We start from the raw sequence: 57671 nt of genomic DNA, 5'->3' as shown, positions 1-57671 counted from the left end.
CCTACGCCGACATGGCCGACCTGGTCCGCCGTACCGCACTGACCACGCCGCAGGTCGAGGCGCTGGCGACGGCGGGAGCGTTCGGCTCGTTCGGGTTGGACCGCCGGCGGGCGTTGTGGGCCGCGGGGATGGTGGCCACCGAGCGACCCGATCGGCTGGCCGGGCTGGGGATCGGCGCCGATCCGCCGACGCTGCCCACGATGACACCGCCGGAGACCACGCTGGCCGACCTGTGGGCGACCAGCATCTCCCCGGACAGCTACCCCACCCAGTACGTCCGGGATCGGCTCGAGGAGATGGGCGTCGTACCCGCCGGCCGGCTGCGCGACGTCCCGCACGGGGATCGGGTGCTGGTCGGCGGGGTGGTGACCCATCGCCAGCGACCGTCGACCGCCGGCGGGACGACGTTCCTCAACCTCGAGGACGAAACCGGGCTGGTCAACGTCATCTGTGGCCAGGGCGTGTGGCGTCGGCACCGACGGGTGGCTCGCGAATCCAGCGCGCTGCTGATCCGTGGTCGACTCGAAAAGGTCGAGGGGGTGATCAACGTCGTCGCGGAGCGGATCACGCGACTCCCGCTCACTGCAGCGACCCGCTCCCGCGACTTCCGCTGACACCGCCGACAGGTCGTCTCCTGCAGTCGCCCACGCCGCGGTCTCATATCGCTTACGCTGCACGGCACCGGTTCTTCCGCCCGGCATGCCGTCGCCGCAAGGAGGATCACGTGAGCGATCCTGCCGTTGTCGTACCCGCGCTGACCGACGCCGACTTCCAGCGGCTGCTGAAGTTTCGCATGACCCTGCGCCGCTTCGAGCGCTGGAGCGACGAGCAGGTCGCCGCGCAGGGACTCACCCCGGCCTGGCATCAGCTGATGCTCGCCGTACGCGGGCATCAGGACCCGGACGGTCCTACGATCGGCGACATTGCCGACGCCCTGCTCGTCCGGCCCCACAGTGCCGTTGAGCTGTGCAACCGGGTGCAGCGCGCCGGGTTCATCACCCGCAACGCCGATCCCCGCGACGGCCGCATCGTCCGAATCCAGCTGACCGACGAGGGCACCCGCGCCGTGGAGTCACTGTCGCGGTTGCACCTCGAACAACTCCGCCTCTTCGCCCGGACGCTCGACCAGGTGATGGCCGGTTCGGCGTCCTCCCCACCCGAGTGACCGACCGTTAGGGTCGGCCCATGACACTGGCGCGGTTCAAAGATCTGTGCGTGGACGCGACCGATCCCGCGGTGCTCGGCGGCTTCTGGGCGGCGGCGCTCGGACTCGCCGCCGAGCAGCTCGTCGGAGGCACCATCCGGCTGACCGGACCGACACCGCAGCACACCATCTGGATCAACCGGGTGCCCGAGCCGCGGACGGTCAAGCAGCGGATGCACCTCGACGTGCACACCGGATCCGTGGCCGACCTCGAGGCGCTCGGGGCCCGGATCATCGCACCGCTCGACGGCTGGACGGTCATGGCCGACCCCGAGGGCGGCGAGTTCTGCGCATTCACCCGCGCCGCGGTGCCGGACTACCGGCTGTACGAAGTGAACATCGACGCCCACGACGCCCGCGCGCAGGCGCAGTGGTGGGCCGGCCTGCTCGGCGCGAAGGTCGGGCACGATGACGGCGAGCCGTGGTGGTCGGTCGAGGGCATCGACCAGGCGCCGTTCGAGAGCATCGTCTTCGATGCGGTCCCCGAGCCGAAGACGGTCAAGAACCGCATCCACCCCGACGTCCTGGCCGACGCTCTGCCGCCGCTGCTCGACTACGGCGCCACCGTGATCCGCCCGCGCGACGACGAGATCGAATGGCACGTCGCGGCCGATCCCGAGGGCAACGAGTTCTGCGTCTTCCTCGACTGACCGGGCGCCACCCGCCGCACCGAGTCGCTCAGCCCGCCGATAGGGCGAGGAACCGGCGTACCGCCGCGCCGATGCCGGCGGCGTCGATCCCGTGGGCGGCGGCGTGGTCGCCCGGCGTGCCGTAGCGGCGGAGTTCGGCGTCCCGCGACACACCCAGGCCGAGCAACCGGTGCGGTACGTCGGGCAGCGCCCGCGCGATCACGTGCGCCGACGTTCCGGCCAGATAGGGCTCGACGAGCACGATCGCCGGTTCGGCGCCGGTCGCGGCCGCGCGTAACCCGGCCGCATCGAACGGCCGGATCGTGGCGGCGTAGAGCACCGTGACGTCGAGACCGGCAGTGGCGGCGAGCGTCGCCGAGAGCATGGGTCCGACGGCGAGGACGACGCCGTGCCCGCCACGCCGCACGACCCGGAGGCGCCCGTCGGCAGTGGCGAACGGTTCGTCGTTGGTCTCGGTCGAGAGCCGCACGTAGACCCGGCCGCGGGCACGGACCGCATCGGTGAGCAGCGCGGCGGCCTCAACAGGGTGGCCGGGCACGTGCACGGTCCACCCGGGAAGCGTGTCGAGCAGCGCGACGTCACCGGGAGACTGGTGGGTGCGGCCGGCGGCCGAGACGTCGTAGGAGCCGCCGATGCTGACGAGGACCGCCTCGACGTCCTGGTGGCCGAGATCGAGCTTGACCTGCTCGAAGGCCCGTTCGATGAGAAACGGCGCGTAGCTGTGCGCGATCGGACGCAGGCCGGTCAGCCCCAGACCGCCGGCCACCGAGATCATCAGTGCCTCACGGATCCCGACGTTGATCACGCGCTCGGGGTGCCGCGCGGCGACGCCGGTGAATGCGTCGGCGGAGATCTCGGCGAGCACGAGCGCCAATCTCGGGTCGGCATCGACCTCCTGCGACACGACATCGGCGAACGCATCGCGCATCGTGGCCGGGGTCGTCGCTGCGGTCGTGGTGGTCGCGGTCATCACGCGGTCTCCTTCTTCTCGACGACGGCGACCACGGCGAGCGGGTGGCCGTCGTGGGGGGTGGCGAACGCCCTTTCCAGTTTGTCGTGGTCGCGGCCGTCCACTGTGGACGTCTCCCAGCCTTCGACGGCGAACCGTCGGGCGATCCCGTCCGGCCAGCCATATGTCGCCGACGAGTTGTCGACCGCGACGACCGTGAGACGGTCCAGCCCGAGGCGTGCCGCCATGACGATCGCCTCCTGATTGGTCCCTTCGTCGAGCTCGGCGTCACCGACGAGGACGACGACCCGCGGTCGGGTGCGGCCTTGCGCGCGGAGCCCCAGTGCGACGCCGATGGCGAGCGGTAGGCCGTGCCCGAGCGATCCGGAGGAGATCTCGACACCGTTCAGGAGGTTCCGGTCCGGATGCCTGCCCAGCCGCGAGTCGACGCCGCCCCAGCCCTCGAGCTGGTCCGGGTCGATGAAACCGCGCGCGGCCAGCACGGCGTAGTAGCTCATCGGCCCGTGACCCTTCGACAGCAGGAACCTGTCGCGGTCCGGGTCGTCGGGCGCGTCGACGGGGATGCGTAACACCCGGTCGTAGAGCACCCACAAGACGTCGAGGGTCGAGTTGGAGGCCGGGTCGTGCTTCTCGTCCCCGGTCATCCGGGCGACCAGATCCGGCAGGTCGGCGTACGTCGCTGTGGTCATGACCACCATGCTGTAACTTCAACCAATGTTGAAGTCAACAGCTGAGGTGGGACGATGCCCGCATTGCCGCATCACCTGACGATCGGGGAGCTTGCCGCGCGCAGCGGTGTCCGGCCGAGTGCGCTGCGGTTCTACGAGCAGGCCGGGTTGGTCTCCGCCGAGCGCACCGCCGGCAATCAGCGTCGCTACGCCCGGTCCACCCTGCGGCGGGTGGCGTTCATCCGGGCGGCGCAGCGGGTCGGGTTGACCCTGGAGGAGATCCGTACGGCGCTGGCGACTCTCCCGGCCGACCGGACCCCGACCCGGGCCGACTGGCGGCGGCTGTCCCGCTCCTGGCAGTCGGAGTTGGAGGCCCGGATCACGACGCTGCAGCGCCTGCGCGACCAGTTGACGAGTTGCATCGGCTGCGGCTGCCTGTCGCTGCGGACCTGCTCGCTCAGCAACACCGACGACGTCCTCGCCGCCCGCGGCGCCGGAGTCACCGCGCTGCTGCCCGATCGGGCATGACCCGTGGATTCGCACCGGGACCGCTGTTCCCGGTGCGTGCGGATGGCTAGTCTGAGCCGACCATGCGACCCGTTCATGTCGTCGCCGGCCTGTGGTTGATCCAGACGGTCACGATCCTCGTCGCGCCGCCCGCCGCCCTGGCGGGAATCGGCCTGGGCTGGGTCCTGATTACCGCCGTCCTGTCGGTGCTCGCGCTGCGTCGGCCGTTGTCCTGGTGGATCGCGACGTGCATGGCGTGGCAGGCGATCGCCACCGTCACCCTCGTCGCCGGGCTCGCCACTGCGCCCGACCTGACCGCCGGGTTCGTGATCGTCGCCGTCTGCCAGGTCGGACTGCTGGTCGGCTCCTGGGTGGCGCTGTCGCCCCACCACGCGATCCGCCGGTAGTGCGGGCGAGGCTCAGCCTGCCGCCGGTACCTGCTCCGCGTCGTCGCCCATGAACGACTGCCATAGCCGGGCGTAGATCCCGTCCTGCGCCAACAGTTCGTCCTGTGACCCGACCTCGACGATCCGCCCGTGGTCGAGTACCACGATCCGGTCGGCCCGGGCGGCGGTGGTGAGCCGGTGCGCGACGACGATCGTCGTACGCCGATGGGCCAGTACGTCGGCCGCGCGGGTGACGGCCGCCTCGGTGGCCAGGTCGAGCGACGCGGTCGCCTCGTCGAGGATGAGGATGTCGGGGTCGACGAGTTGTGCCCGGGCCAGGGCCAGCAGCTGTCGCTGGCCGGCCGAGAGGTGCCGACCACGCTCGCCCACCGAGTGCAGGTAACCGCCGGCGAGCCGGGCGATCATGTCGTGCGCGCCGACCTGACGGGCCGCCGCCTCGACCTCCGCGTCGGTGGCCGCGGGCCGGCCGTAGGCGATCGCGTCGCGCACCGTGCCGGAGAAGAGGTAGGCCTCCTGCGGGACCATCCCCAGCCGGTGCCGGTAACCGGGGAGATCGAGGTCACGTAGATCGTGGCTGTCGACCCGCACGGCGCCCTCGGTCGGGTCGTAGAAGCGGGCCAGCAGCTTGACCACGCTCGACTTGCCTGCGCCCGTCTCTCCCACCAGCGCCACGGTCTCCCCCGGCGCGATCCGCAGCTGGATGTCGGACAGCGCCTCGGTCTCCGCACCGGAGTAGGCGAAGTGCACCCCGTCGAAGAGGATCTCACCGGACAGCTGCTCGACCGGTTGCGGCTCCGCGGGCTGCGGTGTCGACGTCGGGATGCGCAGCAGATCACGGACCCGGCGCAGTCCCACGGCCGCCTGCTGGTAGCCGTCGAAGACCTGGGACAGCTGCTGCACCGGCGAGAAGAACATGTTGACGTAGAGCAGGAACGCGATCAGTGCACCGGCGGACAAGGTGCCGTGGGAAACCCGGGACGCGCCGGCGGCCAGCACCAGCGCGGTCGCCACCTCGCTGAGGAACTCCACGAACGGGAAATAGATGGCGATGTAGCGCTGTGCGCGCAGCCGGGAGACCCGGTAGTCGTCGCTGACCCGTTCGAACTTCGCGTTGTTGTGCCCCTCCCGCCGGAAGGCCTGGGTGACGCGTACGCCGGCGACGTTTTCCTGCAGGTCGGCGTTGACGATTCCGACCTTCTCGCGGGCGTCGGCGTAGGCGACCGAGGACTTGGACCGGAAGATCAGCGTCGCGATGATGAGCACCGGCAGGATCGTCATCACGACCAGCGCCAGGCCGACGTCGAGAATGAACAACGCGATGAGTACGCCGACGAACAACGACAGGCTGACCACCGCAGTCGCCAACCCGGTCTGGATGAACGTCGAGAGCGCGTCGACGTCGGTCGTCATCCGGGTCATGATCCGGCCGCCGAGCTCGCGCTCGTAGAAGTCCAGACCCAGCCGTTGCAGGTGCGCGAAGAGCTTGACCCGCAAGGTGTAGAGCATGCGTTCGCCGGTGCGGCCGGTGACCTGGGTCTGCCACACGCTCACGACCCAGTCGGCCAGCACGACCATCAGCGCGATCACCGACGTCGTGACCAGAGCGCTGCCCACGTGATCGGTGACACCGTTGTCGACGCCGCCACGGATCAGCGCCGGCAGGACGAGCTGCGCGACCGCGTCGAGCGCCACCAGCAGCAGACCGAGCAGCAGACCCCTGCGGAACGGGCGCAGCAGGTGGCCCAGGTTGAAGTCCGGGTCGGGCCGGCGGGCGTCCTCCGCGTCGACTTCGGGACGGTCGGTGGCCGGCCGCAGCGCGGCGACCTGCTCGAGCAGCTCCGGTGTGGCCGGCAGCGAGGCGAACATCCCGCCCGGCCCGCCGCCACCACCACCGCCGCCCCCGCCTCGGCCACGGAGCCCGGGCACCGTCGCGGCCACGGCGAGCGGTACGTCCGCCCGGACCGGGCCTTCGGTGTCGCGCCACAGCGCGGGTGTGACCCCGGCCGGGGCGTCGTCGACGATATCGACGGTCTCCGTCGTTCCGGGCAGCTCACCGGCGTCGATGCCCTCGACGTCGTCCCCGGGTCCGGCGAGCAGGAGGCGGTAGAGCGGGCACCGGACGAGCAGCTCGCTGTGCGTGCCGACGTCGATGATGCGCCCCTCCTCCAGGACGGCGATCCGGTCGGCGAGAGACAGCGTGCTGCGTCGGTGGGCGATCAGCAGCGTGGTGCGGCCCCGCATCACCCGGCGCAAGGTGGCGTGGATCTCGGCCTCGATGCGGGCGTCGACGGCGGAGGTCGCGTCGTCCAGCAGCAGCACCTGCGGGTCAGTCAGCAGCGCGCGGGCCAACGCCACCCGCTGCCGCTGGCCGCCGGAGAGGGTCAGGCCCTGCTCGCCGACGACGGTGTCGTAGCCGGCCGGTAGGTCGCGGATGAAACCGTCCGCCTCGGCGGCCTCCGCGGCCGCGACGACCTGCGCCTCGGTCGCCTCGGGGTGGCCGTAGGCGATGTTGGCGCGCACGCTGTCGGAGAAGAGGAAGCTGTCCTCGAAGACCACGCCGATCCGCGACCGCAGCGACGACATCGTCACGTCGCGGATGTCGTGACCGCCGACCCGCACCGCGCCACGCTGGACGTCGTAGAAGCGCGGCAGGAGCAGCGACACCGTCGACTTGCCCGAGCCGGTGCCGCCGACCAGGGCCAACGTCTCGCCGGGCTCCACCTGCAGGTTGACGCCTTCGAGGACCGGCCGGGACCGCACGTAGCCGAAGGTCACGTCCTCGAGCTGCACCCCCGCCGGGCCCGCGGCCATCTCGATCGCATCCGGTGCGTCGGTCACGGTCGGCTGGGAGTCGATGATCTCGAACACCCGGACCACGCCGGCCCGGGCCTGCTGGCCGACGGTGAGCAGGCCGGCGAGCATCCGCACCGGCGAGACCAGCGAGCTTAGATAGGTCGAGAAGGCGAGGAACGTGCCCAGGGTGATGTTGCCGTGGTAGGCCAACCAGCCGCCCAGCGCCAGTACGCCGACCTGGCCGAGCGCGGGCACCGCCTGCAGTGCCGGATTGAATTTGCTGGTCAGCCGGACCGCACGCATGCGGCCGGCGAACAGACTGCGTGCACTGTCCTCGAGTGTCTCGAGCTCGCGCTGCTCCTGGCCGAAGCCCTTGACGACCCGTACGCCGGTGACCGCCGACTCGACGACACCAGCGACCTCAGCGACCCGCTGCTGGGCGTCCCAGTTGGCCGGGAACAGTTGCTTGCGGCTGCGGTAGGCGACGAACCACAACGCCGGGCCGATGAGCAGCGCCACGACCGTCAGCAGCGGCGACAGCCAGAGCATGATGACGAGAGACAGCAGGAAGAGCAGGATGTTGCCGGACATGATCGGCAACATGCCGAGCAGACCCTGCACGAGGGTGATGTCGGAGATCGCGCGGCTGACGACCTGACCGGTCTGCAGGTCGTCCTGCTTGGCCCCGTCCAGCCGCTGCAACGCCGCGAACACCTCGGTGCGCATGTCGTACTGCACGTCGAGGCTCAACCGGCCACCGAGGTAACGACGGACGTAGCCCGAGCCGAACCGGAGCACACCTGCGGCGAACAAAGCGATCACCCACGGCAGCAGCGGCTCGGTGTGGGTGAGGATCACGTCGTCGACGACCTGCCGGACGATGAGCGGGGTGACGGCGGTCAGCGCCGTACCGAGCAGCGCCCCACCGAAGGCGAGAATGACCAGCCTCCGGTAGCGCATGCAATAGCCGACCAGCCGGCGTAGCCATCCGGCCGCCGGCACTTCGTCCACCGCCCGATCGTCGCCACGGGCCTGCGTCGCCGCCATCATCGTTAGCGATTCTAACCGCACATCGTTAGCAGGTCTAACCTCTTCACCCGTCCGGCCCCGTCGCGGCGGCTCGACACCGGTCCTCCCCACCCCGCAGACTTGCCCGGTGGGGTCCGGGGGGCAGCGGCGTGCACTCGCCGTAATCGACATCGACGGGGTCGTCGCCGACGTCCGCCACCGCCTGCACCACCTCGAGCGCCGGCCGCGCCGGTGGCCGGAGTTCTTCGCCGCGGCCGATGACGATCCGGCGCTTGCCGTCGGGGTGACCCTGGTCCACGAACTCGCCGCGACGTACGACGTTGCGTGGTTCACCGGCCGGCACGAACGGCTGCGCCGGCTCACCGAAGTCTGGCTGGCCCGGCACGGCCTGCCCGAGGGACCCATGGCCATGCGGGCCGACGAGGACTTCCGGCCGGCCCCGGTGGTCAAGTCCGAACTGTTGGCGACGCTGCGGGACATCGCACCGGTCGCATTGGTGGTCGATGACGACCCGGAAGTGCTCGCCGTGATCGCCCGCGACGGGACTCCGGTGCGACTCGCCGACTGGGTCCCCCGGTCCGCCACGCTGGCTCGGGCGCAGGACGTTGACGGACAGACATGACACCGTTGTGAAACGCTGGGCGGCGTGGCGATCACTCGACCGGCACGACCCCGCAACGACCCGGGACAGTACGACGACCTGGTCGACCAGTGGTGGCAGCCGCACGGGCAGCTCGCGATGCTGAATTGGATCGCCGCCGCACGGGCCGCGCTGATCCCGCCCGCCCGGCGACCGGGGGCCGTCCTGGTCGACCTCGCGTGCGGCGGCGGCCTGCTCGCCCGCCACGTCACCGGCCGCGGATACCGGCACGTCGGCATCGACCTGACCCCGAGCGCATTGAAGGTGGCCCGCTCGCACGACGTGCTCCCGGTGTGTGCCGACGTCCGCTCGCTGCCGTTGCCCGACGAGGCGGCGGACGTGGTGTCGGCCGGCGAGATCCTCGAGCACGTCCGTGACGTCGCGGGCGTCGTCGGCGAGGCGTGCCGGGTGCTGCGGCCGGGCGGCACGCTGGTCATCGACACCGTCGCCCGCACCGCGCTGGCCCGGTTCCTCGTGGTCACGGTGGCCGAACGGATTCCCGGCGCCGCCCCACCAGGCATCCACGATCCTGCGTTGTTCGTCGACCGCCGGGCCCTGCAGGCCGAATGTGCGCGGCACGGCGTACCGCTGCAGCTGCGTGGGCTGCGACCGTCGGTTCCGGACGCGGTCCGCTGGTTACGCCGCCGGAGCGACGACGTCGCGATGGTGCCGACCAGGACGACGTCCGTGCTGTTCCAGGCTTCCGGCGTGAAGGCCTCTGGCGTGAAGGAGAGTCGATGACCGACACGGTGACGCTCCCGGACACCCCGGCCGCGCTCGCGGCCGCTCGGGAGGTTGCGCCGGCGCTCGCCGCGCGGGCCGCCGAGCACGACGGGCCGGGGGCGTTCCCGGCTGCCGACTTCGACGACCTGCGCGCGCGGGGACTGCTGGGCCTGATGGTGCCGACCCGGCTCGGTGGTCCGGGCGCGGGTTTCGCCGACTACGCCGAGGTGGCGATGGCGCTCGCCCACGGTGCCGGCGCCACCGCATTGATCTACAACATGCACGCGTCGGTGACCGGTGCGCTGGCGCTGACCCCCGACGAGGTGCTGCACGCCCTCGGTGTCCCGGACAGCTACCTCGACGTCCGCGACCGCGCGCTGGCGCGGGCCCGCGACGGCGCCCTGTACGCCGTCGCGATGAGCGAGCGCGGCGCCGGCAGCCGGCTGTCGAAGATCACCACGACCTACGAGGCGGTCGACGGCGGCTACCGCATCGTCGGGGCGAAGGCGTTCGTCTCCGGCGCCGGACACGCCGACGGCTACCTCGTCGCGGCGCGCGAGCGGGACGTCGACCCGCCGCGGGTCTCCTACTTCCTGGTGCCGGCCGGACCGGGCCTGACCGTCGAGGAGACCTGGAATTCGCTCGGCATGCGGGCGACGGCGAGCCAGGACCTGCACCTCGACGTCGTCGTCCCCGCCGACACCCTGCTGGGCGGGGTCGAGGGACTGACGCTGCTGATCGCGCAGGTCATGCCGCAGTGGCTGGTCGCTTCCTACGCCGCCGTCTATGTCGGGGTGGCCCAGTCCTGCGTCGACGAGGCCGTGCGGCACCTGACCGAGCGCGGGCTCGCGCGGCTGCCCGCGGTGCGGGCCCGGGTCGGCCGGGCCGAGGCGCGGGTGGCCGCGACCAGGCTCGCCGTCCGCGAGACGGCCCGCCGGGTCGATGCCGAGCCGGGACAGCCGGAGACCAACCACTGGGTGTGGCGGGCGAAGCTCCTGGCCGGCGAGACCGCGATGGAGGTCGCCGCGTCGATGCTGGAGGCGGCCGGCACCTCGGCCACCCGCCGCGGGCATCCGCTCGAACGGCTCTACCGCGACGCCCGCTGCGGATCACTGCAACCGGCCACCAGCGACGTGTGCGCCGACTGGCTGGGTGCCGCCACGCTCGGCCTCGATCCCCACGCCGACGCGGACGTCGCCCGGTGGTGAGCCCGAGCACGAGCGGATGGACCACCCCGGTGCGCGTAACCGGCCTCGGGCACGCCGTCCCCGCGCCGGTCGGGCAACCCGACCTGTGGAAGGGGTTCTTCGCCGACCGCTACGCCGGGGTCCGGTCCGCCGAGCGGGTGTTCGCCTCGTCAGGCGTGGATACCCGGCACACCGTCGTCAACCCGTCGGTGGAGGACATCTCCGACTGGGGCACCGAAGCTCGCATGCGCCGCTACCTGGCCGAGGCGATGCCGCTGGGCAAGTCGGCCGTGGGGGCAGCGCTGGCCGATGCCGGTGTCGCCGCGGACGACGTCGGCCTGTTCGCGGTCGCGACCTGCACCGGCTACGCCACGCCGGGCCTGGACATCCTGCTGGCCCGCGACCTCGGAATGCGGGCGGATCTGCAACGGCTCCTGGTGGGGCACATGGGCTGCTACGCCGCGCTGCCGGGGCTCGCCGCGGTGGCCGATTACGTCGCCTCGCGGCGCCGGCCGGCCGTGCTGCTGTGCCTGGAGCTGACCAGCCTGCATCTGCAGCCGCCGACCACGGGCATGGACCAGGTGGTCACCCATGCGCTGTTCGGTGATGCCGCGGCCGCGGTCGTCGTCCAACCGGGTGACGGGCCAGGTCTGCGGATGCTCGACATGGCCGCCCGCACCGACGTCGCCACCGCCGACCACATGACCTGGGACGTCACCGATCAGGGGTTCCGGATGGGCCTGTCCCCCCGCGTTCCGAGTGTGCTGGCCCGCCACGTCGGCTCGGTGGTCGAGGAGTTGCTGGCCGCGCACGGACTGGGGTACGGCGACGTCGACGGGTGGGCGGTGCATCCCGGCGGCCGGCGGATTCTCGAGGCCGTCGGCACCAGCCTCGGGCTGACGGAGGCCGCGCTGGAGCCGTCCTACGACGTGCTGCGCGGCTACGGCAACTGCTCGTCGCCGACCGTCCTGCTGGTGCTCGAGGCGCTGCGGCAGCGACGGGCCCGGACCGTCGTCGCCATGGCATTCGGACCGGGGTTGACCCTCTACGCCGGGCTGCTCCAGGCGCCATGACCCGCGGTCCTGCGAGTTGGCATGCGACACGCCAAATGTTGCGGACGCATCACATGATGAATATTTCGCGGCCAGCGGGGCACACTGTGACTGTTGCCACACGCCATACCCCGCTTGCACAGGAATTTGAGAGCCATGTGTCCGCACGAAACTCCGTGCCCGTCGGCTGACGACGCCGATCGAGACGCCGCCCAAGTCGTATCCAGCCATCCCGAGCAGGGATGGAGTCTGCTTTGCAACGGTGTCGTCTTCTTCGACGACACCGGCGAGCTCCTCCCCGACGGTCGGGTCATCGCCCCGCGCCGCCGGCAACCCTTGGTAACCGCGCCTGCCGCCTGAGTTACCGCGGCCGGTCAGGCCTCCGGCAGAGGCGGGCAGCTGCACATGAGGTTGCGGTCCCCGTACCCGCCGTCGATTCTCCCGACCGGCGACCAGTACTTGTCCTGACGTAGCCCCGGCAGCGGGTAGGCCGCCACGTCGCGCCCATAGGGGTGACCCCAGTCCCCGGCCAGCGCCGCAGCCGTGTGCGGGGCGCCGGTCAGCGGGTTGTCAGCCCGGTCGTACTCCCCCGCCGCCACCTTCTCGATCTCCTGCCGGATCCCGACCATTGCGTCGACGAACCGGTCCAGCTCGGCGAGATCCTCCGACTCGGTCGGCTCGACCATCAGCGTCCCGGCGACCGGGAACGACATGGTCGGGGCGTGGAAGCCGTAGTCGATCAACCGTTTGGCGACGTCCTCGACGGTGATCCCGGTCTGGGCGGTGAGCGGCCGCAGATCGATGATGCACTCGTGGGCGACGAGCCCGCCGCGCCCGGTGTAGAGGACCGGGTAGTGCGGCGCGAGCCGCCGGGCGAGGTAGTTGGCGGCGAGTACGGCGACCTGCGAGGCCTGCCGGAGCCCGTCCGGGCCCATCAGCCGGAGATAGGCCCAGGAGATCGGGAGCACCCCAGCTGACCCGTACGGCGCCGCGGACACCGGCCCGGGACCGGTCGGCGGCCCGGCTGAGGGGTCCAGCGGGTGGTTGGGCAGGTGGTCGGCGAGATGCGCCCGGACGCCGATCGGGCCGACGCCGGGTCCGCCGCCCCCGTGCGGGATGCAGAAGGTCTTGTGCAGGTTGAGGTGCGAGACGTCGGCGCCGAAGTCACCCGGCCGGGCCAGGCCGACCAGGGCGTTGAGGTTGGCGCCGTCGACGTAGACCTGCCCGCCGGCATCGTGCACGAGCGCGCACACCTGCGCGACCGAGGTCTCGAAGACCCCGTGCGTCGACGGATAGGTGAGCATGATCGCGGCGAGCCGCTCGCCGTGGGTGGCGAGCTTCGCGCGCAGGTCGTCGAGGTCGATGTTGCCCGCGCCGTCGCAGGCGACCACGACGACCGAGAGGCCGGCCATGACCGCGCTGGCCGCGTTGGTGCCGTGCGCGGAGGAGGGGATCAGGCATACGTCGCGCGCGGTCTGTCCCTGCGCTTCGTGGTAGCCGCGGATCGCGAGCAGTCCGGCCAGCTCGCCCTGGCTGCCGGCGTTGGGCTGCAGGGACACCGCGGCGTATCCGGTGATCTCGACCAGCCACTGCTGCAGATCGGCCAGCAGCCGGGCATAGCCGCGCGACTGGTCGGCCGGCGCGAACGGGTGGATCCGGGCGAACTCCGGCCAGGTGACCGGCTCCATCTCGGTGGTGGCGTTGAGCTTCATGGTGCAGGAGCCGAGCGGGATCATCGACCGGTCGAGGGCGATGTCGCGGTCGGACAACCGGCGGAGGTAGCGCAGCATCGCTGTCTCGGAACGGTGCTGGTGGAAGACCGGGTGGGCCAGGTAGGGGCTCGACCGGCGCAGCGGCTCGGGCAGCGCGTCGGGGGTCGTCTCGTCGAGCGCGTCGAGCTCCGGCTCGGGGACGCCGAACGCCGACCAGACGGCCGCCAGCGCCGCCCGGTTGGTGACCTCGTCGCAGGTGATCCCGACCCGGTCGTCATCGACGAGGCGCAGATTGACGCCGCGCTCGACCGCCGCGGCGACGACCTCGCCCGCGCGCCCCGGGACGAGCGCGGTCAGGGTGTCGAAGTAGGTCTCGTGCGTCAGGTCGACCCCGCCGGCGCGGAGCCCCGCACCGAGCAGCGCGGCGTAGCGGTGCACCCGGCGGGCGATCGCGGCGAGACCCTCGGGGCCGTGGTAGACGGCGTACATGCCGGCCATCACGGCGAGCAGCACCTGGGCGGTGCAGATGTTGCTGGTGGCCTTCTCACGGCGAATGTGCTGTTCCCGCGTCTGCAGCGCCAGCCGGTAGGCCGGGGCACCCGCGGAGTCCTTCGACACGCCTACCAGCCGGCCGGGCAACGACCGGGTGAGGCCCTGCCGGACGGCGATGTATCCGGCATGCGGGCCGCCGAATCCGAGCGGAACACCGAACCGCTGGGCCGAGCCGACGGCGACGTCGGCGCCGATCTCCCCCGGCGGCCGGAGCAGGGTCAGCGCGAGCAGGTCGGCGGCCACCGCGACGACCGCGCCGCGTTCCTGTGCGGCCGCGACGACAGCGGCGTGGTCGCGGACGGCCCCGGTCGCCGCCGGGTACTGCAGCAGCGCGCCGAAGAACTCGCCGTCGGGCAACCCGTCCGACAGGTCGGTCACGACCACCTCGAGACCCAGCGGCCGGGCCCGCGTCGCGAGCACCGCGATCGTCTGCGGCAGCACCTCGGCGTCGACCAGGAACCGATCGGCCGCGACCTTCGACGTACGCCGGGCGAGGGTCATCGCCTCCGCGGCCGCGGTCGCCTCGTCGAGCAGGGACGCGCCGGCGACCGGGAGCCCGGTGAGGTCCTCGATGACGGTCTGGAAGGTCAGCAGCGCCTCGAGCCGGCCCTGGCTGATCTCCGGCTGGTACGGCGTGTAGGCGGTGTACCAGCCGGGGTTCTCCAGCACGTTGCGGCGGATCACGCCGGGCGTGACGGTGTCGTGGTAGCCGAGGCCGATCATCGACGTCTGGACGCTGTTGGCGGCGGCGAGGCCGCGCAACTCCGCGATGATCTCGGGCTCGGTGCCGGCCGCGGGCAGGCTGAGCGGATCGGCGGAGCGGATGGCCTCCGGAAGCGCCGCGTCGGCAAGATCGTCGAGTGAGCCGTAGCCGATGACGGCCAGCATCTTGGCCTGCTCGTCGGCATCCGGGCCGATGTGCCGGCGGGTGAACGGGATACCGCGTTCCAGGTCGACCAGACGATCGGGCATCGGGGCCTCCAACGGGACGGACGGGGGCGACGGGCGGCGGCGGGCCACCCGCGTCCTCCCCCTCTGTCATCGAGGCCTGAGAGCTTCGCCGCACCGGCCGGGACCGGTGGACTTGCACCGTCGGCGGGGACCGGTGGTCCGGTCCCGCTTTCCAGAGTCGCCTCGCCTGCGCGGTCCGTTGGCCTGAGAGGTTCCGGGGAGGGTTGCTCCTTCGGCGTCCCATGCTGGCGGCGTGGGAACTCTCCCGCGTGGGGTCGGTGGCGTCCTCGACGGTACCAGCGTGGCGCCGATTCGGACCGGCGGCGGGGCGAGTGGGTCAGCCGGTGCGGCGCGACCGGCGCCGCTCGGACAGCTCGTCGGGGACCCCGCGCTCGACCACGGCGCCGTCGAGGCGTTCGCCGGGGAGCTCGGCCAGCGATCCGGTCAGCTCACGCAGGGCGCCGCTGACCGCGATCCCGAACACACCCTGGCCGCCCTGGAGCAGGTCGACGACCTCCTCGGGCGAGGTGCACTCGTAGACGGTGGTGCCGTCGGAGAGCAGGGTCAGCTCGGCGAGGTCGTCGGCCCCGCGGCGGCGCAGGTGCTCCACCGCGGTGCGGATGTTGGCCAGGGAGACCCCGGTGTCCAGCAGCCGTTTGACGACCTTGAGCACGACGATGTCGGTGAACGAGTACAGCCGTTGGGTGCCGGAGCCGGACGCCGTCCGGATCGACGGTGCGACCAGCCCGGTGCGGGCCCAGTAGTCGAGTTGGCGGTAGGTGATCCCGGTCGCGGAGCAGGCCGCCGGGCCCCGGTAGCCGATCATCTCGTCGGGCACCGGTTCGGTGCCGTCGTCGAACAGCGACCCCTGGGTGGGGCGGGAGACGGGAAGCTCAACCTCGGACGGCTCGGGGGGCTGCGGGCCGGATCGGCCGTCTCCCGGGTGGTCGCGTCCGCTCACGACAGCCTCCCGGGTGCGCTCGATGAGGACTCTCATCGCCCGGCAGCAGACCGAATCAGCCGGCCCGAGTCACACGGTGAGGATTTGGACGGTAGGCGCCCGCGAGGCCGCGGTCAACGGGCGCCGAGGGCGTGTCGTAACCTTCGACCTCGACTGGAGACTCAGGCTTACGCCTGGCTCGGCCCGGGGCGAGCGTGGCCGGTCTACTGCCCGGCGAAGTCGTCCGGCGAGATGGTGTCGAGGAACTCGCGGAACTTCTCCACCTCGTCCTCCTGCTCGTCCGGGATGAGGATCCCGGCCTCCTCGAGGACGGCGTCCTCGCCGTAGATCGTCGCGCCGGACCGCAGGGCGAGCGCGATGGCGTCCGACGGGCGGGCACTGACCCGGGCGCCACTGGCGAAGACCAGGTCGGCGAAGAAGATCTGGTCCCGCATCTCGGTGATGTGCACCGACTCGAGCTGACCGCCGAGGGCCGCGACCACGTCGCGGAGAAGGTCGTGCGTCATGGGCCGGGCGGGCTTCACACCCTGCTGCTCGAAGGCGATCGCCGAGGCCTCGACGGCGCCGATCCAGATCGGGAGATAGCGCTCTCCGTTGGCCTCTTTGAGGAGCACTATGGGCTGGTTGACCGGGAGCTCAACTCGCACACCCACGACCTGCATCTCGTTCATACTGCACTTGCCTCCCTGACCGTGGACGCCGGGACACTACTTTGAACTTACACGTCCGGCGTCTGCGCCCGCGCGGCCAGCACTGCTCGCGAGGCCAACGTTCGCATACCTGATCCCGCTATACCCCAGGGCCTGCGGGCTAACCGCCGAGCACCGAACGCAACCCCGCTTTCACCAGAGCGGCGTGCAGCCGGACGGACAGCGCGGCGAGCTCCTGGACGGCCTCCTCGGCCCGCCCCCGCGCCTCCGGACTGCGTTGCCGGACCAGGGGGGTGACCACCTGCTGGACGAGTCCGACCTCGCGGTCGGCCGCCGTCCGGAAGGCCCGCAGGTGCCTCGGCTCGATGCCGTACCGGGACAGCTCGCCGACCGCCTGGGCGACCGTGAGCGACGTGTCGTCGTAGTGGCCGCCACGGGAGGTCACCATCCCGAACTGCTCGAGCTGGGTCAGCGCCTCGTCGGTCAGGCCGGTCGCGGCGAGCACCTCGGCCCGGGACAGCCGGATGGGCGAGCGGCTCGGCTCGAAGTCCTCGGCGTCGGGCAGCCCCTCGGCCGCGACCAGTGCCCGCGGCACCCGCGGCGCCCCGCCGGGGGCGTCGGGCGGCTCGAGCCCCCGGTCGAGGGCGTCGAGGTGCTCCTTGATCACCCGTAACGGCAGGTACCGGTCCCGCTGCGCCGCCAGCACGTAGCTGAGCCGGCTCATGTCCTCCCGGGAGAACTTGCGATAGCCGGACGGGGTCCGGTGCGGGCTGACCAGTCCTTCGGACTCCAGGAACCTGATCTTGGAGATGGTGACGTCGGGGAAGTCCGGGCGGAGTTGGGAGAGCACCTCGCCGATGCTCATGAATGCCCGGGCGGACCCGGCCGAGGTCACCCGGCCGCCTGTGACACGTCCTCGCTCCCCGCTTGGGAGCCGGTGAGGAACACCAGCCGGAATTTGCCGATCTGCACCTCGTCGCCGCCGGTGAGTCCGACGCCCTCGATCCGCTCGCGGTTGACGTAGGTGCCGTTGAGGCTGCCGACGTCGAACACCGAGAAGTCGGCACCGCTGCGCCGGAACTCCGCGTGCCGCCGGGAGACCGTCACGTCGTCGAGGAAGATGTCGCTGTCGGGATGGCGTCCGGCCGTGGTCGTGTCCTGGTCGAGCAGGAACCGGCTGCCGGCGTTGGGGCCGCGCTTGACGACGAGCAGCGCGGAACCGGCCGGGAGCGCGTCGACCGATCCCAGTTGGCCGGGCTCGGATGCTTCGGTCGCCTCGGCGACGTCGTCGAACGCGCTGCTCGGGATGATCGACGTCGTCTCCGCCGCCGACGTCTCACCGGAGCGCGGCAGGCGCGCGCCACACTGCGAGCAGAACCGACTTTCGTCGGCATTCTGCTGGCCGCATCGGGTACAAAACACGATCAGACTCGCCTCCCCCTGTCGGCCACCGGGCGTGCGAAGCGTAGCCAGGCGGTCGTTACAAGGTCAACTGAAGGTCGACGGTTGGCGTCGTGTCGTTTCCGACTGTCGACCCTCACCCGTCACTGCGGGTCGAGGGTCTTCTGGTACGCCTCGGCATCGAGCATGTCCTCCAACGCCGATGTGTCGGTGACGGTGATCTCCACCAGCCAGCCGTCGCCGTACGGATCGGAGTTGATCAGTTCGGGGTGCTCGTCGAGGGCGTCGTTGCGCGCGGCGACGGTGCCGGAGGCCGGTGCGTAGACGTCGGAGACGCTCTTCGTCGACTCGACCTCGCCCATCGGCTGGCCCTTCTCGAGGTCGGTGTCGACCGCGGGCAGCGAGACGAAGACGACGTCCCCGAGCGCGTTCTGCGCGAAGTCGGTGACGCCCACCCGGATCGTCCGGCCGTCCGGACCGACCTTCGCCCACTCGTGCTCGGCGGTGTACTTCAGCTCCGTAGGGGTACTCACGCAGGTCCTCTCGGGGTGTTGGTCAATGCCCGCCGGTCGGTGCAGCGTAATGAAGCCGCGAAATGGGTCGCAAGGCGGAGACGACGACGTGGTCACGCTGGATCGAACTCACCAGTCCGCCCTGCTGGTGCACGGTGTCCGCGACACCTCCGGGGATGTTCATCGCCGCCGCGAGGGTGGACGGGTCGCCGATCGCCACGACGTTGTACGGCGCGGTCAGGCTCTTTCCGTCCAGCGACACTCCCCCGGCCGAACCGGTCCAGGCGCTGGACAACCCGATCCGTACGTCGTTGACCTCGATGGTCTCGGCACCGGCCGCGCGAAGTTCCTGTACGGCGTCGAGCAGGGTGTCGGGGTCGACCCGGGACCGCGGGTCGGTGATGGTCAGGTCGAGTCCGGGACCTTGCGCGGGCAGGGTGCCGGCCAGGATGGCGAGCGACGACGCCCGCGACCTGGCTTCGGTGAGCGCCGCGGCGGCCCGGTCGCCGCCCGACGCCAGCCGGCTCCTCGTTGCCTGCAGCGCCGCGACCTGACCGCGCAGCCGCTGCTCGCGGCTGGAGACGTCGTCGAGGATCCGGACCAGGTCGGACTGCCGCGCGGTCGCCAGCCCGCCGGTCGCGGTCTGGGAGTGCACCTGGACGGCGAGGCCGAACCCGAGCAGGCCGCAGAGCAGCCCGATCAGAAGACCGGCCGGCGAGGTGCCGAAGCGCGCGGCGGTCCGGAGCTTCTCGCGCACCTGTTCGGCGCGCCCGGCGTCGGTCATGCCCGGAACACGTGCCGGCGGATCGCGGCCACGTTGCCGAAGATGCGGATCCCGAAGACGACGACCACTCCGGTGGAAAGCTGCGCCCCGACGCCGAGCTTGTCGCCGAGGAAGACGATCAGGGCGGCGACGAGGGCGTTGGAGACGAAGGACACGACGAAGACCTTCGCGTCGAAGATGCCGTCGAGGTGGGCACGGACGCCGCCGAACACCGCGTCCAGGGCGGCGACCACGGCGATGGGCAGATAGGGCTGCAGCCACAACGGCACGGTGGGTCCGAGGACGATGCCGAGGACGATGCCGACGGCGAGCGCGAGGGCCGGGATCATCAGTGGCCTCCCCGTTTGGTGGGCGCCGGTGTGGTGGGCGTCCGTGTGGCCGGTACCGGTCGGGCGTAGTGCAGGCCGGCGTCGGCGGCCGCAGGGAGCGACAGGTGACCCGCGGTCCGGGTGGCGAACTGCAGGCCGTAAAGGCCGACGTAGCTACGGAACTGACTGGCCGTCGGGGATCCGGCGAACCTCGCGCCGAGCCCGCCCGGCTCGCCGATCGCCTGGATCGTGTAGGGACTCGACACCGGGAAGAGGTCGACGAGGATGGCGCCACCGGCCGCGCGAATGGTGCTGGTGGGGGCGAGCCGCTGCCCGTTGATCGCGACGGCCTCCGCGCCGGACGCCCAGAGCGCATTGACGATGCTCTGCAGATCGCGGTCCTGTACGAGCCCGGTGTCGTTCGGCGGCTCGGTGGTCTGCTGTCCGGTCACCGGGTCGGTGCGCTTGATCGGTGCGGCGTCGGCAAGGGTGACCGCGATGCCCGGGCCGTGGACCGGCACGAGTGCGGCCGCGGCCTCCAGACGGGTCAACGTGCCCGCGGCGGCCCGGCCCGAGCTGGTCTCGGCGAGTCCGGCGCTGCGGTCCCGGCCGACCGCGGCGGTCAAGGCCGCGACCTTGCGCTGCAGCTGGTCCCCGGTGCGGGTGGCCCGGTCGACGTCGCCGATCAGCGCCTGCCGGTCCCGAGCCGACTCCGGTGCCTGGCGGGCGGTCTGCCGGTAGGCCACCGCAAGAAGCAGCCCGGCCAGGACCAACCCGATCACCAGCCAGGTCCGGGCGCGGCCCCGTGCAGGTGCGGGCGCACCGGCGGCGGCACGTCTCTTCGCGGCCTCGGCGTACCCGGGATCGAGGGTGTCGTTCATCAACCCGTCGAGCAGCGAGCGCGTCGGTCCGGTGCCGGATCCGGTGGCCGGCGTCTGCGTCTTCGTCACACGGTCTCCGGCGCGGGTGGTGCCCCCCGGCGGTCGGCCCCTACCAGTGTGATGACCTGCCACACGTAGAGCGCGCCCGCCCACAGGTAGAGCGCCGTACCCCAGATCGTGAACGCCCACGCGATCGGCTGGATCACCTGGGCGGCCGTGCCTCCGACGATCTCGGCGAGCAGCAGGAACGGGAAGGCGTAGAGCAGGTTGAAGGTCGCCGCCTTGCCCAGGTAGTGCACCTGCAGCGGGCCGTAGCCGTGGCGGCGCAGCACCGGCAGGCACAGGCCGAGAATCAGGTCGCGGCCGACCAGGATCGCCACGAGCCACCACGGGATCAGCCCTCGCACCGCGAACGCCACCAGCGTCGCCAGGACGTAGAGCCGGTCGGCGGCCGGATCGAGGAGTACGCCGAGCTGGCTGGTCTGGCCGAGAGCGCGGGCGATCTTGCCGTCGAGGTAGTCGGAGATGCCGGAGAGTGCCAGCACCACCAGAGCGGCGATGTCGGCGTGCGGGCCGAGCAGCAGCCAGAGGAACAGCGGCACCCCGAGCAACCGCGCGATGGACAGCGCGTTGGGAATGGTCCAGACCCGGTCGATGGGCGGGTCGGCGGCCGCCAGCCGCGACTCCGGTGTCACCCGACCTCCTCGCGTCCCCGACCGCACCTGCCGGTCGAGTGCGTCGCCACAGTGCGGTCAGTCTACGACCGGCCGTGTTCGGCCCCGAGCCGCCAAGTCTCGCCCCTGACCAAAACGCACTAGGAGTGCGTTTTGGGCACGCCGTACGGCGTGTCGCGGACCAAAACGCACTAGGAGTGCGTTTTGGGCACGCTGGTCACGTCGGGTCCGCGGGGGTGTCGTAGCGTCTGCTCCCGACGAATCCGGCCAGGAAGGGTGCACTGATGCGGGGTCGGCTCCCAACCGGTCGGGCCGTCACGGTCCAGGTCGCCGACGGGATCGTCACCGGGATCGACGACGCGCCGGACGAGGCCGACCTGCCGTGGCTGTTGCCCGGACTGCTCGACCTGCAGGTCAACGGGTACGGCGGCCTGGACGTCAACGCCGACCCGCCCGGATCCGCGGTCGTGCACGACCTGACCCGGGCGTTGTGGCGGCACGGGATCACCGGCTGGTGCCCGACGATCATCACCGCCGGCCGCGCCGACATGCTCGCCCGGATCAGCGCCGTCGCCGACGCCGTGGCCCGCGACGAGACGACCCGGCACGGCGTCGTCGGGATTCACGTCGAAGGCCCGCACCTGTCGCCGCAGGACGGCGCACGCGGCGTGCACGAGGCGCGCCATGTCCGGCCGCCTGACGTCGCCGAACTCGAGACCTGGGTCGATGCCGCAGCCGGCCTGCTCGCCATCGTCACTCTCTCCCCCGAGTGGGACGGCGCGGAGGACTACGTGCGCGCCTGCCGGGCGCGGGGTGTCGTCGCCGCCATCGGCCACACCGCCGCGAGCCCCGAACAGATCCACCGGTGCGTGGACGCCGGGGCGACCTTGTCGACCCACCTCGGCAACGGGGCGCCGGCCACCATCCCGCGCCACCCCAATGCCATCTGGGCCCAGCTCGCCGCCGATCCGCTGTCCGCCAGCTTCATCGCGGACGGCCATCACCTGCCCGCCGACACGATGACCGCGATGATCCGAGCCAAGACCGTGCCGCGCAGTGTGCTGATCAGCGACAGCACGGCCCTGGCCGGGCGACCGCCCGGCGACTACGACACGCCGGTCGGCGGGCGCGTCACTCTCTCCGCCGACGGCCGGCTCGCCCCGGTCGGCAGCCCCTACCTGGCCGGATCGGCGATCACGCTCGCCGACGCGGTGGGCCGGGTGGTCGACCTCGCCCGGGTGTCGCTGGCCGACGCCGTACGGATGGCGACGGCAAACCCGGCCGGCGTCCTCGGCGGGCGGGGCCGTGGCCGTGGCCGGGTGGAGCCCGGGGCTCCCGCCGATCTGTTCACCTGCGACTGGTCACCGGGCGATCGAGGGCTGCGGGTGCGGGAGGTCGTCGTGGCGGGTCGGACCGTGTGAGCAGGCCGCCTACCGATCGCGCGCGATGCCTCAGACGGCCGCGGTCGCGGCGATCCGGCTGAGCCGGGCGAGCGTTTCGGTCATGCCGTTGTGCAGATCACGACGGCGGTCCTTGCGCCCGTACAGACCGCCGATGATGAACCAGCCGACGATGGTCAGCGGCTTGGTGACGGTGTAGGACTCGGTGACGCGGGTGCCGGTGCCCTCGGGGATGAAGCGGTAGCGCCATTCGACGGTGCCGGCGAACGGCTCCGTGCGGGCCCAGGCGATCTCGCGGTCGGGCACGACGGTGACGATGACCGGCTTGTTGCCCCAGGCGGGTCCGTGGCCGGCCTTGTTCTTGGCGTGGAAGCGGGCTCCGACGACGGGCTCGGTGGCGCCGCCGAGCCATGTGCAGCTGAGAATCTCGTCCGACAGCTCGGGCGTGCGGGTGATGTCGGCGATGATGGCGTAGAGCGCCTCGGGCGTGGCGTCGACGTAGCGGTCGACCGTGTCGGTGGTGAGTTCCTGTCTCATGACTTCGCCTTTCGGGACCGGGGTGCGTAGTGCTGCACGAACATCTGGAAGGTGGTCTCGCTTAGTGAGGTGAACGCGCCCTTGTCGAAGGGTGCGTCGGGTTCGTTCGCCGCCTGCTGCGAATAGATGCCGGCGATCAGGATGCTCAACAGACGGAGCGCCTCGTCGGAATCGGCGGCCTTCGCCAGCTCGCGGCGGCGGACCGCCGCCGCGAGCTCGGCGCGTACGAGCCGCCGGATCGCGACGCTGGGCTCGTAGGACGACGGGCTGGGTTCGAAACCGGTCAGCGGGCGCCAGTACATGAGCGACGCCAGGCCGCGTTCCTCGAAACTCGCTCGCATCATTGCGCGACAGGCCGTCAGGAGCCGCTCGAGCCCCGGCTCCAGCCCCTCGACAGCCTCTTCTATCGCCATCAGGGACAGGCGGTATCCCTGGGCGAACAACGCATCGTAGATCGCGTTCAGCGACGGAAAGTACTTGTACAAAGACGGAGCACGCATGCCGAGCCGGCGGGCGATCTCCGACATGCTGACCGCCCCGGCACCTTGCTCGTCAAGCAGCTCCTTCGCGTGCATGAGCGCCTCGTCGATGACCACCTGTCGCCGGACGCTGGTCCGCGACTCCACTTGGCTATAGGCCGTAGGCATAGCTATATGGTGTAGCCGACCAGGTGTCGTGTCAAGTGCGGCGAGCACCGTCCTCCGAACGGTGGCCGGCTCAGCGGGGAATCTGCACCGATACGAGCAGAGCCCGGTGGTCCGATCCGGCGATCGACAACGTCTCCGCGCTCGTCGCGACGGCGTGCCTGGTCAGCACGTGGTCGATCGCGATCAGCGGCGGGTACCAGGTGTGCGCCGGGTAGGTCCGCGTGACGCCCGCACCCGCCTGCTCGGCGCCGTCGGCGTAACCGTGGACGAGCAGCGCCCGGAACTGCGCGATATCCGGCGTGGCGTTGAAGTCCCCGCCGACGACGACGGGTCCGTCCGGTGACAGGTCGCGTAATACTCCGGGCAGGCGCCGTATGTCGCGCTGCCAGAGCGTGCTGCTCGGCACGGGGCCGGCCATGTGGAGCGTGACCACAGCCACCGGCACCGCCACCCGCGGAACGGCGAGCTTCGCGGTGATAAAGGCAAATGTGAAGTCCGTCCGCCGGCCGATCGAGGTGAGCGGATAACGACTCCACATCCCCGTACCGATGGCGCTCGGATCGGCGTGGGCAGCGTGGTAGGGCAGCACGTCGTCCAGCCCGGCCTGTTCAAGACGGGTCTGCTCCGGCCCGGTCAGTTCCTGCAGCGTCAGCAGGTCGACCCGATGGTCGCGCACGGCGCGGACGACGGCCGCGGGGCTCGCCTGCCCGAGTCGCAGGTTGCAGGTCATCGTGACCAGCCGGGTCGAGTCGGCCGGGGGGCGCGCGGAGACGAACAATCGGCTCTGCGTGCTCGCACAAGCGACCACGACGACGAGGGCGAGCACCAACACGAGCCACTGCCGTGCCACCACGAACAGCACGGCGGCCGCCGGCGCGGCGAGCATGAGATATGGCGAGAACGCCGATACCCCCAGCGCCCAGGAACGTCCCGGCGGGCGAAAATGCGCGATCAGAGCGACGACGGCGACAAGAAGCAGGACACCGCCGGCGATGCTCAGCACGAGATGCGGTCCGCGCCGCGGGCGGGTAAGCGACGAGGCATCGTCTCTCCGTGCGCACGTAGGTGTCATGTCGGCGAGCCGGTGCCCGGAGGAAAGTGGGTTCTGTGATCGTAGACCGCGGTCACCCAGGTGCCGAAGAAGGTACGGTGGAAGCGGTCGGTGATCAAAGGAAGTTCGTGAAGTTTCGCAGCCGTTGGACGCTCATCGTCGTCGCAGCCGCTGCGGTGGTAGCCACGGGCATCGGCCTGGTAAACGCGGCGAATGCGTCGTACCCCCTCGCGCGAAACTATGCGTTCACCGGACTGAGTTCGGACTGGGCCGTCTACGACACGACCCACTCGAAGGCCCCGTCCGCCCGGGTGCCGTCTCTCGTGACCGTGTCGGGCGGTGCCTTGCACGTCGCCACGGTCGGCGCCAAAGGTAGTGGGCTGTGCCTTTGCCGCAACACGGGCAAGCCGACGAAGCCGTACGGGCGCTGGGACATCCGGGCGCGGGCTTCGAAGAACGCCGACCACGGCTTCGCGATGCTGCTCTGGCCGAACGCCGAGAACTGGCCGGTCGGAGGGGAGATCGACCTGGCCGAGTACCCCGACGCCGCGCGATCGAGGGTGCAGGCCACCGTCCACTATGGCGCGAAAAACCGTGAGTACGTCGGATTCCTGTCGGGGTCGTTCACGACATGGCACACATACTCCGTGGTCTGGACGTCGACGTCGATCACCTATTCGGTCGACGGCCGACGCTTCCTGACGGTGCACGATCGCGCGGCGATTCCCAAGGGAGCCATGCACCTCGTGCTGCAGGCGGGCGCCAACAGCGGCATCCGGGCGGCTGCCGACACCAGGGCGACTCTCGACGTCGACTGGGTGAAGGTCTACCGATAGCCCGACCGGGGTCAGATCTGGGCACGTGCGGCTCCGGCCAATTGGACGACCGCGAGTGCCACCAGACCACCGGTGAGCACCACTCGGGCGACCAGCCACGGGCCGGCGGACGCTGTGGCCACGACGCCCGCACCGGCGACGAGCGTCGCGCACAACCCGACGAACGACGACCGTCGGCTCGGCAGCGGTAGTGCGCGGTCCCGTGCGACGTACCGGCGAGCCACCATCGCCTGCACGGTGAATGCGGCCAATGTAGCCAGGGCAGCCCCGTCGACGTGGACGAGCGGGATGAGGACGATGTTGAGTACGACGTTGATGACGGCGGCGATACCGGTACACAGGGCCACCGGGACCGTGCGGCGCAGAGCGAGCAGTGCGCGCGTGGACGCCGCGCAGTCGGCGACCGGGAACGCCGCGATCGCCACCAGGAACACCACCGTCACCAGTGACGAGGGTCGATATGACGCCGGTGCGAGGATGTCGAGCACGACCGGCGAAGCCATGACGAGCGCGGCGACGGCCGGCGCGAGGATGCCCAGCAGGCGGTCGCGGGACACCGCGAGGATGCGCCACTGTTCGCGGCGATCGCGGATCTCGAGGATCCGCGGCAACCAGGCCTGGTTGAGGAACGTGAGTAGCAGGATCGGGACCGAGCCCACGACGTAGGCGATCTGATAGCGCCCCACCGACGCGGCGCCGTCAAGGCGTTGCAGCAGCACCCGGTCGCCGCTGTTGAGCAGGAAGAGGGCGAGCGCACTGGCGGTCATCGAGGAACCGACCCGCAACACCCGGGAACTCCACGCCCGATCGAAAGTCCCCCGCAGGCGCGGACGGATCAGGATGAGCCCGATCGCGAGCGCGGCATACTGGGCCACCACTCCGGCCCAGCCGTAGGCCGTCGACGTGCGCGCTCCCGCTCCGATCACGACGACGCCGCCGAGCTGTCCGCCGATCGACGTCAGCAGGTTCATCGCCACGAAGGCGCCGAGCCGATCCTCGGCCCGGAGCAGCGCCATCATGATCAGGTTGACCGCGCCCGGACCGGACCAGAGGACGGCGAGGACGACGATGCCGCGGAAGTGCGGGAACCCGGCGGCGCCGCTCCACGCCCTCCCCGTGAGCAGGAGCACCGCGGTCAGTGCGACCGCGATCGCGGCGCCGAGCCACACGATTCGCGCCGCCCCTGCACGGTGGCTGGAACCGTCGCTGTGCTCGATGATCAGGGCCTGGTCGAGGCCGAACACCATGAGCACCGAGAACACCTGGTACAGCGCGATCGAGGTCGCGAGATGACCGAAGTCGGACGACCCGAGCAGGTGTGCCAGCACGGGTGAGACGGCCGATGAAACGACGAGTTGCAGCGACCACACCAGGACGTAGATCATGCCGCGCCCGAACAGGCCGTTGGCGGTGGGCGTCGATCGGCGGTGCCTCGGGCCGCGCGGAGTCACCGCATGCCGCGGCGATGCGGTCCGGCGTGGTGGGGTGAGAACGTCAGACGGCACGGAGTTCACCGTCGATGAAGTCCAGCAGCGGACTGCTGGGCGAACTGGCGAACTTGCGGGCGAACAGCGCCGGTGGCCGCATTCCACGCGCGGCGCGCGTCACGTCGTCGCGGTGCTGATCGGTGAGCCATTCCGGGCTCCGCTGACGTAGCTTGCCCCAGTCCGTGAACCAGAGGTTTTCGGCGACGACGTCGTCCGCGCCGGGAACCGATCGCAGCGCCGTGGCCAGCAGGCTGTGGACATAGGTCTCATCGGGATTCCAGGTCCGCCGCCAGAAGCGGGCGAGGTCTGGTCGACGCGCGTCGAGGTCGAGAATCAGCTCGGCGTGCGCACGGCTCAGGATCTTGTTGACGCTGCCACCGGCCGGGACGACGCCGGGCGGGATCCGGCGGCGCACGGGCAGCCGGACCATGTGCCTGCGCACGACCCAATGCGGATAGCGCAGCCGGTCCAGCCCGCCGTGGCCACTCCATGCGGCCCGGGGCAGGCGTTGCATCGGTGTGACCGAGCGGCCGGCGAGGTCACCGAGCGCACGTTCGATGACGCCGTTGCTCTGCAGCGGATAGTCGCTGCCCTGCAGGATCACGACGTGGTCGCAGTCGGTCTTCTGCAGGGCCACCCGGAGTCCGTCGAGCTCGGCCGTCACGGCGCCCCAACTCCCCCACGGGGTCGGTCGCCGACGGACCGGGATGACCGTGTCCTGACCCGCCACCATCCCCTCGTACACCGCGTCGTCGGTACGGCCGTCACAGTGGAGCACGACCGGCGCCGGATGTACGGCGGCGACCAGCCGCCGCACGTGCCCGGCGTCGGCGTGGGCCAGGATCAGGTACGTCACGATCCCGCTCATCGGCCGCCCGCTCGATGTTTGGCGGCCCGGAAGGCCGGCACGTCGAGTCGGTACAGCGTCGCCGACGCGCTGCGGTACTCCGGCTTCCAATAGGTGCTGGTCTGCATTGCCCGGCGCATCGCGAGGAAATCCTGGTACCGCTGGATTCCGTACAGGTCGTCGTATGCGCCGGTGGACGTCGTCACGAGGGCGTAGTAAGCCGACGGTTTGCCGGCCCTGGTCATCGCCCGCGTCATTGAGTACACATCGTTCGCGCCGTTGTAGTGGACCGACTTCGGCAGCACATGCAGGGTGTCCCGCGCCACGTAGAGGTCGCGCGGTGACCGCGCCGTCAGCCGCCCGGGCACGGCGTTCCCCGAGCCGGTGATCAGCACCACCGACTTCGCCGGCGCGTCCAGCTCGAACTTCTGCACGGCGTCCACGGTGCCGGGCCGGATCACGCGATACCAGTCCATCCCGTACGTGCCCACACAGAACACCGCGACGCCGACGAGAAGTGCGGCGCCGAAGGCCGGCAGGCGGCCGCGTAGCTCCCACCGGCCGCTCACCAGAAGCGTGACGATCCAGGGCAGGCTGAACAAGGCTGCCCGGAACAGCGCCTCGTTGCCGTAGTTGTTGCCGGCGAAGAGCAGGGCGGGGCTGGCGGCGCAGGCCAGCAGCGCCCACCGAAGTCGGCCGCGGTAGCGCAGCGCGATGAATGTGGCGGCCGCGCCGATCACGAGGAACAGCGTCATCGGCGAGTAGATGGCGAAGTCGGTCAGCCCCCGGTATCCGAGCTCGCCGCCGTGACTCGGTGGCGCCGCGTTGGAGGTGGCCTTACCCAACGCTCCGAGGTTGACGAACTGGCGCAGAATGCTGAAGTTCGCCAGTGCCCAGCCGATGGCGGGGACGCCGACGAGCAGCAGCACGTACCACGGCTTGATCAGGCGGAAGACGATCAGCACGAAGAGCGCCGGCAGGATCAGGTACGGCGTGAGCTGATGGGTGACGGTGATCGCGAACGCCACGACCGTCAGGCCGGTCAGCCTGAGCGCCTTCCCGCGGCCGGTGGCCGAGGACATCGTGGGGATGGCGAGAAGCAGGACGACCAGAGCCAGGACGAAGCAGGTCGATTGCGGTGAGAAGTAGGCGTTGCCGAGAACGTTGGCGACCGCGAAGATCGCCGCCCCGACCCAGAGCCGATACCCGGAGACCGGTCCGGTCCGGGTGGCCACCAGGATCCGTTCGGCGAGCGCGCGTACCCCGAGCGCAGCCACGGGATTGACCAGCACCGGCCACCACCGCGACCACGACAGAGGGTTCGTCACGTCGCCGACGTCCCAGATCGTCGCCGAGCCGGCGAAGAGCGCCGGCCAGCGGTGGTAGATACCCTGCGCCGGGTCGACCCCACCGATCTGTCGGATGACCTGGGCGACTCCGACGTGCCGGGCGGCCGACGTGACGGTCGGGTAGTCGTAGAGCAAGGCGGGTGTCAGGGCGAGCACGGTCACCAGTACGACGACGGCGAATCCGGCCATCCAGCGGGCTCCCGCAGCACCGGCGGCGGCGACCCCGACGACCACGAGCGCCAGTCCGGCGTACCACAGCGGCCCGACGCGGGTGAACGGCCCGGCGAAACCGGCGTAGGAGCCGTGGTGCGCCAGGCAGCTGGTCACGACCAGGACGAGTCCGAGCACGCTGGCCACGAGGGCCGGTGCGGCACGGCGAACCCGCTCCGCCGCCTCGGAGAGACTCCGTCGCTCGCCCGTGCCGAGGCCGCGCGTGCGCACCAGTGCCGTCCCGTGCAGAACGGCCGCCGCGGCGGCGAGAACCACGAAGACGCCGGCCGGATGCCAGAAGTGCGCCTCGGCGATCGCAAAGCCGCTCAGCAACGTGATGGTCAGGCTTGTCGTCACCGAGAACAACAGGTAGTTCGGCCCGGACACCTGCCGGACTACCGACGTCGCCGCCGACCCGATCCCGAAGAGGAAGAAGATCGACGCGCCGAGCGCCTGGACGGTGCTGACACCGGACGCGGCGCCGACCGCGACCATCGCCACCGAGATCGCGGTGACGCAAGCGGCCGCCCACCGCAGGGTCGCTCCGGTATCGGGCGGGTCGTCGGCAATCAGGTGGGTCGGCGCCGATGGTTCGGGCGCGGTATGTCGGGTGGGGCTGGAGATGGTGGCGTGCACGCCGGTCCGTCCTTCCGTTGCCCGGTCGTCAGCGAGCGAGGGGTCTCCTTGCTGCGATGTGACCGAACTGGTCAGCGAGTCGTGGGTCGGCTCGTCGTCGCGACCTCACGGATGCGGGTGAGCTCGCCGGTCAGGGCTGCGCGGTAGGACTTCACCGCGAGGGTGATCTGCTCGACCCGCGCGAAGCGGGACGAGTCGAGGCGTTCGATCGCGTCGGTGAGCAGGTCCGCGCTCACCTCGTCACAGCGCAGCGACAGGTCGTCCTGTCCGATCGAGGCCATGAAATCGCGGCACTTCGGCTGGTATTCGAGTGCGATCATCGGTACGCCCGCGGCCGCGGCCAGGACGGCGCCGTGCAGTCGTTGCGCGACAAGTGTGTGACACCCGTCGAGTGCGGCGAAGAACTCGGCACCGGTGCCGACACGGTGTTTCGAGGCCGAACCGGGGTGTCGCTCGTCGACCGCGTCGACGACGTGCTGCGCGGCGGCGTCGTCCTCGTCGTTCATCACCAGCAGGCGTACTTGGCGGCCGGAGTCGGCCTGCCGCACGGCGGTCTCGGTCACCGCGTCGAGGACCCGGCGCGGAGCATGGCCCCAGAGGTCGTCGCCGAAGCCGAGGCAGAGGCCGAGCGCGCCGCCGGTCTCACCGGCCCGGGCCTCGTCCGCGGGCTCGAGCAACAGCGCCGGATCGCCGACGACGCGGGCCTCGACGCCGACGTCGGCGAGCAACTCTGCCGACCGCGGGCCGCGGACGGTCACCCGGTCGAAACGGCCGAGCGCACGGCGCCAGCGATGGAGCTCGTCCCGGCCGGAGAAGCTGTTCCGTCCGGAGAACGCCGGGTCCTCGACCCCGGCACCGATCATGAACCACGGCCGCTGCCGGGCCTGGGCGACGCCGGCGACGTTCAGCACCGTGCGCCAGTTGCGCCGCCCGATCGCGGTCCCTCCGCCGAGCAGCAGGTGCCGGTCACCGGCCCCGCCCCGGCCGACGGCGCGCCGCAGATCCTTCATGGTGTGCGCGGCGTAGACGACCTCGTCCGGGCGCAGCTGGCCGAGCAACGCTTCGGCGATCGCGTCGTCACCGAGGTTGCCGAACCCGACCCAGCCGACATAGGCGAACCTCATGCCGCCGTCTTCCTGCTGCGGTGCAGCGCGAGCGGGCCCCGGACGAATCCGGCGAGCTCGGCGCGGCGCAGTGACTTCGGCGGCGAGGCCGATGTGGCGACCGACTTCTGCCGCGACGCTCCGACGAGCCGGTGGAGTCCGGGACCGATTCGGCGCAGCACCGGGCCGATCTCGCGTGGCTCATCGACCACGAGCCTGGTCAGCATCGCCGACAGCCCGATCCCGTAACCGTGTACCTGGTCGACGAGATCGACCTCATCCCGCCGATGCTCGTGCCAGACCAGCGCGTGCGGCGTGTAGGTGATGGCACCGCCGGCGAGCAGGTACCGGAGGAAGAGATCGAGGTCCTCGCCGGAGCGGGTCGCCGTCCCGGGGCCCAACGCGGTGCTCATACCGCCGAGGTCCGTCCACACGCGGCGGCGGCAGGCCATGTTGTTGCCGGATCCGACCATCCCGGGGGTGTAGGGGAACAGCGGATGGATCTCCGTGTCCTCGCGGCTGAACCGCCGCCGGTCGAAGCCTTTGCCGAAGCCGCCGATGCCCTCGAACCAGACCTGGGCGGGAGTGTCGAGCACGTGCGGTGCGACCAGTCCGGTCACGATCCCCACCCGGGAGTCACCGAACTCGGTCAGCAGGTTGTGCAGCCACCAGCGGTCGACGACGACGTCGTCGTCGGTGAACGCGACGATGTCGGTCGTCGCGGCCGCGGCGCCGAGGTTGCGAGCGGCGCTCGCGCCGGGGCGTGGCTCGCTGGCGTACCGGACGATGTCGTGGGCGTCGGCCAGCTCACGTAGTGCGTCGGCGTTTCGCCCGAGGTGGGGGGCGTTGTCGACGAGGACGATCTCGTCGGGCACGCGTGCGCCGAGCAGGATGCTCGCGATGCAGCGCTCGGCCTGAGCCGCGCGGCCAGCGGTGGCGATGACGACGGAGGCGGTCAGGTCGGTGTCGTCGGCCGCGACCTCGGGACTGCGATCCGTCCCGAGGGCGCTGTCCACCGCGTCCCGAACGGCCTGGGCCCGCACCTTGCCGGCGTCGACGGGCACATCCACCGTCCCGAGCACCCGCCCGGAGTCGCGCACGACCAACCGGGCCTCGCGGTAGCGGCTCTGCGACAGCTCGGGCACATCGATATCGGCGTCGAGCGAGGAGACGTCGACCTCACCGACGTGGATCGGGGAGAACTCCCCCGCCGCTGCCTTCGTCTTACGCAGCCGCCCGACGGCGTAGCCGGCCGCGAACATGCCAAGCGTGAGGGGTATGGCACCGACGGACTGCGCGGCCGACCGGTCGCCGCCGAGCCAGCTCCGGGTGTCGCGGACGACCGCGGCGGGCAGAACCTTGCGCCCGTACGCGACCTCGGTCGTCATGGCGTCGCGTCCGACATCGCCGGAGATCAATGCCTTCGAGATTCCCTCCGCGTAGGCACGCTTACGGAGGTACCGCCAGGTCGTGCGGTCGACGGTCACGCTGTGGTCGACGATGGCGTCCGGCTCGAAGATGATCTCGACGTCGGGACGCTCCTGGCGGAGCCGGATACAGAGCTCGGTCTCCTCGCAGCCGAGCGGCGTGGTGCCCACCCGACCGACGCCTTCGTCGAAGCCGCCCACGAGGTCGAAGACGTGGCTCCGGAAGGACATGTTGCAGCCCATGAGGTTCCGGATCGGCGAGCGGGACCGTGGCATGCCTTCGTAGCTGCACCCGACGACCCAGTCGAGCTCGGGCGGGATGCGGTCGGGGCGGCCACCATCCGGCCACGCCGGGCTGGCCCAGCCGCCCACGGCGAACACGTCGTCGTCGCGGTAAGGAGCCCGCAGTGCGGCGAGCCAGCCGTCCCGCGGGACGGCGTCGTCGTCGAGAAACACCACGATGTCGCCGGTGACCTTCTCCAGCGCCGTGTTTCGCGCACCGGACAGCCCTCGGCTGTGGGTGTTGTCGACGATGTCGACGCCGTGCAGCTCGGCGCGGGCGCGTTCGAGCAGGGTTTCGTTGTGGTCGATCACCAGCATGAGCTGGTCGCCGCCGTCGAGTTGCCGGGCGGCGGCGGCCAAGCTGGCGACAAGCACGTCCCAGCGGCGTTCGGTGTAGGCGCAGACGACGACGCTGGCACCCGTTCGTTCTTCGGTCATCGGGAAGCTCCTCGCGATGGCTGTAGGACCGGGCCACTGGCCGTCATGCGATATCGCGCTGCGTCCGACGGCTCATGTATTCATCGGCCCTCGCCCGTGCAGCCTCGCGACGAACCTCCTTCAGCTTGGAGACTCGACGGCGTTCGGTGCCGATCGTCTTGAGCACGCGCAGCCCGTCGGACACCGCATTGAGATTGCTGTCGCCGAAGACGCGGTAGAGCTCGTAGCTCGGGACCTCCGTGACGGACAGGCCTGCTGCGGCGATGCGGCAGTTGATGACGGTCTCGATCTCGAAGCCGTCCCCCCAGATCATCGAGGAGCCGTCGAGGGTCGAGACGGATGGCGACGGCAGGTCGAGGTGCGGCAGCACGTCCACCCAGAAGGCGTTGTAGCCGTAGCAGAGGTCGGTATACCTGGCTCGCAGCATCCGGTTCGCCACGACATTCAGGCCACGGTTTCCGGCGGCGCGCAGTCTCGTGATGTCGGCGCTGCCGCCGCCCGGCTGGAAGCGCGAGCCCTTGGCGAAGTCGGCGCCACTCTTGAGTACGTCGACGAACCGCGGGATCTCGGCGGGGTCGGCGGAACAGTCGGCATCGAACATGACGACGATGTCGCCGGTCACCGCCTCGAATCCGCAGGCGAGCGCATTGCCCTTGCCGCGCCGGGTCTGGTCGACGACCTTGATGTCGGGCTTGACGGACCGGGCCACGTCGACGGTGCCGTCGACCGACCGGCCGTCGACGAGAATGACTTCGTGGACGGGCGGTAGCTCCGGCAGAAGGACCTCGAGGTTAGCGGCCTCGTTCCTGGCCGGAATGACGATGCTGGTGCGGGGGTCCGCGGGGCGGTGCTCGGACAAGCGGATGCTCCGTTCGCGTGATCGGATCCCGTGCGGACCGCAAGAGGCCAACCCGGGACGCTGATGACAGCGGTCGGTGAAGAGGTGGAAGGAGGACTGCGGGCTCCGCGCCTGCGGGCAGGCCACGGGGTCGGGCGTGTGGTCAGATCATCGACGCGGTTTGCCGGTGGCTACGGCATTGTCGGCCGCCGGCCACCCTGTTCGATCTCACGCCACTAGGAGAACCTATCCATGCGACGCGGGTGTAAACGGCGTGATAAACCCGCGTGGCTGCCGCGATGTTCCCCCGTGATCCATGTCACCGACGCTTGTCGGTGGGCCACACCCCGCGACTCGCCGCCACTATAGGAGCGCGTAGGACGGCGATGTCGGCGGGGGGCCCCAGTCTTTCGGTGTCAGTTGTGGAAGTACCTGACCGACTTCACGTCCATCTCGCTGGTGCCCGAGGTGGGCGTCGATTGGCTGTAGATGCCGCCCTGCAACACCAGATGCATCGGATCGACCGGTGAGTAGCTCGGGTCGGCGTCCCACACCTTCTTGTCGTCCACCCAGAACGACAGCGACGACTTCGTCCAGACCACGGAGTACTTGTGGAATGTCGAGTAGTTCCCATTGGTGAAGTGCGAGTGCTTGTTCTCGCCCGGGCCGTCGTGGACGGTGTTCTGCAACACAGTCTTGTCCGGGCCCGGGAACTCCGCGATGTCGATCTCCTGGCCCGCCTTGGGTAGGCCGTTGTTCGGCCACAGCAGGATGCCGAAGTTGTGGTGGGCATCGACCGGTGCACGGGCGTAGATGTCCCAGCGGCCGTAGGCAGGGGTGCTCAACCCGCCCCCGGCGCACAGGCACAGCCCGCTTCCCTGGTCGCCGCTCGCTTTCACGTGCAGGTATCCGCCCGAGACGCTGACGTAGGAGGGAACCCGCGAGTCGGATGTGCTCGTGCCCGAGCTGCTGTACACGCTCCACTGCGACGGAACGGTGCTGCCGGGGAACGTGTACACCTGTTGCTTGGTGAACCCACCGGCCTGTGTGGCCGCGCTGATCGGAGAGGTGGCGCCGGACGCGCCGCCCACCCCCGCGATGAACAGGCCGGCCGCCACAGTGCCGGCGACTATCGGCAGCGCCAGCAGCCTGATGCGGGTGCTTTTCAGCCGATGGCTTGCAGTGCGGTGAATTGTCATCGACGGTCTATCCTTCGGTCTCGGCTAATCATGGTCGAGGTCGAAGCACGTACCTTACCGCAATAATTTCGCACGCCTCACGCGTGACCGGCGCCACAGCGATCGGTCGGTCTCAGTCCCGCAGCACATGATCCCCACGAGAGCAGAGCCCATGTTCCGAAATGATCCAGCCGGACCGCTGAGCCGGCTCTACCACAACGCGCGGGGAGCGCGCGTCGCGCGAACCGCCCACCTCCCGATCACGTCCCGGCTCAGTCCACGCACGCGTATCGGTGCGAACACCTGGATCAACGGCCCGGCAACCTGCAAGGGCGGCGGCACGATCTCGATCGGTGCACACTGCGCCATCGGTCAGGATCTGTTGATCACCACGACGAACCACGACACCCGGTTCGCGAACATGATGCTGCGCATGCACTGGGAGCAGGGATTTCTCGATCTCGAAGGCTCGGACGACGTCACCGTGGGGCCTGCGTCCTGGATCGGCGACCGCGTCACGGTGCTCCCAGGCGCGCACATCGGAGCCGGGGTGGTGATCGCGGCCGGCTCGGTGGTCACCCGCCGCAGCTATCCCGACTACGCCGTTCTCGCCGGCACGCCCGCGCGCGTGCTGAAGATGCGCGCGGCGCCCGACGTCGTTGCCGTGCTCGTCGAGGCGCAGTGGTGGACGTGGCCCAGCGACCGGGTCGCACGCAATCGCGCGTTCTTCGAGACCGACATCAGCAGTGCTGATGCCGCAACCGTCCGTTCGCTCATCGTCGACTGACGTTGATCTCCAGGACGACCGACCCGGAGGCGGCCCGGTGGACTACCTAAAAATGGCCCTGCACCTGTCCCGGGCGGGAGACAGGTGCAGGACCGGTCCTCTGCCTTCCGGTCCGGAGCGCGGCACGGGGACTGAGGCTCGCTACTAGTACTACCGCTGCGGCGGCGCTTCCAAACATGTCCGGCGGTTGCCCTGGCAGACGGCCCCGCCGCCGGCCGCCGGGCGGGCGTGTCATCTCTGCACCTGCCCGCGTGGCGGCCGAAATCACCGGTTCCGGTTGCTTGGTTTCACCGAACGCCACCGACATCCGACCTACCCTGGCGCAGGCCAGCGGGTAATCGGGGTCCTACAGATCCGCGAGGCCGGGGGGTGCCCGCTGGCTCTTTCGCGTCCCGTGCACAAGATCCGTGCACCAGGGTCCGTATGCAAGATCCCCCGAACAGGGGGGCGCCCCGGTCAGCGTGAGCCGGCCGGGGCCCGACCGATAGGGGGGGTACCGGCTATGTCCAGCATGCCCACGGGAGTCGCGATGAATCCGATGCTGGTCGCCGAGTCGCCGATTCTGCGGTGGATGTGGCCACTGAGGCAGCCGGGACGAGCGGTCCCCTCCGCGGGGTGGAAATAGCCCCAACCCGCCAATGAGTCACCGTTCGGCGAGTAACACTGAATTCAGAGCAATCGCTATCCGGGCGCGTGAAGTCGTCTGACGAATTACCCAAATGGGGGAATCCACCTAGTGACCACGTCGACCGTCACCACTCATCCGCACTGGTGCGACACCGATAACTGTCCAGCCACCCGCGATCCGTACGAGATGCATCGCGGCGTCCCACGCCTTGTCCGCGCCGACGACGACTGGGGCTGGCATGTGACCGTTCGCCCTGCCGCGTACGGCGATCCGCAGGATCCCGGCCGCGGGTACAGCACCTCGTTCATCGAGATCTGCGCCGGCGAGGCCGGTAACTACCACCAGCTCGTCCTCCAACTGTCCCCCGACGGGGCCGAGCAGCTGCTGGCGGAGTTGCCGGAGATGCTGACGGCGATCAAGTCCGACGACGAGGCCCACCCGATCGGCGACTAGCAGTCGGTCGGCGGCGCGACACGGCGGCGCGACACCCGTCAGAACGCGCGGACCCCTCCCCTCCTCGCCATGATGGTCGGCGACGGACGAATCCGTGATGGCGATACCGTGGTGGTCACGGGGCGGCGAGGAGCTGATGATCGGGTGAGGATCGCGCACGTCAGTGACTATTACCTGCCCCGGCTCGGCGGGATCGAACTCCACATCCACGATCTGGCTGTCCGCCAACGCGCGGCCGGACATCAGGTGGAGGTCATCACCACCGCTCCCGACGAAAGTCCGGTAGCAACGGCCCGACAGACCACCGGAGGACTCCTCGTCCACCGGGTGCCTGCGGCCACCCAGGTCCCGCTTCCATTGCGGCTCGGGGCGGTGCCATCCGGCCGCCGGGTGGTTGTCGACGGCGGCTACGACCTGGTGCACGTGCATTCCGCGCTTGTCTCACCGTTCGCGGTCGCGGCGGCGGCGGCTTCCGGGAAAGCCGGTATTCCCACAGTGGTCACCGTCCACTCCCTCTGGGCCTATCTGACCCCCCTCTATCGCGCCTTGAACGCGTCCACCCACTGGAGTCACCTGCCGGTCGTGTGGTCCGCGGTCAGCGAGGCCGCGGCCGAGCCGATCCGTCGTACCGTCGGACCGGAGATCGGCGTCGCGGTGCTGCCCAACGCCGTCGACCCCGCGCGCTGGCAGGTCGCCCCCGCACCTCGTGACCCCGACGAGGTCGTCATCGTCAGCGTGATGCGGCTGGCGCCGAGAAAGCGGCCCCGGCAGCTGGTGCGGATGCTCCGGCGGATCCGCGACGAACTCCCGCCGTCCGTCCGGCTGCGCGCCGTGATCGTCGGCGAAGGCCCGGACCGGCCGCACGTCGAACGGTCTCTGCGGCGCCACGGCATGTCCGACTGGGTCGAGCTCCCCGGCCGGCTGCGCCGCAACCAGATCCGCGACCTCTTCGCCCGCGCCGACGTGTTCCTGGCCGCCGCCAACCTCGAGTCGTTCGGCATCGCCGCGCTCGAGGCCCGGGCCGCCGGCCTCCCGGTCGTCGCCAAGGCCCACACCGGAATCGCCGAGTTCATCGCGCACGGCCGCGAAGGGTTGCTGGGTTCGACCGACGCCGACCTGGCCGACGCCGCCACCCTGCTCGCCCGCGATGATGGCCTGCGGACGAACATCGCCGCGCACAACCGCGCCGTCCGGCCGACCCTCACCTGGGAACACGCCCTCTCGTGCAGCGAGGCCGCCTACTCGACGGCCCGGTCGGGGTCGCAGCCGACCGCCTCCACGTCGCTGGCCACCGGTGTCGCCGGGTGAGCTCGGTTCGGACCGGCGTACGCACGATCGTCTCGTTCCATGCGCATCCCGACGACGAGGCCCTGCTGACCGCAGGGACCCTGGCGCGGCTCGCCGCCGAAGGTCATCGTGTCGTCCTCGTCGTGGCGACCGCCGGCGCGGCCGGTCTCGTGTCGTCTGACCTCACCGGTGACCTCGCCGCCATCCGGACCGAGGAAGTGCGCCGATCCGCGCGACTGCTCGGCTGCGCGCGGGTGGTGATGCTCGGGTATGACGACTCGGGCCTGGACGGGCGGCTCGACGCGACCCGGTCCTTCGCGCATGCCGAGGTCGACGTCGCAGCCGCCCGGTTGGCCGCCGTGCTCGACGAGGAGCGCGCCGACGCCGTGACGATCTACGACGCCGCGGGCGGCTACGGCCATCCCGATCACGTCCAGGTCCATCACGTCGGCGCGAGGGCTGCCCAGCTCGCCGGGACGCCTATGGTGCTGGAGGCCACCGTCGACCGCGACCTACTGCAGCGGGCGCTGCGGCTGACCCGCCGACTGCCCCTGCCGGCCGACTTCGACGCCGACCGGTTCGCGACCGCCTACACACCGCGCAGCGCCCTCACCCACCGGGTCGACGTCCGCCGATACGCCGCGCAGAAGCGGGCCGCGATGGCCGCCCACGCCACCCAGCTCTCCGGCGGCACCGACGCCCGCACCTTGCGGGTCTTCCTGCGTCTCCCCCGCCCCGTGTTCCGGGCCGTCTTCGGCCACGAGTGGTTCGTCGAGCACGGCCGGACCCCGAGCCGCCCGCCGCTCGACGACGTCCTCGCCGGTCTCACCCGCCCGGACGGTCACCGGCCGGGAGCAAACGGACGCAGGTCGTAGCCGAGCGCGACGGCAGGCCGCTCGACCGGCACCGTGCGTGGTCGGACGACGACAACTCCCGACCTCGGGGGGTGGCGCGCCGCAATCGGGGGTATGTGCGGTCTCGACCACACCTATCTCCACCGGGCCGATTTCGCGCCCCTTGATCGAGGAGTCCGATGCCTGACCCCCGACCGGGCGGGCCCGCCACGCACGAGGTCGCCGACCGCGATGAACAGCGTGGCGGCCCCCGCGGTGCCAGCCTGCTGACCCTTCGGCACCTACTCGCCGCCCTCGCGCTGCTGCTCAGCACGGGCTGCGCCGTCGTCGTCACGAACACCATCACGCCGGCCGCGTTGTCGACCATCCTGGTGGTGCTCTCGGTCATCGCGATCGTCGACGTCGGGGTGTTCCGGCGTCGGCGCCGCAGCGAGCCGGACTAGCGGCCGCACCAATCGGCGAACGCGGACATTTCTCCGCGCGCCGTCCCTGTCACCGGTAGACCCGGAAGTAATCGAACCGGGCGATCGCCTTTCCGACGGCCTGGTCGGTCGCGGGGCTCGACCCCTGCGAGACCAGGCCGATCCGGGGCTGGCTCCCGGCCGGCAGCGTCCATACCGCACCCCAGATCCAGTGCCGGCCGTCCCGGCTGGAGCCGGCCCGGTAGAGACCCTCGCCCGTCGCCGGATCGGTGCGGTGCGCGATCCGCAGCCAGACGGTGCCGCTCGGCGGTCCGATCACGGCGCCGCCCCAGGACGACACCCCGGCGAAGGTCTCCCGCTTGCCGAACTCCACGATCCGCGTCCCGTCGACCGCGACGTGGTCGAGTCGCAGGAAATGGTCGTCGGCGAGATACACCACGAGACCGGCCTGCTGGTAGTTGCGGACCGTGTCGACACCGAGGTTCATCGAGAGCTTCGTTTCGACCGTGTAGTCGCCGCCGGGCGGGTCGCGGAGCAGCACGCCGGCCTGGCCGGCACTGGCACCCGAGAGATCGCTGTCCTCGGTGGGCCAGGTCAACTGCCCGCCGCTCACCTGCGCGTCGGGGTCCTGCCGCAGCCAGGACCATCCGGTACCGAGGCCCGCCCGGAATTCGTCGGAGGCGCGCGGGTCGAGCCGGCCGATCCGGGGCAACGGTGCGGTCCGGGTCTGCGGGCGGTACAAGCCGGCGGCGGCGACGTTGTCGACATCGACCGCGCCCACGCCGGTGACACCGGCCCGGGAGCCGCCTGGGATCGCTGGTGCGGTCGCGGTGACCGCGGCGTAGGGGTCACCGAGGCGGGCGTCGCTGATCTGGGCGCTGATCTGCCGACCCCGGACGTCCACCGCGAGGGTGTGCCAGGCGGAGGCGACGAAGTCGGCCGGCAGCCCGATCTCCCGGGCGACGGACCGGCCGTGGACCGTCGAGATGATGCGGAGGGTGTGGCCGGCCGCGTCGAGGACCGCGCGGATGTTGTCCGCCGGGTCGCGGTAGCGCGCCACGACGCCGACCGAATCCGCGTCTCCAGCACTCCGCACGTCCGCCTCGACGTGCACATCCGCCGGCAGGGCTGCGTCCGAGACCGCAAGGGAGGTGGGCCCGCCGAGCCGGCCGTAGCCGCCGGCATCGCTTCCGGGATCGGCGGGACGCACGTCGAGTGAGCCCGTCGCGGCGTGCAGGTCGGTGCCCGCGGTGAAGGTGTCGTCCACGGTCCCCCGGGTGACCGGAGCGACCTGCGGCGTGTCCGACGCCCACGCCCCGCCGCGCACGGTGGGCCAGCCGTCGATCCAGTCCAACCGGTCGAGCAGCATCGGTCGCATGGTGAAGCCGGGCGACCCGTCCAGGTAGGGACGGTTCTTGTCGACGGCGTGGTAGGCCAGAAACGTCTGGCCGGACAGGTCGGTGACGATCGCGTTGTGCCCGGTACCGACCCAACGGTTCCCGTTGGGCGCGACCACGATCGTTCCGCCGGTGTCGGAGCCGAGCAGCGACACGCCCTCCTTGTCGCGGAACGGCCCGAGCGGACTGCGTGCCCGGCCGGCGAAGACGGTGTAGCCGGTGGTCGCGCCCGCACAGCAGTTCGCCGAGGACGCCATCAGGTAGTACCAGCCGTCCCGCTGGATGACGTAGGAGCCCTCGAACCGGGTGCTGGTGACCTGCCGGGCGGCCCCCACGGTGTGCATGCCGTCGGCGGTGAGCCGGATGACCCGGATCCCGGTGCCGTAGCTGCCGTAGTAGAGGTAGCGCGAGCCGTCCGTGTCGGTGAACTCGGCGGGGTCGATCACGGTCGTGTAGCCGGCGCCGTTGGCGTTCTTCTGCGGTGCCAGCAACGGCTTTCCCGAGTCGGTCCACGGCCCGGCCGGTGTCGGCGCCGTTGCCACACCGATCGCGGGGTCGAAGGTGTCCGCACTCGTCGTCGTGTTGGGCGAGACGAAATAGAGCACGTAGTGGCCGTTGAGATAGCGGATGTCAGGAGCCCAGAAGCCGGCCGACGGTACCGACCAGGTGGGTGTGTTGGCGTCGGTGAAGACCGCGCCAAGCTTTTGCCAGTGGGTGAGGTCGGCCGAGCGGGCCATCTTGATCGGGTCGCTCGCGCCGGTCTCGTCGTACGGTCCGCCGGTGGAGTAGGCGTACCAGTCGCCGTCCTTGCCTTTCATCACCGACGGATCGGGGAAGTCGATCGAATAGCCGGCGCTCACCGGATTGGTGTACGTCGACCCCGAGCCGCGTGCCGCGGATGCCGTCGCCGCCCAGGGGACCAGCGCGGCCACGATTGCCGCGGCCGCCAGAACCGTCACGGGTCGCCGGATCCGCCCAGAGAACATCGTTACCTCCATCGATCACGCGCCGCCGCCCGAAGAAATCGATCCATGTAACCGGAATGCTCCGACGATGTACAGGGACTGCGCCACGCGGATGGTGGGAACCGAATCCGTCAGCGCCGGACGACTCCGACGGAACTGCCCGCGCCGCGAACGGCGCGTGAGATGCCCCGGGCGGCGGCCTGCACCGCGGGGACGAGCCGGCGGACGTCCTCGGCCGAGGTCGGGACGACGACGGACAGCCCCGCGACGACAGTGCCGCAGTCACCGGCGACCGGGGCAGCCACGGATACGGCGCCGTAGGTCAGCTGCTCCCAGCAGGTGGCCTCTCCGCGCAGCCTGATGTCGGCGAGGACCCGGCGGAGGCGGCGGGCGGAGGTGATCGTGTTGTCCGTGAACCGTGGCAGTCCGCGCGCCAGGACGTCGTCGAGCACTGAAGGGTCGGCATGGGCGAGCAGCACCTGACCCACCGCGGTCGCGTGGAGCGGCAACCGGCCCCCGACGCGGGTCACGATGGGTACGGCGCTGCGGCCCGAGATCTTCTCGACGAAGAGGGCTTCGAGGTTGTCGAGCACGGCCAACTGCACGTGCTCGTGGGTGACCTCGTAGAGGTCCTCGAGAAACGGCAGCGCCAGATCGCGCAGGCCCAGCCCCCGGGGCGCGAGCGCGGCGACCTCCCACAGCCGCAGGCCCACCCGGTAGGACCGCTCGGCGGTCCGTTCGATCGCTCCCCACCCGACCAGCTCGGCCAGTAGCCGGTGCGCCGTCGGCGGCGGTAGCGAGGCGCGCCGCGCGATCTCGTAGAGGGTGAGCTCGGTGCGGGTCGGTCCGAACGCGTCGAGGATCGCCAGGACCTTGCTGGTCACCGAGCGTCCCTGCACCATGCGGCATCCCAAAAGGTGTTCCGACCAGCGGAAGGCTAGCAGCCGGCCGGGACGGCGAGCAGCGACAGTCCTGCGACAGCCGACGACCCAGCCAGGGAGCCGATCGCGTGTCCGAGACCCCGACCGAACCGACGACCGCCCGCGAGCCGCTCTCCGCGCAGAGCGTGATCGCGCGGCTGGAACGCATCGACGTCTGGTCGCTGTCCTACCTCTACATCGGGATCATCGGCCTGGGGTTTCTGTTCACCTTCTACGACATCTTCGACATCAACGTGTCCTTCATCCAGACCTGCGTGGCGCTGCGGCCCGGATGCACGCCGGCGACCGCCCTCGGCGACCTGCGGCTGCCGGTCGTGCTCAACCTGGTCGGTTACGTGATCGGCACCCTGGTGCTCAGCCCGCTCGCCGATCGGCTCGGCCGCCGCAACATGTTGCTCATCACGATGCTGATCACCGGCCTGGGTTCGCTCTACACCGCTCTCGCCCCGGACTACGCCAACTTCGTCGCGGGCCGCATCGTGACCGGTATCGGGATCGGCGCCGACCTCGCCATCGTCAACACCTACATCAACGAGGTCGCGCCCCGGCGCCAGCGGGGGCGCTACACGGCGATCATCTTCACGATGTCGGCGGTCGGCGCCTTCGTCGGGATCTGGCTCGGCCTGCTGCTCACCACACCGAAGGCGCCGTGGCCGCTCGGACTGCCCTTCGCGTTGGCGGACAAGGGATTTGAGAGCGGATGGCGATGGATGTACGCCGTCGGTGCGCTGCTCGCGCTGGTCGCGATCCTGCTCCGGATCGAACTCCCCGAGTCGCCCCGATGGCTGGTGGGCCAGCGCCGGATCCGGGACGCCGATGGCGTCGTACGACGGATGGAGGAGCGGGCCTCCCGCCGCGGCCCGCTGGCCGCACCGATCGACGTGGCGGAGGTGGTGCCCACTCCGCCGGAGCGGGCGCCCTACTCCGAACTGCTACGCAGCCCCCGCTATCTGCGGCGAAGTGTGCTCCTGCTCGCGACCTGGTTCCTCGCCTACATCACCGTCTACGCCTTCTCTTCCGGGTTCACCGCGGTCCTCACCGGACTGCACTACGAGCCGTCGGAGGCCGGCGTCATCACGGCGGTGGGCACCCTCGGCTTCATCGCCCAAGGTCTCTTCACCAGCGTCGTGGTCGAAAGGCTCGAAAGGCGGTACTGGCTGCCGATCGGAGCCGTGCTCACCATCGTCGGAGCGGTTCTGGTCGCGGAGGGCGGGACCACGCTGACGACCGCATTCGTCGGGTCCGCTCTGATCTTTTTCGGCTTCAACCTGTGGGTGTCGCCGACGTATGCGCTGTCCGCGGAGAGCTTCCCCACCCGCATCCGCACCACCGGATTCGCGGTCGTGGACGGCGTGGGCCATCTCGGCGGCGGTGTGGGCATCCTGGTGCTCGCACCCGCCCTGCCGCACCTGTCGGTGCTGGGCGCCCTTTTGCTGATCTGCTCCTTCCAGGTCGTCGCCGCCGTGGTCGTGCAGTTCGTTCCGCACACCCGGAACCGTCCGCTCGATACGGTGTCCCCCTGAGCGGGGCGGAGGAATCCTTGCGGACGCAGGTCGGCATCGTCGGGGCGGGCCCCGCCGGGCTGACCCTCGCCCACCTGCTGCACCTGCAGGGCATCGACTCCGTGGTCATCGAGGCGCGCAGCCGGGCCTATATCGAGTCCCGGGTGCGCGCCGGAGTCCTCGAGGCGCCCTCGGTCGCCCTGCTCCACGAGATCGGTGTGGGCGAACGCTTGGGCCGGGAGGGCCTCGGGCACGAAGGAACGATCCTGCGGTTCAGCCGCCGTTCGCACCGCATCGACTTCACGGCGCTCACCGGATCGATGATCACGGTGTACGGGCAGCAGGAGGTCGTGAAGGACCTGGTGGCCGCGAGGGTTTCGTCGGGTCGGCCGCTGTTCTTCGAGGTCGAGGACGTGTCCCTGATCGACGTCGACGGCGACCGGCCGAGGATCAATTTCGTCCACGAGGATCAAGAACAGACGGTCGAGTGCGACTTCATCGCCGGATGCGACGGCTTCCACGGAATCAGCCGGGGCGCCGTCCCGGCGGGACTGCTCGCCATATTCGAACGGGTGCTTCCCTACGCCTGGCTGGGAATCCTGGCCAGGACCCACCCGTCGACGACGGAGTTGATCTACGCCAACCACGAGGACGGCTTCGCCCTGCACAGCATGCGGACGCCGGAGATCACCCGGCAGTACCTGCAGGTCGAGCCCGGCACCGACCTCGCCGACTGGCCGGACGACCGCATCTGGGCGGAGTTGTCGAAGCGGCTCGCCGACGACGAGGGGTTCCACCTGGAGGAGGGTGAGATCTTCGACAAGGGCATCACTCCGATGCGCTGCTTCGTCGCCGAACCGATGCAGTACGGCGCATTGTTTCTCGTCGGCGACGCGGCCCACATCGTCCCGGCGACAGGGGCGAAGGGCATGAACCTGGCGATCGCCGACGCCAGCACTCTCGCGCACGCCCTGGGCGGGCACTACCTCGGTGCGACCGACGAGCCGCTGCGGGCCTACACCCGCACCTGCCTCGGTAGGGTGTGGCGGGTCCAGCACTTCTCCTCGTGGATGACGTCGATGATGCACCGGGCACCCGACCAGGACGACTTCGACCGCCGTCTGCAGCTGTCGCAGCTCGACTATGTGACGTCGTCCACCGCAGCGGCGACCAGCCTCGCCGAGAACTACGTGGGCATGCCGTTCCCGACCCCGTGGGCATGGACTCGATGACCGGAAGGACCTCCCGAGCATGACCGACGTACACCCGGACTACCTGTACCCGGCCTATGTGTCGACCCGCGCCCGGGCTCCGGGCGAGAAACTGCTCGCTCTGCCGGAGAGCCTCACCGAGCTCACCGGTCCGGTGCTCGGCGCCGACCGGATGGGCAAGGACGACGACGATCTCACCCGCGCACACGGGGCCGAGCCGATCGGCCAGCGGATCGTGGTCGAGGGACGGGTGCTGGACAGCGACGGGCGGGCGGTTCCCCACACTCTGGTGGAGATCTGGCAGGCCAACGCGGCCGGCCGCTACCGGCACGTCGTCGACGACTGGCCCGCGCCGCTCGACCCCAACTTCACCGGCGTGGGCCGCACCCTGACCGATGCCGACGGCCGCTACCGTTTCACCACGATCAAGCCGGGCGCCTATCCGTGGCGCAACCACCACAACGCCTGGCGTCCGGCCCACATCCACTTCTCGCTCTTCGGACGAGCCTTCACCCAGCGGCTCGTCACCCAGATGTACTTCCCCGACGACCCGCTCTTCGCCCAGGACCCGATCTACAACTCGGTGCCCGAAGCCGCGCGGACCCGCATGGTCAGCCGGTTCGATCTCGACCGGACCGAACCGGAGTGGGCGCTCGCGTTCACCTTCGACATCGTGCTCCGCGGACGCGATGCGACCCCGTTCGAGAGCGAGGCGGACGACGAATGAGCGCGCTGCCCCTCACCCCCTCACAGACGGTCGGCCCGTTCCTGCACATCGCGCTCAGCTGGGAGGACGGCCCGTTCGTCGTCCCGGAAGGAACCGCGGGCGCCATCTGGCTACGCGGGCGGATCCTCGACGGGGCCGGCGATCCGGTGCCGGACGGGCTGGTCGAGACGTGGCAGGCCGACGCCGACGGCGGTCTCGATCACATGGTCGATGCGCCCGACGATCGAGCCACCGACAGCTTCCGCGGCTTCGGGCGTTGCCCGACCGGACCACGCGGCGACTGGGCGATGCTGACGCGCAAGCCCGGTGCCGTCCCGGGGACGGACGGGCAACCGCAGGCACCGTACGTCGACGTCTCGGTCTTCGCGCGGGGGCTGCTCAACCGGCTCGTCACCCGCATCTATTTCGCCGACGAGACCGACGCCAACCGGGTGGACCCGGTGCTCCGCTCGGTGCCCGAACGCCGGCGGCACACCGTGCTGGCCGAGCCGACCGGCGACGGCTATCACCTCGACATCCGGCTGCAGGGTGAGCATGAGACCGTCTTCTTCGCCGTCTGAGCCGCCCGCGGCCGGGCTTTTCGACGCGGTTCTCGCCCGCGGTCCGGTGCCTGCACTGGTCAGCGATGCCGCCTGGCTGCAGGCGATGCTCGACGCGGAGGCGGCGCTCGCCCGCGCCGAGGCTGCGGTGGGCATCTTCCCCGCCGCCTACGCCGAAGCCATCGCGACGGCGTGCCACGCCGACCGGTACGACGTCACCCGCCTCAGCGCTGAGGCAGCCGACTCGGGCAATCCGGTGATCCCGCTCGTCCGGGCACTCACTGCGCTCGTCCAGGCGGCGGCCGGCGACGACGCCGCGGGCTGGGTGCACTTCGGCGCCACCAGCCAGGACGTCCTGGACACTGCGACCGGCATCGTCGCCGGCCATGCCGGCACAGCGATCGTGAACGACCTCCGGAACGCCGGCGACGCCGCGGCCCGCCTGGCGCGCGATCACGCGACCACGGTGATGGCCGGCCGGACGCTGCTGCAACAGGCGACGCCGACGACCTTCGGGCTCGCGGCGGCGACCTGGCTGGACGGTCTCGACCGGGCCACCGACGACGTGTGGGCCGCGGTCTCCGCGCTTCCGGTCCAACTTGGTGGCGCGACCGGGACGCTCGCCTCCCTCGGGCCGCACGGTGTCGCGGTGCTCGGCGAATTCGCGCGGCAACTTGGCCTCTCTGAACCCGTCGTGGCCTGGCACACGAGCCGGGTTCCGGTCGCGCGGTTCGCGACCGCTCTCGGCGTCGCGTCCGGTGCGATCGCGAAGGTCGCCGGTGACGTCGTACACCTGGCGCAGACCGAGATCGGCGAGGTGAGCGAAGGGAACCCGGCGCGCGGCGGATCATCCACGATGCCGCACAAGCGGAACCCGGTCGCCGCAGTGTCGGCGTTGGCCGGGGCGCGGCAGGCACCGGGACTGGTGGCGACCCTGCTGGCGTCGATGGAGCAGGAACACCAACGGGCCGCCGGCGCCTGGCACGCCGAGTGGCAGCCGTTGCGGTCGCTGCTGGTGAGCACCGGATCGGCGGCGGCCTGGCTCGCCGACTGCCTGAGCGATCTGCAGGTCGACGCGGCGCGGATGGGCAGCAACCTGGGGCTGACCGGCGGCCTGGTGCTCGGCGAGCGCATCTCGACCGCTCTGCAGCCGGCCGTCGGCCGGCTCGAGGCGCACGACCTCGTCGCTGCGGCATCCCGACGCGCAGTCGAGGAGAACATCGAGTTGCTCGACGTACTGCTCGCGACATCGGAGATCCGGGACCACCTCAAGGAGGACGACTTGCGCCGACTGATGGATCCCGCGACCTACCTTGGCAGCGCCGCGGTCTTCGTCGATCGCGCCGTCGCGCGGCACGAGGCGCTCCGGTGAGCGTGGTCGACGTCCATTTCGCCGTGGACGGTCCGAGCGACGCGCCCGTTGTCGTTCTCTCGCCGAGTCTCGGGACGACGCTGCACATGTGGGACCCGCAGGTGGCCCGCCTGCGCGACCGGTACCGCGTGGTGCGCTACGACCACCGCGGCCACGGGAAATCGCCGGTTCCCAACGGGCCCTACCGGATCGGCGACCTCGGCGGCGATCTCGTGCGGCTGCTCGACACGCTCGGCGTCGAGGCGGCACATGTGTGTGGTCTGTCCCTCGGCGGAATGACCGGCATGTGGGTCGCCGCCCACGAACCCGGCCGGGTGCAGAGCCTCGTGCTGTGCTGTACGTCGCCACACCTCGACCCCGCGGCCTGGGTCCAGCGCGCCGCGGCGGTCCGGTCCGGCGGCACGATCTCCGTCGCCGACACCGTCGTCGACCGGTGGTTCACGCCGCCGTGGGCGGCCGCCCACCCGGAGGCGGTCGACCGGGTCCGGCAGATGATCGTCGCCAGCCCCGACGACGGCTACGCGGCCTGCTGCGACGCGATCCGGACGCTCGACCTCCGCGACGACCTGCCGGCGATCCGCGCGCGGACCCTCGTCGTCGCCGGCGCAGATGATCTCGCGACTCCGCCCGAGCACGGCCGGGCGATCGCCGGACGCATCCCGGATGCCCGGCTCGAGATCCTCTCCTCCGCAGCACATCTCGCCAACATCGAGCAGGCCGAGACCGTCACCGAACTCCTGCTCGACCATCTCTCCGACGAAGGAGCCCGATGAGCGCCGACCCCTATGACGACGGGATGCGGATCCGACGTGAGGTGCTCGGCGAGGAGCACGTGGACCGTGCAGTGGCCGCAACCACGCCGTTCACCGCGCCGTTCCAGGAGATGCTCACCCGTTATGCCTGGGGCGGGGTCTGGGCCAGGCCGGGCCTCGACCGGCGTACCCGCAGCTGCATCACCCTCGCCACGCTCACCGCGTTGCACTGCCGCGACGAGATCGCCCTGCACGTGCGCGCCGCACTGCGCAACGGGCTGACCGCCGACGAGATCTCGGAGGTACTGCTGCATACCGCCGTCTACGCCGGCGTTCCCGCGGCCAACGAGGCGTTCCGCATCGCCCAGGACGTGCTGGCCGACGAAGGCGCGTCGTGACCCTTCGCCCAACCATTCGGCTTGAACGTCAGCCCCAGACCTCCTGCGCGGTCTCGACGATCAGGCGCAGCTTGGCGACCTCCTCGTCGTAGGTCAGCAGGTTGCCCTCCACGGTCGAGGAGAAGCCGCACTGCGGCGAGAGGCACAGCTGCTCGAGGGGCACGTATCGGCTCGCCTCGTCGATGCGGCGCTTGAGGTCGTCCTTGCTCTCGAGCTCGCCGCGCTTCGTCGTCACCAGGCCGAGTACGACGTTCTTGCCCGGCGGGACGAACCGCAGCGGTGAGAAGTCGCCCGAGCGGGCGTCGTCGTACTCGAGGAAGAAGCCGTCGACGGCGAGTTGGGAGAACAGCGCCTCGGCGACGAAGTCGTAGCCGCCCTCGGCGGCCCACGACGACCGGAAGTTGCCCCGGCACATGTGGGTGGTGACGGCCATGTCGGCCGGGCGGTCGCTGATGGCCGCGTTGATCTGGCGGATGTAGCGCTCGTGCAGATGTACGGCGTCCGCGCCGCGGCTCTGCGCCTCCGCGCGCTGCTGCGGGTCGTTGAGGTAGGCGAGGCTGGTGTCGTCGAGCTGCAGGTACCGGCAGCCCAACCCGTAGAGACCTTCGACCTCGGCGGCGTACGCCGCACTGAGATCGGACCAGAAACCCTCTTCGTCGGGGTAGACGTCCGGGTCGATGGCCGCCCGGCCACCGCGGAAATGCACCATGCTCGGCGAGGGGATCGTCAGCTTCGGCGTCACACCGTCCGCCACGGTGTCGCGCAGGAAGGTGAAGTGCTCGCCGAAGATCGGATCGCCGATGCCGAGGCGACCGTCGATGCGCAACGCGGCCGGGGTGAACTCGATCGATCCCGACGCGCTGCGGAAGCGAACGGTCAGGTTGTCCTCGGCGCGGCTGATGCCGTCGATGCCGTAGATGAAGTCCATGTGCCACGAGGAGCGGCGGAATTCGCCGTCGGTGGCCGACCGCAGCCCCACCTCCTGCTGCATGGCGACCACCCGGCGGATCGCGTCGTCCTCGGCCGCGCGCAGCTGGTCGCTCGACACCTCCCCCCGGGCATGACCGGCACGGGCGTCCAGCAGGGGCTGCGGGCGGAGCAGACTGCCGACATGATCGCCTCGGAAGGGCGGGGTGGCGCGGTCGCTCATCGACATCCTCCTTCGTGGGCTCCGCACTGGACGCGGTGCCGTGGATCGAGTCAACTAGAGACTCTCGACCGGTGGACCGGTGCCGGCGCGAACAGGTGGAGGGCTCCGTGGGACTGCTCGACGAATCGACGTGGCACGGGAAGATCTACTCCGATGGCTGGACCGCCGGGTCCGGCACACAGTACCCCGTGGTCTCCCCGTCGACCGGCGAGGAGTTGGGCGTCATGGGCCGGGCGACCCCCGACGACGTCGGCCGGGCCGCGGCCAGGGCCCGCCAAGCGCAGGTCGACTGGGCCGGCCGGCCGTACGCCGAGCGGGCGGCCGTGCTCCGCCGGGCCGGTGACCTCTGGCACCAGCACGCGCCGGAGATCACCGACTGGCTGACCCGGGAGACCGGGGCGATCGCCCCGTTCGCCGGCTTCCAGATCATGACGTCGGCCGAGGAATGCTACGAGGCGGCGGCGCTGGCCTCCGCACCGTACGGCGAACTGCTGCGCTCGGCGCTGCCGCGCCTGTCGATGGCCCGCCGGCTGCCGGTGGGCGTGGTCGGGGTGATCGCGCCGTTCAACGTGCCCACCATCCTGTCCATCCGCGCGGTCGCCCCGGCCCTGGCGCTGGGCAACGCCGTCGTCCTCAAGCCGGATCCGCGCACCGCGGTCAGCGGCGGCGTGCTGCTCGCCCGGCTCTTCGAGGAGGCGGGACTGCCCGCCGGTCTGCTCTCGGTGCTCCCGGGCGGGGTCGATGTCGGCGAGGCGCTCATCGTCGACCCACGGGTGCGGGTGATCGCGTTCACCGGCTCCACCCGCGCCGGGCGCGACGTGGCCGCGCTGGCGGCCCGGCACCTCAAGCGGGTGCATCTCGAACTCGGCGGCAACTCCGCGCTGGTGGTGCTCGACGACGTCGACGTCGAGGCGGCCACCTCGGTCGGCGCGTTCGGGTCGTTCGGGCACCAGGGCCAGGTGTGTATGGCGACCAGCCGCCACCTGGTGCATGCCGACATCGCCGACGACTACGCCGCCGGGCTGGCGAAGCGCGCGGACCGGCTGCCGGTCGGCGACCCGAGCGCCGGCGAGGTCGCTCTCGGCCCGGTGATCGACGAGGGACAGCGGGACAAGATCCACCAGATCGTCACGGCGAGCGTCGAGGCCGGGGCCCGGCTGGCCGCCGGCGGGACCTTCGACCGGCTCTTCTACCGGCCGACCGTGCTCGCCGACGTGCCCGTCACCGCGCCCGCCTACACCGAGGAGATCTTCGGCCCGGTGGCGCCGGTCGTGCCGTTCCGGTCGGTCGACGAGGTCGTCGGTCTGGCGGCCGGGTCGGCGTACGGGCTGTCGCTGGGGATCCTGACGAGGGATGCGATGCGGGGCCTGGCGATCGCCGACCGCATCCCGTCCGGGATCGTCCACATCAACGACCAGACCGTCAACGATGAGGCGACCATCCCGTTCGGCGGCATCAACGACTCCGGCACCGGAGCAAGGCTCGGCGGGACCCAGGCCAACCTCGAGGCGTTCACCGACACCCAGTGGGTGACGATGCGCGGCTCACTTCCGGAGTACCCGTTCTAACCACTCCCGCCGCCCTGCCCAAAACGCACTCCTAGTGCGTTTTGGTCACTCGGTACGGCGTGTCGCCGACCAAAACGCACTCCTAGTGCGTTTTGGTCGGCGGCTCACCGGGCTGCTTACGCGGGTCCCAGGATGATCGTCCAGGAAGCACCCTTGCCGCTCGGGGCATTCGTCGTCGCCGTCTTCCCGCCGTACGTGCCGGTGTTGACCAGCGACGAGGAGTGGCCGAGCAACGAGGTGACGAAGCTGGTTCCGGTGTCGAAGAACGTCGAGTCGGCAGCGACACCGGCCGGCGCGGTCCACGTCGTCGTCGTCGCGGACTTGTCCGTCCAGTACGAGACGGCCAGACTGCCGTTCACGGTCACTGCTGAGCTCGGCGTCGTGTGTGACGCCGTGTTGGAGTCGACCGACTTGGCGGAGCTCTCGATCGTCGCCGCGTCGGCGCCGGAATAGTCGGCGACCGTCACGGAATTCTTGATCGCCGCGCCGAAGTCCACGGGCACGGTGCTCCCTACGTCGCCTGACGTCGCCGCCTTGTAGTAGACGTCCGACTCGAGCGGGCTGCTGACGTCCTTGCCGAGCAGGTGCCAGTCTGCCGGCACCGACGCGGAGGTAGCCGTGTTCGGCCAGGAGACGAACATCAGCAGCGCATCCCCGGCGGCCGTCCCGGCCGGTATTCCGGCGTTGGTCCGGGTGCTCTTGCCACAGGCGGCGACCCCGTTGCTACAGGTCGACGTCGCACCCTTGAACGTGGGTGTGCCGACGGTCTTGCCGGCCGTCACGCGCTTGGTCACGACAGCCGTGGAGCCGTCGTTGTCGGTGACCGTGAGGCTCACGTTGTAGCTGCCCGCCGAACCGAAATCATGGGAGAAGACGGTCGAGTCCGGGTGATGGTCGGTCGTGGATCCGTCACCGAAGTTCCACGCGAAGTCCGTGATCGCACCGTCCGGATCCTTCGAGGCCGATCCGTCGATCGTGCAGGACGTGTTGGTCGTGGAGCAGGTGGCGGTGAAGTCGGCGACCGGCGGCTTGTTGGGCTGGGTCGCGTCGTCGAGCATGAAGAGGCCTCGGCTCGCCCACGTCGTGTCGGTGCTGACCACGTTCGGGGTACCTGCCGCCGCAGTGCCGTTCCAGCCGACGGACGAGAGCTGACCGGTCCCCTTGTCGGCGAAGTACAGCGTGTTGCCCGACAGGAACGCGCCCGCGACGTGCGACCAGTCCTGGCTGTCAGTGGTCTGGAACTCGTCGGAGCTCACGGTGCCCGAGTCCGGCTCGAACCAGCGCCAGAACATGCCGGACTTGCCGGTGAGCGTGTAGTAGAGCCGCCCCTTCGTGTAGAACATCGACGTCACCGACGGGATCTCGGACGAGAAATTGGACATCTGTCCCGTGTAGGTCTGGCCGGACCCCGTGTCGACGTTGTCCCAGAACGGGTCGTGGTAGGGATCGAGCTTGACCTCGGAGCCGACCGTCGAGCCGTTGAACGTCCGCTCGTAGAGGAATCCGTCCCCCTTGCCGTAGACCAGTTCGCCGTTGACCGTGAAGGCACCGCGGATCGATCCCCACGGGATCCCCGTCGACAGCGCGGTGGGCGCGCCGGCGTTCGTCCCGTCGAAGTGGCGGTAGCTGAACCGGTCGACGTCGCCCGCCGGGTGCGTCGGCGCGGGCCCGGTCTGATCGACCTGCAGGCCGTTGACGACGGCGTTATCGGCGCTTCCGTTGGTGAGGTCGACCGTGACCTGTCCGCTGGCCGGGGCGGTGATGTCGTAGGACTTCATCACGCCGGTCTTGTTGCCCACGTCGCCGACGATGTCGTAGTTGGACAGCACCGACTGCCCGTCGATCCCGACGTTGAAGATCCGCTGACCCGCCGACTGGGTGCAGTCGCAGTTGTTCGCGAAGAACAGCTTGACCGTCAGTGGCGTCCCCGGATCGGCGGGGAAGTGGTAGCTGTGCGGAGCCCAGCGTTCGGTGGAGAACAGACCCGACGGTGCGGACGCGGGGAGCGTGCCGCCTCGCGTGCCGTCCCACGGGTCGGCCCAGCCCGCGACGTTGCCGCCGCTACGGAACGGGCCGCCGGTGCCGACCGTGTCACTCGAGTCTGCCAGCCAGTTGGCGGGGCTGCTGTCGGTGGCATTGATCTGCGGGCCGCCGGCATTGAGCCGGTAGATGGGCGCCGGGAAGCTCGTCGGACCCGATTGCTTGACGATCTCGATCCCGTTGATGAGCGGGTTCTCCGTGGCGTGGCTGAAGTCGATGTCGATCTGACCGTCACTGGTCACGGTCTCGTGGCGCATGGTGCCGGTCTGGTCCCCCACGCTCTGGACGATGTCGAAGTTGTTGAGGAATGCCTGTCCGTCGACGGACACGTTCATCACCCGTTGGCCGACCCCACTGGTGCAGCCGCAGCGGTTGGCGAAGAACAGCCGGAGGTCCACCTGGTCGCCGGCGGGAACCGGGAAGGACCAGTGCATCTCCTGTCCATCGCCCTGGCTACCCGGATCCCAACGCTCGCTGTCGAAGATCCCCCGCGGCGTCGAGGACGGCACCGTGCTGTCGACATTCGGTACCGGGTCCCACGAGGCCGTGTTGGTGCCGTTGTTGTGCAGCGGCGACGGGTCGTTCTGGTCAGCCTGCCAATCCGGGCCGTTGTCGGTCGCCCCGATCGTCGGGCCACCGGTATCGACGCGGTAGAGCACGTTCGAGCTGCCGGGACTAGCGAATGCGCCTGCGGTATAGACCCGGCCGGGCAGGGCCGGGGTCGTGTTGGGCGCCAGCGTGTGGCCGCCGGCCAGCGGGAAGAAGGCGACCTTCTTGTGCTGGTACTGGCGGTTGCCGATGTAGTTGGTGTCGCTCCCGACCCACAGTCCGGTCGACGTGGCGAGCAGGGCACGGGCACCGCCGCCGCGCGGGTTGCGACCTGGGTTCCAGGCGAGCGGCAGGCCGCCGACCGTGCTGAGCGCCACGATTCCCGGACGCGGGACCGCGCCGGGGCCGGCGAAGTCGAAGCCCTTCGAGTTGTTGACCCAACGCTGGTGACCGCCGAGGTAGACGGCAGAGTTGGTGATCGCGACGGTCCAGAAGCTGTCCTGGCCCGTGTAATCGGCCCAGGTCGGCCGCACGTTTGCGCCGGTGTCGTTGGTCTCGAACCGGTTGGCGGTGTCGCAGGAGGAGTTGCTGCCGTCGCTGTTGGTACCGCTGCCGCCGGTCGCGGCGACCACGAAGTAGCTCCCGTCCGGCGAGAACTGCACGTCGCGGACGTAGCCGTCGAACGCGTTGGTGAAGCACGCCGCGGTATAGGCCGCGGTGCCCCAGGCGGCGTTGAGACTGGCCGACGATGCGCCGAGATCAAGGCGCGCCACCTGGTCACGTGCGCTTCCCGCGCCCCCCTCGGGGCCGACGCTCGTGAAGTTCCCGACGGCGACCAGGTTTGCGCCGGAGGGGTCGATGTCGAAGGCCTTGACGCCGACCGCACCGTTGGCACAGCCCGTGCCGGTGCAGTTGACACCGAAGTTGTGGTGCCCGGTGAAGGACACGTTGACGTAGTTGGTGGTCTTGCCGGTGTTCGGATCGAGCGAGACGAGCCCGTGGTGGCTCGCGCCGCCGGCCACCGTGAAGTTGCCCCCCACGAAGAGCGTGCCCCTCGACAGCACCAGTTTCGTCACGGCGCTGTTGATGCTGGCCGGCTTCCAGGTCGAGATGACATGGCCGTTGGTGGTGTCGAGCAGAGCGACGCGCATGGCGACGCCGTTGACGGTCGTGAACGACCCGCCGATGTAGACCTGGCCCGCGACGGGGCCGGGGATGATGGTGTCGACCTCGCCGTTCACTGCCGGCACGAACCCGGTGTCGACCACGCCGGTCGACGGGTTGAAGGCCAGGACGTTGTTCCGCGTGATCGTCGTGCCTGGCTGACCGTGCGGGCTCACCGACGTGAAGTCGCCGCCCAGGAAGACCTGGCTTCCGACCTGGCCGATCGAGAAGACGGTTCCGTCATTGACGTCCGGCGTATTCGTCTGTGGGACGGCGTTCACCACCGACGTCTGCGGGGCCTGCACGGCCTGCGCGACACTTGCGGGAAGAAACGCGAACGCCGACGCGATGAGCGCGAGTACGGCGACGACAGCGGTGCGCGCCCTGATCATGTGAGTCTCCCGCGGTGTAGCTGACTGCTGGAACGTGCGACGGCCGGGGTCCGCGCGGAAACCACTGTCAGGTGATGAAGTCTGTCGACCCTGCGCTGGTCGACGGCGCTATTCAACGCACGACGTCACCGACATCGGTTGCCTCCGTCTCTGCATTACTGGGCGGTCGGAAACACACCCAGTGCCAGAGCGGTGCCCCCATTGTTGCCGTGCGGTGTCGAGTGTTACAGAGGAAGCCCGCCCTTGTACGCCAGACAAAAAGATCACAAAGCGCACGCAAACCATCACTGCACGTAGTGCACCCTGACCACGACTCGCAGCTCAACCCACCCATGATCGTGATCGGATTCGGTCGGCGTTTCGCGGCTTTTTCCGATCACGATCATGGAATGTGTGGAGCGGTCAGACGGTAATTAGACGGCGCAGCGGAAGCCCATGTGGCCGGTGGTGCTGTCGGGAGTGTTGGACGTGCGAGCGGCCACCCGGTAGCGGTTGCAGTACGACGCGTGGCACAGGTAGGAGCCGCCGCGGATCACCCGCGCCGTCCCGTCCGGTGGGCCCTGCGGGTCGACCCGGGTCGGTGTCCGCTCTTCGGCGTGCCAGGTGCTGCTCCAGTGGTCGGCGCACCATTCCCACACGTTCCCCGACGTGTTGTACAACCCGAATCCGTTGGGGCGGAAGGACTTGACCGGCGCCGTGCCGAGGTAGCCGTCCTCGACGGTGTTGGCGCGGGGGAAGTCGCCCTGCCAGATGTTGCACCGGTGCGCGCCGCGCGGGGTGAGCTCGCTCCCCCACGGAAAGGGTTGCTGCTCCAGACCGCCGCGGGCGGCGCACTCCCACTCCGCCTCCGTCGGCAGCCGCTTACCCGCCCAGGCGGCGTAGGCGGACGCGTCGTTCCAGGACACGTGCACGACCGGATGCTGCGGCCGCTCGCCGATCCCCGAGCCCGGGCCGTCCGGAGATCTCCAGGTCGCTCCCCCGACCGGGAGCCACCACGGCGCATCACGCACGACCCCGTCCTGGAGCGCCGATCGGGCCTGCGGGGTGACCAGCGCGTGGAAGACGAAGGACCAGCCGAACCGCTCGGCGTC

At 70.4% G+C, this 57671-nt stretch carries 52 protein-coding genes and 1 riboswitch (1 of these 53 running past the window's edge); of the genes, 24 read left to right on the top strand and 28 right to left on the bottom strand.

Annotated features, from left to right (window positions below; genetic code table 11):
- The 3 genes from VGH85_15100 to VGH85_15090 form a co-directional block, all read left to right on the top strand.
- Positions 1–614, top strand: the 3' end of a protein-coding gene (locus VGH85_15100; GenBank protein ID HEY2175132.1) for an error-prone DNA polymerase. It extends 2743 nt beyond the left edge of the window; 614 of the gene's 3357 nt are visible here — the last part of the coding sequence; the start codon falls outside the window, past its left edge; it ends in the stop codon at positions 612–614.
- A gap of 110 nt (positions 615–724) precedes the next feature.
- Positions 725–1165: a MarR family transcriptional regulator gene (locus VGH85_15095; protein ID HEY2175131.1), complete on the top strand. Its 441-nt coding sequence runs from the start codon at positions 725–727 to the stop codon at positions 1163–1165.
- Positions 1166–1185: 20 nt separating this feature from the next.
- Positions 1186–1854 (top strand): VOC family protein, encoded by a 669-nt coding sequence (locus VGH85_15090; protein HEY2175130.1) that lies wholly within the window; start codon positions 1186–1188, stop codon positions 1852–1854.
- Positions 1855–1882: 28 nt separating this feature from the next.
- On the opposite strand, the gene VGH85_15085 is transcribed toward VGH85_15090, so the two are convergent.
- Both VGH85_15085 and VGH85_15080 read right to left on the bottom strand, forming a co-directional pair.
- Positions 1883–2824 carry a transketolase gene (locus tag VGH85_15085; GenBank protein HEY2175129.1) on the bottom strand — a complete coding sequence of 314 codons (942 nt, stop codon included), beginning with the start codon at positions 2822–2824 and terminating at the stop codon, positions 1883–1885.
- Positions 2824–3513, bottom strand: coding sequence for a thiamine pyrophosphate-dependent enzyme (locus tag VGH85_15080; protein ID HEY2175128.1), 690 nt, complete (start codon positions 3511–3513; stop codon positions 2824–2826). Before VGH85_15080 ends, VGH85_15085 begins: the two co-directional genes overlap by 1 nt.
- Before the next feature lie 54 nt (positions 3514–3567).
- On the opposite strand from VGH85_15080, the gene soxR reads away from it, so the two are divergent.
- Positions 3568–4020, top strand: coding sequence for a redox-sensitive transcriptional activator SoxR (soxR, locus tag VGH85_15075; protein ID HEY2175127.1), 453 nt, complete (start codon positions 3568–3570; stop codon positions 4018–4020).
- Positions 4021–4082: 62 nt separating this feature from the next.
- Positions 4083–4406, top strand: a complete 324-nt coding sequence (locus VGH85_15070; protein ID HEY2175126.1) for a hypothetical protein — start codon at positions 4083–4085, stop codon at positions 4404–4406.
- A 12-nt stretch (positions 4407–4418) separates the two neighbouring features.
- Here the strand turns inward: VGH85_15070 and VGH85_15065 are convergent, their stop codons facing one another.
- On the bottom strand, positions 4419–8210 hold the full coding sequence (locus VGH85_15065; protein ID HEY2175125.1) for an ABC transporter ATP-binding protein: 3792 nt from the start codon (positions 8208–8210) through the stop codon (positions 4419–4421).
- A 145-nt stretch (positions 8211–8355) separates the two neighbouring features.
- Between VGH85_15065 and VGH85_15060 the strand changes: the two genes are divergently transcribed.
- From VGH85_15060 to VGH85_15045, 4 genes are read left to right on the top strand one after another with little or no spacing between them, the layout of a single operon-like run.
- On the top strand, positions 8356–8850 hold the full coding sequence (locus VGH85_15060; GenBank protein ID HEY2175124.1) for a hypothetical protein: 495 nt from the start codon (positions 8356–8358) through the stop codon (positions 8848–8850).
- A 24-nt stretch (positions 8851–8874) separates the two neighbouring features.
- Positions 8875–9609 carry a methyltransferase domain-containing protein gene (locus tag VGH85_15055; GenBank protein ID HEY2175123.1) on the top strand — a complete coding sequence of 245 codons (735 nt, stop codon included), beginning with the start codon at positions 8875–8877 and terminating at the stop codon, positions 9607–9609.
- Complete coding sequence (locus tag VGH85_15050; GenBank protein HEY2175122.1) at positions 9606–10799, top strand: acyl-CoA dehydrogenase family protein; 1194 nt, start codon at positions 9606–9608, stop codon at positions 10797–10799. The genes VGH85_15055 and VGH85_15050 overlap by 4 nt, the downstream gene beginning before the upstream one ends.
- Before the next feature lie 29 nt (positions 10800–10828).
- Complete coding sequence (locus VGH85_15045; protein HEY2175121.1) at positions 10829–11851, top strand: type III polyketide synthase; 1023 nt, start codon at positions 10829–10831, stop codon at positions 11849–11851.
- 353 nt (positions 11852–12204) lie between these two features.
- On the opposite strand, the gene gcvP is transcribed toward VGH85_15045, so the two are convergent.
- From gcvP to VGH85_14995, 10 genes are all read right to left on the bottom strand, one after another.
- Entirely contained in the window at positions 12205–15066 is a 2862-nt protein-coding gene (gcvP, locus tag VGH85_15040) for an aminomethyl-transferring glycine dehydrogenase (protein HEY2175120.1), read from the bottom strand.
- 161 nt (positions 15067–15227) lie between these two features.
- Positions 15228–15323, bottom strand: a riboswitch (glycine riboswitch).
- Between the two features lie 59 nt (positions 15324–15382).
- Positions 15383–16006: a MerR family transcriptional regulator gene (locus VGH85_15035; protein ID HEY2175119.1), complete on the bottom strand. Its 624-nt coding sequence runs from the start codon at positions 16004–16006 to the stop codon at positions 15383–15385.
- A 203-nt stretch (positions 16007–16209) separates the two neighbouring features.
- Positions 16210–16677 carry a bifunctional nuclease family protein gene (locus tag VGH85_15030; GenBank protein HEY2175118.1) on the bottom strand — a complete coding sequence of 156 codons (468 nt, stop codon included), beginning with the start codon at positions 16675–16677 and terminating at the stop codon, positions 16210–16212.
- A gap of 139 nt (positions 16678–16816) precedes the next feature.
- The gene (locus VGH85_15025; GenBank protein ID HEY2175117.1) at positions 16817–17521 is read right to left on the bottom strand and encodes a MerR family transcriptional regulator; all 705 of its coding nucleotides are present in this window, start codon (positions 17519–17521) and stop codon (positions 16817–16819) included.
- A gap of 26 nt (positions 17522–17547) precedes the next feature.
- A complete protein-coding gene (locus tag VGH85_15020; protein ID HEY2175116.1) occupies positions 17548–18078 on the bottom strand; it encodes an FHA domain-containing protein in 531 nt (176 codons plus the stop codon).
- 122 nt (positions 18079–18200) lie between these two features.
- Positions 18201–18590: a glycine cleavage system protein GcvH gene (gene gcvH / locus VGH85_15015; GenBank protein ID HEY2175115.1), complete on the bottom strand. Its 390-nt coding sequence runs from the start codon at positions 18588–18590 to the stop codon at positions 18201–18203.
- Between the two features lie 22 nt (positions 18591–18612).
- A complete protein-coding gene (locus VGH85_15010; GenBank protein ID HEY2175114.1) occupies positions 18613–19353 on the bottom strand; it encodes a DUF881 domain-containing protein in 741 nt (246 codons plus the stop codon).
- Entirely contained in the window at positions 19350–19682 is a 333-nt protein-coding gene (locus tag VGH85_15005; protein HEY2175113.1) for a small basic family protein, read from the bottom strand. The genes VGH85_15010 and VGH85_15005 overlap by 4 nt, the downstream gene beginning before the upstream one ends.
- The gene (locus VGH85_15000) at positions 19682–20611 is read right to left on the bottom strand and encodes a DUF881 domain-containing protein (protein ID HEY2175112.1); all 930 of its coding nucleotides are present in this window, start codon (positions 20609–20611) and stop codon (positions 19682–19684) included. Before VGH85_15000 ends, VGH85_15005 begins: the two co-directional genes overlap by 1 nt.
- Complete coding sequence (locus tag VGH85_14995) at positions 20608–21237, bottom strand: CDP-alcohol phosphatidyltransferase family protein (protein HEY2175111.1); 630 nt, start codon at positions 21235–21237, stop codon at positions 20608–20610. Before VGH85_14995 ends, VGH85_15000 begins: the two co-directional genes overlap by 4 nt.
- 263 nt (positions 21238–21500) lie before the next feature.
- Between VGH85_14995 and VGH85_14990 the strand changes: the two genes are divergently transcribed.
- Positions 21501–22637 carry an amidohydrolase family protein gene (locus tag VGH85_14990; GenBank protein HEY2175110.1) on the top strand — a complete coding sequence of 379 codons (1137 nt, stop codon included), beginning with the start codon at positions 21501–21503 and terminating at the stop codon, positions 22635–22637.
- A gap of 30 nt (positions 22638–22667) precedes the next feature.
- On the opposite strand, the gene VGH85_14985 is transcribed toward VGH85_14990, so the two are convergent.
- From VGH85_14985 to VGH85_14975, 3 genes are all read right to left on the bottom strand, one after another.
- On the bottom strand, positions 22668–23153 hold the full coding sequence (locus VGH85_14985) for an SRPBCC family protein (GenBank protein HEY2175109.1): 486 nt from the start codon (positions 23151–23153) through the stop codon (positions 22668–22670).
- A complete protein-coding gene (locus VGH85_14980) occupies positions 23150–23800 on the bottom strand; it encodes a TetR/AcrR family transcriptional regulator (protein HEY2175108.1) in 651 nt (216 codons plus the stop codon). The genes VGH85_14985 and VGH85_14980 overlap by 4 nt, the downstream gene beginning before the upstream one ends.
- A gap of 70 nt (positions 23801–23870) precedes the next feature.
- Positions 23871–24803, bottom strand: a complete 933-nt coding sequence (locus tag VGH85_14975; GenBank protein ID HEY2175107.1) for an endonuclease/exonuclease/phosphatase family protein — start codon at positions 24801–24803, stop codon at positions 23871–23873.
- 176 nt (positions 24804–24979) lie between these two features.
- Here VGH85_14975 and VGH85_14970 point away from each other — a divergent pair, with 176 nt between their 5' ends.
- Entirely contained in the window at positions 24980–25687 is a 708-nt protein-coding gene (locus VGH85_14970) for a glycoside hydrolase family 16 protein (protein ID HEY2175106.1), read from the top strand.
- 11 nt (positions 25688–25698) lie between these two features.
- Here the strand turns inward: VGH85_14970 and VGH85_14965 are convergent, their stop codons facing one another.
- The 7 genes from VGH85_14965 to VGH85_14935 form a co-directional block, all read right to left on the bottom strand.
- A complete protein-coding gene (locus tag VGH85_14965; GenBank protein HEY2175105.1) occupies positions 25699–27192 on the bottom strand; it encodes an oligosaccharide flippase family protein in 1494 nt (497 codons plus the stop codon).
- Positions 27182–28042 carry a beta-1,6-N-acetylglucosaminyltransferase gene (locus tag VGH85_14960; protein HEY2175104.1) on the bottom strand — a complete coding sequence of 287 codons (861 nt, stop codon included), beginning with the start codon at positions 28040–28042 and terminating at the stop codon, positions 27182–27184. Before VGH85_14960 ends, VGH85_14965 begins: the two co-directional genes overlap by 11 nt.
- Positions 28039–30216, bottom strand: coding sequence for a hypothetical protein (locus VGH85_14955; GenBank protein HEY2175103.1), 2178 nt, complete (start codon positions 30214–30216; stop codon positions 28039–28041). Before VGH85_14955 ends, VGH85_14960 begins: the two co-directional genes overlap by 4 nt.
- Positions 30217–30287: 71 nt before the next feature.
- On the bottom strand, positions 30288–31340 hold the full coding sequence (locus VGH85_14950) for a polysaccharide pyruvyl transferase family protein (GenBank protein HEY2175102.1): 1053 nt from the start codon (positions 31338–31340) through the stop codon (positions 30288–30290).
- The gene (locus tag VGH85_14945; GenBank protein HEY2175101.1) at positions 31337–33466 is read right to left on the bottom strand and encodes a glycosyltransferase; all 2130 of its coding nucleotides are present in this window, start codon (positions 33464–33466) and stop codon (positions 31337–31339) included. The genes VGH85_14950 and VGH85_14945 overlap by 4 nt, the downstream gene beginning before the upstream one ends.
- Positions 33467–33509: 43 nt before the next feature.
- Positions 33510–34325, bottom strand: coding sequence for a glycosyltransferase family 2 protein (locus VGH85_14940; GenBank protein ID HEY2175100.1), 816 nt, complete (start codon positions 34323–34325; stop codon positions 33510–33512).
- A gap of 395 nt (positions 34326–34720) precedes the next feature.
- Positions 34721–35503: a glycoside hydrolase family 16 protein gene (locus VGH85_14935; GenBank protein HEY2175099.1), complete on the bottom strand. Its 783-nt coding sequence runs from the start codon at positions 35501–35503 to the stop codon at positions 34721–34723.
- Positions 35504–35654: 151 nt separating this feature from the next.
- Here VGH85_14935 and VGH85_14930 point away from each other — a divergent pair, with 151 nt between their 5' ends.
- The 5 genes from VGH85_14930 (at position 35655) to VGH85_14910 (ending at position 39934) form a co-directional block, all read left to right on the top strand.
- Positions 35655–36269: a hypothetical protein gene (locus VGH85_14930; protein ID HEY2175098.1), complete on the top strand. Its 615-nt coding sequence runs from the start codon at positions 35655–35657 to the stop codon at positions 36267–36269.
- 736 nt (positions 36270–37005) lie between these two features.
- The gene (locus VGH85_14925; GenBank protein HEY2175097.1) at positions 37006–37350 is read left to right on the top strand and encodes a hypothetical protein; all 345 of its coding nucleotides are present in this window, start codon (positions 37006–37008) and stop codon (positions 37348–37350) included.
- 144 nt (positions 37351–37494) lie between these two features.
- Positions 37495–38658, top strand: a complete 1164-nt coding sequence (locus VGH85_14920) for a glycosyltransferase family 4 protein (protein HEY2175096.1) — start codon at positions 37495–37497, stop codon at positions 38656–38658.
- Positions 38655–39512, top strand: a complete 858-nt coding sequence (locus VGH85_14915) for a PIG-L family deacetylase (protein ID HEY2175095.1) — start codon at positions 38655–38657, stop codon at positions 39510–39512. Before VGH85_14920 ends, VGH85_14915 begins: the two co-directional genes overlap by 4 nt.
- A gap of 158 nt (positions 39513–39670) precedes the next feature.
- Positions 39671–39934 carry a hypothetical protein gene (locus VGH85_14910; protein ID HEY2175094.1) on the top strand — a complete coding sequence of 88 codons (264 nt, stop codon included), beginning with the start codon at positions 39671–39673 and terminating at the stop codon, positions 39932–39934.
- A 49-nt stretch (positions 39935–39983) separates the two neighbouring features.
- Here VGH85_14910 and VGH85_14905 read toward each other — a convergent pair whose 3' ends face one another.
- Positions 39984–42269: a family 43 glycosylhydrolase gene (locus VGH85_14905; protein HEY2175093.1), complete on the bottom strand. Its 2286-nt coding sequence runs from the start codon at positions 42267–42269 to the stop codon at positions 39984–39986.
- Positions 42270–42406: 137 nt separating this feature from the next.
- Positions 42407–43159, bottom strand: a complete 753-nt coding sequence (locus VGH85_14900) for an IclR family transcriptional regulator (protein HEY2175092.1) — start codon at positions 43157–43159, stop codon at positions 42407–42409.
- A 125-nt stretch (positions 43160–43284) separates the two neighbouring features.
- Between VGH85_14900 and VGH85_14895 the strand changes: the two genes are divergently transcribed.
- The 7 genes from VGH85_14895 to pcaC are packed head-to-tail and all read left to right on the top strand — an operon-like array spanning position 43285 to position 49717.
- Complete coding sequence (locus VGH85_14895) at positions 43285–44739, top strand: MFS transporter (protein ID HEY2175091.1); 1455 nt, start codon at positions 43285–43287, stop codon at positions 44737–44739.
- Positions 44740–44756: 17 nt separating this feature from the next.
- Entirely contained in the window at positions 44757–45950 is a 1194-nt protein-coding gene (locus VGH85_14890) for a 4-hydroxybenzoate 3-monooxygenase (protein ID HEY2175090.1), read from the top strand.
- A 19-nt stretch (positions 45951–45969) separates the two neighbouring features.
- Positions 45970–46656, top strand: a complete 687-nt coding sequence (gene pcaH / locus VGH85_14885) for a protocatechuate 3,4-dioxygenase subunit beta (GenBank protein HEY2175089.1) — start codon at positions 45970–45972, stop codon at positions 46654–46656.
- Entirely contained in the window at positions 46653–47216 is a 564-nt protein-coding gene (gene pcaG, locus VGH85_14880; GenBank protein HEY2175088.1) for a protocatechuate 3,4-dioxygenase subunit alpha, read from the top strand. The genes pcaH and pcaG overlap by 4 nt, the downstream gene beginning before the upstream one ends.
- Positions 47191–48567, top strand: a complete 1377-nt coding sequence (gene pcaB, locus VGH85_14875) for a 3-carboxy-cis,cis-muconate cycloisomerase (protein ID HEY2175087.1) — start codon at positions 47191–47193, stop codon at positions 48565–48567. The genes pcaG and pcaB overlap by 26 nt, the downstream gene beginning before the upstream one ends.
- Positions 48564–49340 carry a 3-oxoadipate enol-lactonase gene (gene pcaD / locus VGH85_14870; protein HEY2175086.1) on the top strand — a complete coding sequence of 259 codons (777 nt, stop codon included), beginning with the start codon at positions 48564–48566 and terminating at the stop codon, positions 49338–49340. Before pcaB ends, pcaD begins: the two co-directional genes overlap by 4 nt.
- A complete protein-coding gene (gene pcaC / locus VGH85_14865; protein ID HEY2175085.1) occupies positions 49337–49717 on the top strand; it encodes a 4-carboxymuconolactone decarboxylase in 381 nt (126 codons plus the stop codon). The genes pcaD and pcaC overlap by 4 nt, the downstream gene beginning before the upstream one ends.
- Positions 49718–49745: 28 nt before the next feature.
- Here the strand turns inward: pcaC and VGH85_14860 are convergent, their stop codons facing one another.
- On the bottom strand, positions 49746–50867 hold the full coding sequence (locus tag VGH85_14860) for a 5-methyltetrahydropteroyltriglutamate--homocysteine S-methyltransferase (protein ID HEY2175084.1): 1122 nt from the start codon (positions 50865–50867) through the stop codon (positions 49746–49748).
- A 143-nt stretch (positions 50868–51010) separates the two neighbouring features.
- Here VGH85_14860 and VGH85_14855 point away from each other — a divergent pair, with 143 nt between their 5' ends.
- Entirely contained in the window at positions 51011–52435 is a 1425-nt protein-coding gene (locus VGH85_14855; GenBank protein HEY2175083.1) for a benzaldehyde dehydrogenase, read from the top strand.
- A 116-nt stretch (positions 52436–52551) separates the two neighbouring features.
- On the opposite strand, the gene VGH85_14850 is transcribed toward VGH85_14855, so the two are convergent.
- Positions 52552–56580: a malectin domain-containing carbohydrate-binding protein gene (locus VGH85_14850; GenBank protein ID HEY2175082.1), complete on the bottom strand. Its 4029-nt coding sequence runs from the start codon at positions 56578–56580 to the stop codon at positions 52552–52554.
- A 413-nt stretch (positions 56581–56993) separates the two neighbouring features.
- On the bottom strand, positions 56994–57671 hold a 678-nt coding region (locus tag VGH85_14845; GenBank protein HEY2175081.1), incomplete at its 5' end, for a formylglycine-generating enzyme family protein.

This window comes from Mycobacteriales bacterium (assembly GCA_036497565.1).
In the GTDB taxonomy this organism is placed as follows: domain Bacteria; phylum Actinomycetota; class Actinomycetes; order Mycobacteriales; family QHCD01; genus DASXJE01.
Note: the sequence above shows the minus strand (reverse complement) of the source record. Positions and strands in the feature narration are given on the sequence as shown.

What these genes read in the sequence shown, in the direction of transcription:
- VGH85_15005 (HEY2175113.1), bottom strand. Translation starts at nt 19,682, where the DNA reads ATGATCCCGGCCCTCGCGCTCGCCGTCGGCATCGTCCTCGGCATCGTC.
- VGH85_14850 (HEY2175082.1), bottom strand. Translation starts at nt 56,580, where the DNA reads ATGATCAGGGCGCGCACCGCTGTCGTCGCCGTACTCGCGCTCATCGCG.
- VGH85_15025 (HEY2175117.1), bottom strand. Translation starts at nt 17,521, where the DNA reads ATGAGCATCGGCGAGGTGCTCTCCCAACTCCGCCCGGACTTCCCCGAC.
- VGH85_14935 (HEY2175099.1), bottom strand. Translation starts at nt 35,503, where the DNA reads ATGACAATTCACCGCACTGCAAGCCATCGGCTGAAAAGCACCCGCATC.
- VGH85_14910 (HEY2175094.1), top strand. Translation starts at nt 39,671, where the DNA reads ATGCCTGACCCCCGACCGGGCGGGCCCGCCACGCACGAGGTCGCCGAC.
- VGH85_14945 (HEY2175101.1), bottom strand. Translation starts at nt 33,466, where the DNA reads ATGACCGAAGAACGAACGGGTGCCAGCGTCGTCGTCTGCGCCTACACC.
- VGH85_15080 (HEY2175128.1), bottom strand. Translation starts at nt 3,513, where the DNA reads ATGACCACAGCGACGTACGCCGACCTGCCGGATCTGGTCGCCCGGATG.
- VGH85_14985 (HEY2175109.1), bottom strand. Translation starts at nt 23,153, where the DNA reads ATGAGACAGGAACTCACCACCGACACGGTCGACCGCTACGTCGACGCC.
- VGH85_14860 (HEY2175084.1), bottom strand. Translation starts at nt 50,867, where the DNA reads ATGAGCGACCGCGCCACCCCGCCCTTCCGAGGCGATCATGTCGGCAGT.
- VGH85_15050 (HEY2175122.1), top strand. Translation starts at nt 9,606, where the DNA reads ATGACCGACACGGTGACGCTCCCGGACACCCCGGCCGCGCTCGCGGCC.
- pcaC (HEY2175085.1), top strand. Translation starts at nt 49,337, where the DNA reads ATGAGCGCCGACCCCTATGACGACGGGATGCGGATCCGACGTGAGGTG.
- VGH85_14990 (HEY2175110.1), top strand. Translation starts at nt 21,501, where the DNA reads ATGCGGGGTCGGCTCCCAACCGGTCGGGCCGTCACGGTCCAGGTCGCC.
- pcaG (HEY2175088.1), top strand. Translation starts at nt 46,653, where the DNA reads ATGAGCGCGCTGCCCCTCACCCCCTCACAGACGGTCGGCCCGTTCCTG.
- VGH85_14980 (HEY2175108.1), bottom strand. Translation starts at nt 23,800, where the DNA reads ATGCCTACGGCCTATAGCCAAGTGGAGTCGCGGACCAGCGTCCGGCGA.
- VGH85_14960 (HEY2175104.1), bottom strand. Translation starts at nt 28,042, where the DNA reads ATGAGCGGGATCGTGACGTACCTGATCCTGGCCCACGCCGACGCCGGG.
- VGH85_14950 (HEY2175102.1), bottom strand. Translation starts at nt 31,340, where the DNA reads ATGAGGTTCGCCTATGTCGGCTGGGTCGGGTTCGGCAACCTCGGTGAC.
- VGH85_15070 (HEY2175126.1), top strand. Translation starts at nt 4,083, where the DNA reads ATGCGACCCGTTCATGTCGTCGCCGGCCTGTGGTTGATCCAGACGGTC.
- VGH85_14930 (HEY2175098.1), top strand. Translation starts at nt 35,655, where the DNA reads ATGTTCCGAAATGATCCAGCCGGACCGCTGAGCCGGCTCTACCACAAC.
- soxR (HEY2175127.1), top strand. Translation starts at nt 3,568, where the DNA reads ATGCCCGCATTGCCGCATCACCTGACGATCGGGGAGCTTGCCGCGCGC.
- VGH85_15010 (HEY2175114.1), bottom strand. Translation starts at nt 19,353, where the DNA reads ATGACCGACGCCGGGCGCGCCGAACAGGTGCGCGAGAAGCTCCGGACC.
- VGH85_15090 (HEY2175130.1), top strand. Translation starts at nt 1,186, where the DNA reads ATGACACTGGCGCGGTTCAAAGATCTGTGCGTGGACGCGACCGATCCC.
- pcaH (HEY2175089.1), top strand. Translation starts at nt 45,970, where the DNA reads ATGACCGACGTACACCCGGACTACCTGTACCCGGCCTATGTGTCGACC.
- gcvP (HEY2175120.1), bottom strand. Translation starts at nt 15,066, where the DNA reads ATGCCCGATCGTCTGGTCGACCTGGAACGCGGTATCCCGTTCACCCGC.
- VGH85_15085 (HEY2175129.1), bottom strand. Translation starts at nt 2,824, where the DNA reads ATGACCGCGACCACCACGACCGCAGCGACGACCCCGGCCACGATGCGC.
- VGH85_15030 (HEY2175118.1), bottom strand. Translation starts at nt 16,677, where the DNA reads ATGAACGAGATGCAGGTCGTGGGTGTGCGAGTTGAGCTCCCGGTCAAC.
- pcaB (HEY2175087.1), top strand. Translation starts at nt 47,191, where the DNA reads ATGAGACCGTCTTCTTCGCCGTCTGAGCCGCCCGCGGCCGGGCTTTTC.